This window comes from Lysobacter hankyongensis (assembly GCF_039543145.1).
GTDB classification, from domain to species: Bacteria; Pseudomonadota; Gammaproteobacteria; order Xanthomonadales; family Xanthomonadaceae; genus Lysobacter_I; species Lysobacter_I hankyongensis.
This window is the reverse complement of the sequence record NZ_BAABJE010000014.1, coordinates 1-57,671: the sequence shown is the minus strand read 5'-3', so window position 1 is coordinate 57,671 and position 57,671 is coordinate 1. Positions and strand designations below refer to the sequence as shown.

At 66.4% G+C, this 57,671-nt stretch carries 26 protein-coding genes (1 of these 26 running past the window's edge); all 26 read left to right on the top strand.

All coding sequences use genetic code 11. From position 1 onward, the window contains the following. On the top strand, window positions 1-6,511 hold the 3' portion of the coding sequence (locus ABD974_RS12470) for an SDR family NAD(P)-dependent oxidoreductase (protein WP_345303665.1). 4,034 nt of this gene lie to the left of the window's left edge; only the last 6,511 of its 10,545 coding nucleotides appear in the window; its start codon lies beyond the left edge, outside the window; it ends in the stop codon at window positions 6,509-6,511. Window positions 6,512-6,768: 257 nt separating this feature from the next. Beyond that, the gene (locus ABD974_RS12465) at window positions 6,769-8,178 is read left to right on the top strand and encodes a class I adenylate-forming enzyme family protein (protein WP_345303664.1); all 1,410 of its coding nucleotides are present in this window, start codon (window positions 6,769-6,771) and stop codon (window positions 8,176-8,178) included. Beyond that, window positions 8,168-8,902, top strand: coding sequence for an SDR family NAD(P)-dependent oxidoreductase (locus tag ABD974_RS12460; protein ID WP_345303663.1), 735 nt, complete (start codon window positions 8,168-8,170; stop codon window positions 8,900-8,902). Before ABD974_RS12465 ends, ABD974_RS12460 begins: the two co-directional genes overlap by 11 nt. Window positions 8,903-8,965: 63 nt before the next feature. Then, window positions 8,966-9,211, top strand: coding sequence for a hypothetical protein (locus tag ABD974_RS12455; protein ID WP_345303662.1), 246 nt, complete (start codon window positions 8,966-8,968; stop codon window positions 9,209-9,211). Between the two features lie 87 nt (window positions 9,212-9,298). Continuing rightward, entirely contained in the window at window positions 9,299-13,546 is a 4,248-nt protein-coding gene (locus ABD974_RS12450) for an SDR family NAD(P)-dependent oxidoreductase (RefSeq protein WP_345303661.1), read from the top strand. After that, window positions 13,543-15,207 carry a hypothetical protein gene (locus tag ABD974_RS12445; RefSeq protein WP_345303660.1) on the top strand — a complete coding sequence of 555 codons (1,665 nt, stop codon included), beginning with the start codon at window positions 13,543-13,545 and terminating at the stop codon, window positions 15,205-15,207. Before ABD974_RS12450 ends, ABD974_RS12445 begins: the two co-directional genes overlap by 4 nt. A gap of 22 nt (window positions 15,208-15,229) precedes the next feature. Then, window positions 15,230-16,927, top strand: coding sequence for an aminotransferase class III-fold pyridoxal phosphate-dependent enzyme (locus tag ABD974_RS12440; protein ID WP_345303659.1), 1,698 nt, complete (start codon window positions 15,230-15,232; stop codon window positions 16,925-16,927). Between the two features lies 1 nt (window position 16,928). Next, a complete protein-coding gene (locus ABD974_RS12435) occupies window positions 16,929-20,738 on the top strand; it encodes a beta-ketoacyl synthase N-terminal-like domain-containing protein (protein WP_345303658.1) in 3,810 nt (1,269 codons plus the stop codon). Window positions 20,739-20,894: 156 nt separating this feature from the next. Continuing rightward, window positions 20,895-23,384 (top strand): efflux RND transporter permease subunit, encoded by a 2,490-nt coding sequence (locus ABD974_RS12430; RefSeq protein ID WP_345303657.1) that lies wholly within the window; start codon window positions 20,895-20,897, stop codon window positions 23,382-23,384. A gap of 121 nt (window positions 23,385-23,505) precedes the next feature. Continuing rightward, entirely contained in the window at window positions 23,506-24,411 is a 906-nt protein-coding gene (locus tag ABD974_RS12425; protein WP_345303656.1) for an outer membrane lipoprotein-sorting protein, read from the top strand. 530 nt (window positions 24,412-24,941) lie between these two features. After that, a complete protein-coding gene (locus ABD974_RS12420; protein WP_345303655.1) occupies window positions 24,942-25,865 on the top strand; it encodes an outer membrane lipoprotein-sorting protein in 924 nt (307 codons plus the stop codon). Between the two features lie 97 nt (window positions 25,866-25,962). Beyond that, entirely contained in the window at window positions 25,963-26,262 is a 300-nt protein-coding gene (locus tag ABD974_RS12415; protein WP_345303654.1) for a hypothetical protein, read from the top strand. A 13-nt stretch (window positions 26,263-26,275) separates the two neighbouring features. Beyond that, complete coding sequence (locus ABD974_RS12410) at window positions 26,276-27,199, top strand: outer membrane lipoprotein-sorting protein (RefSeq protein ID WP_345303653.1); 924 nt, start codon at window positions 26,276-26,278, stop codon at window positions 27,197-27,199. Continuing rightward, window positions 27,196-28,506, top strand: coding sequence for a GMC family oxidoreductase N-terminal domain-containing protein (locus tag ABD974_RS12405; RefSeq protein ID WP_345303652.1), 1,311 nt, complete (start codon window positions 27,196-27,198; stop codon window positions 28,504-28,506). The genes ABD974_RS12410 and ABD974_RS12405 overlap by 4 nt, the downstream gene beginning before the upstream one ends. Before the next feature lie 92 nt (window positions 28,507-28,598). Continuing rightward, a complete protein-coding gene (locus ABD974_RS12400) occupies window positions 28,599-29,354 on the top strand; it encodes an SRPBCC family protein (protein WP_345303651.1) in 756 nt (251 codons plus the stop codon). Window positions 29,355-29,547: 193 nt separating this feature from the next. After that, window positions 29,548-30,777, top strand: coding sequence for a cytochrome P450 (locus ABD974_RS12395; protein WP_345303650.1), 1,230 nt, complete (start codon window positions 29,548-29,550; stop codon window positions 30,775-30,777). A gap of 97 nt (window positions 30,778-30,874) precedes the next feature. After that, entirely contained in the window at window positions 30,875-31,300 is a 426-nt protein-coding gene (locus ABD974_RS12390; RefSeq protein WP_345303649.1) for a DUF4124 domain-containing protein, read from the top strand. Between the two features lie 298 nt (window positions 31,301-31,598). Beyond that, window positions 31,599-32,852, top strand: coding sequence for an efflux RND transporter periplasmic adaptor subunit (locus ABD974_RS12385; RefSeq protein WP_345303982.1), 1,254 nt, complete (start codon window positions 31,599-31,601; stop codon window positions 32,850-32,852). A 27-nt stretch (window positions 32,853-32,879) separates the two neighbouring features. Further along, on the top strand, window positions 32,880-33,674 hold the full coding sequence (locus ABD974_RS12380; RefSeq protein WP_345303648.1) for an ABC transporter ATP-binding protein: 795 nt from the start codon (window positions 32,880-32,882) through the stop codon (window positions 33,672-33,674). Next, window positions 33,671-36,115, top strand: coding sequence for an ADOP family duplicated permease (locus ABD974_RS12375; protein ID WP_345303647.1), 2,445 nt, complete (start codon window positions 33,671-33,673; stop codon window positions 36,113-36,115). The genes ABD974_RS12380 and ABD974_RS12375 overlap by 4 nt, the downstream gene beginning before the upstream one ends. 66 nt (window positions 36,116-36,181) lie before the next feature. Continuing rightward, on the top strand, window positions 36,182-37,594 hold the full coding sequence (locus ABD974_RS12370) for a sigma-54-dependent transcriptional regulator (RefSeq protein ID WP_345303646.1): 1,413 nt from the start codon (window positions 36,182-36,184) through the stop codon (window positions 37,592-37,594). After that, window positions 37,591-38,925: a sensor histidine kinase gene (locus ABD974_RS12365; protein ID WP_425562701.1), complete on the top strand. Its 1,335-nt coding sequence runs from the start codon at window positions 37,591-37,593 to the stop codon at window positions 38,923-38,925. The genes ABD974_RS12370 and ABD974_RS12365 overlap by 4 nt, the downstream gene beginning before the upstream one ends. Window positions 38,926-39,506: 581 nt before the next feature. Beyond that, entirely contained in the window at window positions 39,507-39,719 is a 213-nt protein-coding gene (locus tag ABD974_RS12360; RefSeq protein ID WP_345303645.1) for an MbtH family protein, read from the top strand. Between the two features lie 141 nt (window positions 39,720-39,860). Continuing rightward, the gene (locus ABD974_RS12355) at window positions 39,861-49,292 is read left to right on the top strand and encodes a non-ribosomal peptide synthetase (protein WP_345303644.1); all 9,432 of its coding nucleotides are present in this window, start codon (window positions 39,861-39,863) and stop codon (window positions 49,290-49,292) included. A 6-nt stretch (window positions 49,293-49,298) separates the two neighbouring features. Beyond that, window positions 49,299-50,675: an MFS transporter gene (locus ABD974_RS12350; RefSeq protein WP_345303643.1), complete on the top strand. Its 1,377-nt coding sequence runs from the start codon at window positions 49,299-49,301 to the stop codon at window positions 50,673-50,675. Continuing rightward, a partial coding sequence (locus tag ABD974_RS12345) for an amino acid adenylation domain-containing protein (protein WP_345303642.1) occupies window positions 50,672-57,671 on the top strand: 7,000 nt, incomplete at its 3' end. The genes ABD974_RS12350 and ABD974_RS12345, both read left to right, overlap by 4 nt.

Here is a 57,671-nt window from a genome sequence, read left to right as displayed (position 1 = left end):
GACCCTGGTGCCGTCGCTGCATTCGGGCGAACTCAACGAATTCATCGATTTCGCGCATTCGCCCTTCGTCGTGCAGCAGCAGCTGGAACCGTGGCTGCCGAAGCAAGTCGACGGCGTCGTGCAGCCGCTGCGCGCCGGCATCAGCTCCTTCGGCGCGGGCGGTTCGAACGCCCACGTCATCATCGAGGCGGTCGAGTCCGATGCGCCCGCCGCGCCGGACGAGCGCGGCCTGCGGATCTTCCCGCTGTCGGCCCGCAACGAGGAACAGCTGCGCCATGTGGCGGAGCGGCTCAAGGCCTTCGTCGAGAAGCACCGCGACGGCGCCTCCGCGCCGAGCCTCGACGACATCGCCTTCACCCTGCAGCTCGGCCGCAAATCGTTCGATCATCGCGTCGCCCTGATCGCCGGCAGCCGCGAGCAGTTGCTCGACAAGCTGCAGTCGTTCCTCGCCGGCTCCCGCGACGAGCACATCCTGCTCGGCCATGTGAAGAACGCCGAGGGCATCACCAAGCTTCTCAACCGGAAGGAAAAAGAGGCGTTCATCGATCTGCTGGCGCAGTCGCGCGACCCGCTGAAACTGGCGCAGCTGTGGATCGACGGTCTGGTGTCCGACTGGCAGGGCGTGCAGGCGCAGACGCAGGGGCGGCGCATTTCGCTGCCCAGCTATCCGTTCGCCGACAAGCGCCACTGGCTGGAGCCCGCGGACGGCGCCTCGATGGTGATCGGCGCGTCCTCGACCGGCGCGCTGCATCCGCTGATCGACACCAACGAATCCACGTTCGAACGCCAGCTGTTCCGCAAGGTCTTCAACGACCGCGAATTCTTCATCTACGACCATCTGGTCTCGGACATTCCGACCCTGCCGGGCGTCGCCTACCTCGATTTCGCGCGCAAGGCCGGCGAAATCGCCGCCGGGCGCAAGGTCCGCAGGATCCGCAACATCCTCTGGGTCAGCCCGCTGACGGTCCAGAACGGCGTGCCCAACGAAGTCTTCATCGAACTGAAGCCCTCGGGCGACACGGTGACGTTCGAGGTCTTCAGCGAACGCGAGACCGGCGGCAAGCTGCTCTACTGCCAGGGCAAGCTGCAGTACGCCACCGCGGAAGAAGAGGCCGCCGAGGACGAATTCGTCGACCTCAAGGCGATCCGCGAACGCACCGAGAAGGTCAGCGACGCCGCGCGCGCCTATCCGCAGTTCAAGACCCTCGGCCTGGGTCTCGGCCCGACCTTCCAGGCCCTGCAGGAAGTCCATCGCAATCCGCAGTCCAGCTTCGAAGTGCTCGGCGCACTGAAGATCCCCGAACTCGACGCGCTGCGCTTCGACGAGTTCGTGCTGCATCCCTCGCTGGTCGACTCCGCCTTCCAGGCGGCGATGGGCGCACGCCTCGCCGACGCCGGCGGCGAAATGTTCGTGCCGTACTCGCTGGGCGAAGTCGAGATCGTGCATCCGCTCACGCCGGTCTGTTACAGCTACGTCACCGATGCGAACGACGCCAAAAAGTCGTCGAACGTTTCGAAGATGAACGTGCTGATCGTCGACGAGCAGGGCAAGGTGCTGGTGCGGGTGCGCGACTCGGTCGGCGTGCCGCTGCTCGATGTGCACGAGAAGCCGGGGCAGGGCGGTGCCGCCAAAGCGGCGGCCGGCGCAGACGACGCGTTCTCGACGCTCTACTTCGGCACCGAATGGCAGTCGTCGACGATCGAACCGGCAGCGCTGCCCGCGGGTACGCGGCAGACGGTCGTGCTGTTCGCGCCTGACGCCGCCGCCCACGACGCCTACCGCACTGCGTTGGCTGCCACCGGCGACGACGGCAGCGGCCTGGTCGCGGTCTATCCGGGCGAAGGCTTCGCCCGCATCGACGAGCGCAGTTACCGCGCCGATCCCGGCAGCCGCGAAAGCTTCGAGGCGCTGCTGTCGGCACTGCGCGAAACCCACGCTGCACCGCTGCAGGTGTGCTTCGCGTGGTCGACGCAGCCGACCGGCGAATCGCTGTCGGCGGAACAGCGCGCGGCGGAATCGCTCGACCGCGGCGTGCGTGCGTTCCTGCACCTGTGCCAGGCGATCATCGCGCAGAAGCGCGAAGCCGATGTCCGCCTGAACTACGTCTACTTCAGCGACACCCCGGAAGCGCAGGCGCACGACGAAGCGATCCAGGGCTTCGTGACGATCCTGCGCGCGGAAAACCCGAAGCTCGCGTGCAAGGTGATCGATTTCCAGCAGCCGGCGGCGACGTTCGACGCGAACGCGGTCTCCGCGCTCGCGCGCGAATACGGCCAGGACACGAAGGCGCTCGCCGTCCGTTACGTCGATGGCCGCCGCTATCTGCGTCGGATCGAAGCCTGCCCGACGCCCGATGCCGATACCTTCACCTCGACGCCGGTCAGGCATCGCGGCGCCTACATCATCACCGGCGGCGCCGGCGGTCTCGGCCTGATCTTCGCCGAGCACCTGGCGAAGGAATTCCAGGCGCGTCTGGTTCTCAGCGGTCGCAGTGCGCTGAAGAGCGACACCGAGGCGGCGCTGGATGCGCTGCGCGCGGCCGGTGCCGAAGTGGAGTACGTGCAGGCCGACGTGTCCCGGCGCGAGGATGTCGAACGGCTGGTCGGCACCTGCCGCGAACGCTTCGGCGCCGTGCACGGCATCATCCACAGCGCCGGCGTGCTGCGCGACGCCTACGTCCGCAACAAGCACTGGGAGGACATGGCGGCCGTGTTCGCGCCGAAGATCCTCGGCACGGTCCTGCTCGACGACGCCACTCGCGACGATCCGCTCGATTTCTTCGTGATGTTCTCGTCGCTGGCGGCCCTCGCCGGCAACGCCGGGCAGAGCGACTACTCGTACGCCAACCACTACATGGACGCGTTCGCCGCCCGGCGCAACGCACTCGCGCGCCATGGTGCGCGCCACGGCAAGACGTTGAGCATCAACTGGTCGATCTGGGCTGAAGGCGGCATGCGCCTGGACGAACAGACCGCCCTGTTCTTCGAACGCAATCTCGGCATCAAGCCGCTGCAGCGCGAGGTCGGCGTGCGCGCCTTCATGCTCGGCCTGCAGACCGAGCTGTCGCATCTCGCGGTGATGCAGGGCGTGCGCGAGAAGATCGAGCGCGCCTGGGGCATCGGCGTGCCGGATGTCGCGCCCACGGCCGCGACCGCACCGCAGGCAGGCGCCACCGCAGGCGCAGCGGCACCCGCGGAGGCCGCGGGCGGCGGCGACGATCTGGCGCTGGCGGTCCAGGATGCGTTGTCGCGCATCGTCATGGACTTCCTCAAGATCGACGCCGAAGACATCGATCTCGACACGATTCTGCTGGATCTGGGCTTCGACTCGATCGGCCTCACCTCCTTCAGCAATCTGGTCAACGAGAAGTACGACCTCGACATCACCCCGGTGACGTTCTTCGAGTACCCGAACATCCGCGAGATCGCGAAGCATCTCGCGCAGGACCATCGCGAGAAGGCCCTGCGGGTGCACGGCCAGGCGGGGGCAGCGCCGGCGGCCACGGCGTCGGCGGCACGGGCCGACGCGCCCGCGGTGGCCGCGCAGGCGCCGATCGGTTTCAAGAAGAAGCTCGACATCGTCGACGCGCCGCTGCCGGCGGCCGCGGGCGGTCATGCCGCCGGCGGCGGGTTCTCCCCGCAGCGCCGCTTCGTCGAGCGCCCGATCGCGATCGTCGGCATGAGCGGCGTGATGCCGCAGGCCGACGACCTCGACGAGTACTGGGAGAAGCTGCGCAACGCCGAGAACAACATGGTCACGCTGATCCCGCCGGACCGCTGGGACTGGGAGGAGTACTACGGCGATCCGATGGTGGAGAAGAACAAGACGCTGTCGAAGTGGGGCGGCTTCATGCGTGAGGTCGACAAGTTCGACCCGCTGTTCTGGGGCATCTCGCCGCGCGAAGCGGAAATGATGGACCCGCAGCAGCGCATCTTCCTGGAAAGCGCGTGGGGCGCGGTCGAGGATTCCGGCCACAAGGTCTCCGACCTCGCGGGCACCAAGACCGGCCTGTTCGTCGGCGCGGCGACCCGCGACTACATCGACATGATGGTGATGAACCACGCCGAGCTGGACGGTTATTCCGCGTCCGGCACGTCGCACGCGATCCTGGTCAACCGGGTGTCGTTCATGCTCGACATCCACGGACCGAGCGCGCCGCTGGATACCGCCTGCTCCAGTTCGCTGGTGGCGCTGCATCGCGCGATCGAATCGATCCACACCGGCAGTTCCGAGATGGCGATCGTCGGCGGCGTGCAGGTCATGCTCACCCCGGCGGGCCACATCTCCTTCGGCGCCGCCGGCATGCTGGCCGACGACGGCAAGTGCAAGACCTTCGATTCGCGCGCCAACGGTTACGTGCGCGGCGAGGGCTCCGGCGCGATCCTGATCCGTCCGCTGGAAGACGCGATCGCCGACGGCGACCACATCTATGCGGTGATCAAATCGACCGCGGAGAACCACGGCGGCAAGGCGACGATGCTCACCGCGCCGAACCCGAACGCGCAGGCCGAGCTGCTGGTCGAGGCCTACGAGAAGGCCGAGATCGATCCGCGCAGCGTCGGGTTCCTGGAATGCCACGGCACCGGCACCAGCCTGGGCGACCCGATCGAAATCCAGGCGATGAAGAAGGCGTTCTCGGACCTCTACCGCAAGCATCAGCTGCCCGCGCCGACCAAGCCGCACATCGGCCTGACTTCGGCCAAGACCAACATCGGCCACCTCGAAACCGCGGCCGGCATCGCCGGCATCCTCAAGGTGCTGCTGTCGATCAAGCACAAGCAGATCCCGGCGCTGCTGCACTTCGAGAGGCTCAACCCCTACATCAACCTCGACAACTCCCCGTTCTATCCGGTCGCGAAGACCCAGGACTGGGAACCGGCGCTGGACGATCAGGGCAAGCCGTATCCGCGTCGCGCCGGCATCAGCTCGTTCGGTTTCGGCGGTGCGAACGTGCATATCGTGCTGGAGGAGTACCTCGATGCGCAGACGCGTTCGAGCGCCCGTCCGGCCGGTCCGCACCTGATCGTGCTGTCGGCGAAGACCACCGACCGTCTGCGCGCCAACGCCGGACGGCTGCTGGCGCATCTGTCGAAGGGCACCGACGACGATCTCGCCGACATCGCCTACACCCTGCAGATCGGCCGCGATGCGATGCCGGAACGCATGGGGCTGATCGTGGACTCGACCCAGGCGCTGATCGAACGGCTGCAGGCCTTCGTCGACGGCGATGCGGCCAGGGCCGACGTCAAACTGGCCAGCGTCCGTCGCAAGTCGGACGTCAAACCCACCGATGCCGGCACGATCGCGCAATGGCTGGGCGACCGCGATCTCGCCGCGCTGCTCGACGTATGGCTCAAGGGCCAGGAGCCGAACTGGAAGGCGCTGTACGCGGGCTACACGATGCGTCGCTGCTCGCTGCCGACCTACGCCTTCGCGCGCGAGCGCTACTGGTTCAGCATCGACCCCGAGAAACAGAAGACGGGCAGCCAGCCGGTCATGCATCCGCTGCTGCATCGCAACGTCTCGGTGTTCGGGCGGCAGTCGTTCGCATCGGACAGCGCCGCGTTCGAAAAATCGCTGCGCGGCAAAGCGCTGCGCCCCGAAATCGGGCTGCCGGACCTGCTGCCGGTCGAAATGGTCCGGCTGGCGGTGCGGGAGTCCCTTGGCGATGCCGGACACCAGGCACGCATCGAATTGCGCGCTCTGACGTGGACGGGCATCGAGCCCACCGCACAGGGCGGCACCGTCTCCGCGGATCTGTACGCGACCGGCGGCAGCGGCTTCGACTTCGAGGTGAGAACCTCGGGCGCGGACGCCGAATCGATGCTGTGCGAAGGCACCGGCGATTACGAAGCGAGCGAAGATCCGGGCCGCATCGATCTGCCGCAGCTGCGCACCCTGTTCCGTGGCGAAGCCCGCGATGCCGCGGGCGTCTACGGCGCGCTGCTCGATGCAGGTTTGGCCCGCGACCGCCTGCCGGATGGCGTGGTCGCCCGCGTTCGCGGCGAGCGGCAGCAGTTGCTCGATTTCCGCCTGCCGTCGAAGGCGGATGGCGCCGTCGATGGACTGGAGACCTTCGCGCTGCTTTCGCTCGCGCACCTGGCCTGTCTCGACCATCTGGCCGGCGATGGCGTGCCTCCGTCGGCAACGACGCTGCTGGCGCTGGAACGCATCGCATTCGCCCCGGTCGGCGCCGATGAAGGCGCGGCGCGCGAAGGCGCGATCTGGGTGCGGTCGTCGCGCGACGGAGGTCGTCGCGATGGCAGCGCCGCGATCGACATCGACGTGATCGATGCCGAAGGTCGCGTCCTCATCAAGATCAAGGGCCTGACGATCGGCTACCCGGCGACGCTGGACGCCGATCGCGCGCACGACGAGGAGTTCGCCTCGCTGCTCGAATCGCTCTACGCCCCGGGTCGTTCTGCAGCCTCGAACCCGACGGCTCAACGCATGTCGAGCACCGAATTCGAGGATGCGCTCGATGCGATCTACGAGACGGGCGCGAGCTGATGGACATCGCACGTTTGTCATCGAAGTCTGGGCATGATCCGCGATTCCATGCCCGCAGCCCCGACTTACGGCAATCGACCCGGTGGTCCATTCCGGCGCCGGATACCGCGCCGGACGAAAACCGCGTGCGGGCCTGCAAAACCCGTGAAAATCAGCGTGTAAACTTGGTTGATCAAACCGCATTTCGGCTTAATAATGTTGATCGGGAAAATCGGTTGAAACGCCCGCTTCGCGGGCCTTCGGACATGGAGCGTTGAATGCAGAATCTGGCGACACTCATCGAGAGTTGGTCCGGTCACGGCGAGCGGACGGCGATCGTCTGCGACGGCGCAACGCTCGACTACGCGCAGCTGCACGCGAGAATCTGCCACTGGCGCGAGCAACTGCGCGAGGCGGGCATCGCTCCCGGCGCATGCATCGCGATGCGCGGACAGGTCTCCGGCGACATGATCGGGTTGCTGTTCGCGCTGATCGAAAACGCGAACATCGTGGTGCCATTCCTCTCCGCGACGAACTTCGAAGTGGAAGAGGCGCTTGAAACCGCATGCGTCGATGGCGTTTTCGAGTTTTCCGGCGACGGCGGCAGCCTGTACACGCACTGTGGCTACGGCAAGGATCACCCGCTGCTCGATCGCCTGCGCGGCGAACCCAAGGAAGCCGGGCTCATCCTGTTCACGTCCGGGTCGACCGGCAAGAACAAGGCCTCGGTGCATCGTTTCTCGCGGCTGTTCGCGAATGTCCTGCAGAAGCCGGGAGCGGCCTTCCGCACCCTGATCTTCCTGATGTTCGACCATATCGGCGGCATCAACACGCTGCTGCATGTGCTGTGCAACGGCGGTACCGCGGTATTCGTCGGCGATCGTTCGGTCGCCGCGGTGTGTCACGCGATCCAGTCGCAGCGCGTGCAGCTGCTGCCGACCACGCCGACCTTCCTGAACATGCTGCTGATTTCGGATCAGCGCGAGGCCTATGACCTCTCGTCGCTGGAGCTGGTCACCTACGGTACCGAACCGATGTCGCTGGCCACGCTCAAGGCCTTGAACCAGGCGCTGCCGGGGGTGCGCTGCAAACAAACGTACGGGCTGACCGAAGTCGGCATCCTGCCGACGCGGTCCGAGGACGCCGGTTCCACCTGGATGAAGGTCGGCGGCGAGCACCATCAGATCCGGATCGTCGACGGCATTCTCTGGATCCGCACCGACGCCGCCATGCTCGGCTATCTCAACGCGCCATCTCCCTTCGACGATGAGGGTTGGCTCAATACCGGCGACATGGTCGAGGAGCGCGATGGCTACATGCGCATCCTCGGACGCAAGTCGGAGATCATCAACGTCGGCGGCGAGAAGGTCTACCCGAGCGAGATCGAGAATCTGATCCTCCAGGTGGACAACATCAGCGATGTCGTCGTCAGCGGCAAGCCGAGCGCGCTGACCGGCTTTCTCGTCGTCGCGACGGTGCAACTGATCGAGCCCGAGCCTGCGGCGCAGGTCGAGCGGCGCGTGCGTGCGTATTGTCGCGACCATCTGCCGTCGTACAAGGTGCCGGTCGCGGTCAAGGTGACCGAGGATGCCTTGTTCAGTGCACGGTTCAAGAAAACTCGTCGGCCGGCACCCGCTGCGCAGGACGCTGTCATCGATGCCAAAAAGGAGCAAGCAAGTGCCGAGTGACAAAAAAGTGGTCGTCATCAGCGGCGGCAGCCGCGGACTGGGGCAGGCATTGGTACAGGACCGGCTCGACGCGGGCGACATCGTCGCCACGTTCAGCCGTTCCAGCAACGCTTTCATCGATCAACTGCGCAGCGCCGATCCGAACGGCGAGCGTTTCCATTGGGAAGCGATCGAAGGCACCGACCTCGACGGGGTCAGGAACTTCGGCATGAACGTCATGCGCCGCTACAAGCGCATCGATGCCTTGATCAACAATGCCGGCGTCGGCGTCGAGGGCTTGCTGACGATGACCTCGGAGCGCGACATCCATCTGGCGCTGACCCTGAACCTGGAGTCGGTGATCGTGCTGACGCGGACCTGCCTCAAGGCGATGATCGCGCATCGGCACGGAAGCATCATCAACATCTCCTCGGTCAACGCCCTGCGCGGCCACAAGGGCCTGTCCGTCTACAGCGCCACCAAGGCGGCGCTGCTGGGCTTCACCCGCAGCCTCGCGACCGAAGTCGGGCCGCAGGGCGTCACCGTGAACGCGATCGCGCCCGGATTTTTCGAAAGCGAGATGGTCGGCCACCTGACCGACGCGCAGCGCGCCCGCATCATCCGCCGGACGCCCATGCGCGCCATGTGCACCACCCAGGACGTCGTCGACAGCGCCCGTTTCCTGCTGTCGACGCGCGCCATCACCGGCCAGACGCTCTCGGTCGATGGCGGTTTCTCGAGCTAACGCCCAGCCCCGCGGCTGCCCCTTCCGTTCAACCCGTCCGATCAAAACGATCCCAGGAACACCATGAGCGAACACCAGCAGATCATCTACGACATCCTTCGTCGCGTCGCCGAGGAGGAGGGCCTGCAACTCGGCACGATCAGCGATTCCAGCGCGCTCATCGACACGCTCGGATTCCGCTCGCTGCACATCGCGCGCATCCTCGCGATTCTGGAGATGGAGTTTTCCTACGATCCGTTCGCGAGCGGCGATGTGCCGATCACCGGCCTGCGCACGGTCGGCGATCTCTGCGCCGCGTACGAGCGCTGATCAAACGGATATTTTGGAGGCGATCGATTCCCACGCCGACCACGTTGCGTGGCGGGCTCGATGGCGTCGATTGGAGCAGGATTCGGAATGGAAAAGCAGCACGGCGACATCGCAATCATCGGCATGGCCGGGAGATTTCCCGGCTCGGCCTCGACGCATGAATTCTGGAACAATCTGTGCGCCGGTCGCTCGGGTATCGCCACGCTGTCCTCCGAAGAACTGCTGGCGCATGGCGTTTCGGCCGAAACGCTGGCCGATCCGAATTACGTCAAAGTCGCGCCGCTGCTCGCGGACCACGATTGCTTCGACGCGGAGTTTTTCTGGATTCCGCCGCGCGATGCGGAAATCATGGATCCGCAGCATCGGCTGTTGCTCGAATGCGCATGGGCGACCATGGAAGACGCCGGCTACGCACCGGACACCCAACCCGGCCGGGTCGGCGTTTTCGCCGGATCCGGCGGCATCGTGTCCAGTCATCTGCTGTCGTGCACCGGGCACTACGACGAAGTCATCGGCAAGACCGGCGGCAGTTGGCATGTCGGCAACGACAAGGATTTCGTCCCGACGCGCCTGTCCTACAAGCTGAATCTGCGCGGCCCGAGCATCGCGGTGCAGACGGCATGCTCGACCTCGCTGGTCGCGGTGCATCTGGCCTGCCAGAGCATCCGCGCGGGCGAATGCGGCATGGCTCTGGCCGGTGCGGTCGCGGTGCGGACCCCGCACGTGTCGGGTTATCTGTACGAAAGCGGCAATATCCTCTCCGCCGACGGGCAGGTCCGCGCCTTCGATGCGGAGGCGCGCGGCGTCGTGTTCGGCAGCGGCGTCGGCATGGTCCTGCTCAAGCCGCTGCAACAGGCGCTGGCCGACGGCGACTGCATCCATGCCGTCATCAAGGGATCGGCCATCAACAACGATGGCGGCCAGAAGATGAGCTTCCTGGCCACCAAGGTCGAAGGCCAACTCGACTGCATGCGCGCCGCGCTGGACAACGCCGGCGTGTCCGCCGACAGCCTCGGCTATATCGAGGCGCACGGCACCGGCACGGCGATGGGTGATCCGATCGAAACCCTCGCGCTCGGCCGGTTGTTCCGCAGCGAGACCGATCGTCGTCAGTTCTGCGCGATCGGATCGGTCAAGAACAACATCGGCCACCTCGATATCGCCGCCGGCATGGCGAGCCTGATCAAGGTCGCGATGAGCCTGAAGCACCGGCGCATTCCGCCATGCATCAATTTCACCCGGCCGAATCCCAAGATCGATTTCGAAAGCAGCCCCTTCCACGTCAACACCGATCCGATCGAATGGCCGCAGGCGGACACGCCGCGCCGCGCCGCGATCAACTGTCTCGGCATCGGCGGCACCAATGCGTTCATGGTGCTGGAAGAAGCGCCGCAGCGGCCGTCGCCGGTGCGCGCGGCGGCGATGCCGCGCATCGTCGTGCTGTCGGCGAAGACCGAGGCCGCGCTGTGGCGCAAGGTCGCCGATCTCATCGCCTGGCTCGGCACCGGCGAGGGCGTTCATCTCGACGATGTCGCCTTCACCTTCGCCACCGGCCGCAGCCTGTTCGCGCATCGCTGCGTGCTGGTGGTGAACGATATCGCTGAACTGATCGCCAAACTCGGGCGCCTGAGCCGGCATCGGCGCGCGCCGGATTGTTTCGTCGGCGACGTCGAGCGCGCCGGCAGCGCGACGCCGGGCCTCGACGAGTTCGCGAATTTCCTGGTGCAGCAGATTCTCGGCGGTTTGCCGGCCGAAGACATGCGCAGCAAACTGCTGTCGCTCGCGGATCTGTACTGCCGCGGGGCGACGGTGTCGCTGGATGCGCTGTTCGCAGGAACGGGCGCGCAGCGGATTGCGTTGCCCACGTATCCCTTCGAAAAGAGACGCTTCGCGATCCCCGAACGGCCCGAGAACGCCGGCCCGGCCGCGATCGCGGCTACGGCGCCGTCGATCCTGCATCCGCTGCTGCACACGAACGCGTCCGACATCTCGGGATTGATCTTCACGTCCGAGTTCGATGGCCGCGAATTCTTCCTGCGCGACCATCAAGTGCTCGAACACCCCGTTCTGCCCGGCGTGGCGTATGTCGAAATGGTACGCGCCGCGGCGGCGCTGGCGCTGCCGGGCGACCAGACGCGAACGCTCGAATTCAGCGATCACGCCTGGATCCAGCCGGTGGTCGTCGACGAGACGTTCGCGCTGAAGGTCGTGCTGCACGACAACGGCGAAGACGAGGACGGCGGACGCTGGCTCGAATACGAGATCCTGTCCGAAGGCGGAAGCGGCGAAACCTCCCACGCCCGCGGAACGGTCCGCTGCAGTGCGCAGGCCATCGACGCCGAGCCGGTGGATCTCGTCGCGGTCGACGAGTCGATCGAAGGCGCGAACCGCGATCGCGATGCGCTGTACGCGCGTTTCGATGCGCTGGGTTTGCACTATGGACCGACCATGCAGGGCATCACCGACCTGCGTACCGACGGCAACGAAGTGATCGCTCATCTGCACCTCCCGGGCACGCCGGATCCGCGCTTCGGCCTGCACCCCGCAATGATGGATTCGGCGATGCAGTGCACGATCGGTCTGCTCGCGGGCCTGGACGGCGAAACCGGCGCTGCGGTGATGCCGTTCGCCTTCGACGACATGATCGTGCACGGCAGCACCACGAACGACATGTGGGTCTGGGTGCGTCGCGCGCCCGGCACGCCCGTCGCGGGCATGCCGTCGCTGGATATCGACCTGGTCGACGACCAGGGCCAGGCGCGGGTGAGCATCCGCGGCCTGATCTCGCGCACGGTCGCATCCGCACCGGGCGTTGCCTCGCCCGTCGCCGCGTCGACGCGCGCCGTCGCGGCTGCGCCAGCGCCTGCGAAGCCGACCGCGTCACCGGCGTCCGGACCCGCCCTGCGCGCGTTGGCCCCGATCTGGAATCCGGTGCGTTTCGGAGGCGACGCGGTGACGACGGCGCCGGGGGAACGCTGCCTGCTGCTCGGCGGGGACGAGGCACTGTTCGCCTGGCTGCGTGCGGCGCAGATCGAGACACCGATCGATCTGCGCCATCAGCCGATCGTCGCCGGCGACTCGATCGAACGGATCGAGCGCCTGCTGTCCGATCACGAATTCGATCATCTGCTGTGGTTCGCGCCCGAGGCGGAGGCCGACGATCAGGACACGATCGTCGCCGGCCAGGAAGCGGGCGTGCTCGCGTTGTTCCGCATCCTCAAGGCGTTGAGTCGGCTCGACTGTTTCGAGCGCGAACTCAAGTTCACGGTCGTCACCCGCCGCGCGCTGCAGGTCTTCGACGACGAACCGGTGTCGCCGCATCATGCCGGCGTGCACGGCATGATCGGCAGCTTCGCCAAGGAGCTGCCGCTGTGGCGCTTCCGGCTGCTCGACATCGAATCGACCGCCGATCTCGACCCGAGCGAAATCCTCGCGCTGCCCTGGGACGAGCAGGGCAGGGGACTGGCCTATCGCGGCGACGAATGGTTCCGACAGGAATTCGCCGATGTCGGCCACCTGTCGCTCCCGCACGCCGCGTACCGGCAAAAGGGCGTCTACGTCGTGATCGGCGGCGCTGGCGGGCTCGGCGAAGTCTGGACGCGGCACATGGTCGCGCGCTTCGATGCCGAAGTGATCTGGATCGGTCGCCGGCCGCAGGATGCCGACATCGAAGCGAAGCTCGATGCGATCGCGGCCCTGGGCCGTCGTCCGCACTATGTCTCCGCGGACGCCACCGACGCGGCGGCGCTGACGGCGGCGGTCGCGGTCATCCGCGAGCGCTTCCCGCGGATCGACGGCGTGGTCCATTCCGCGCTGGTCCTGAAGGATCAGACGGTGCGGGCGATGGACGAGACCGTTTTTCGCCAGAGCCTCGCGGCGAAGGTCGACGTCAGCGTCGCCATCGAGCGCGCCTTCGCCGGCCAGGATCTCGATTTCGTCCTGTTCTTCTCGTCGGTGGCGTCGTTCCACCGCGACGCCGGCCAGTCGAACTACTGCGCCGGCTGCACCTTCAAGGACAGTTTCGCGCAGGCCATGCGCGCACGTCATCCGTACCCGGTCAAGATCGTCAACTGGGGCTATTGGGGCAGCGTCGGCATCGTGACCGACCAGTTCTTCCGCAAGCGCATGGAAAGCCGCGGCATCGGTTCGATCGAGCCGGAAGAGGCGATGCGCGCGCTGGAAGCCTTCGTCGCCTCGGACATGGATCAGCTGGTCATGATCAAGGTGATCGCCCAGCGCGCGCTCGATGAACTGTGGGTGTCGGAAGAAGTCCTCCATTATCAGGATCACGAGGCATCGATCCGTTACGGCAACGAGACGGTGATCGCATCGTGAATCGAAAACACACCAACATGTTGAACACCGGATCTCCTTCGCCGGGCTCCGCTTCCGCGCTCGACCTCGCGCAGCAGCGCCTGCGGTTCGCGGACGCGCATCCGCGGCAGGCGCGATCGATCAGGTCCGTGGCGATCTCCCTGCTGGCCCTCGGCGTGGCTTTCGGTGCCTGCGCGCAGACGCCGCAGACCGAGCCCGCGCCGGATCCGGACAGCGATGTCCTCGAAGACGTCGTCATCGACGTGCCCGCGGAGACGCCACCTGCGGCAGCGGTCCCGGCCGCAGCGACGCCAGCGCCGCCGGAGCAGGGCACCGACGCGACCGTCGACTTCGATGATGTCGAAATCGACGTCGGCCCGGGCATGCAGGATCTTGCCGGCGATACGCCGCAGGATCAGACGGCCGCGGGCGAAACGCCTGCCGACCCCGCATCGGAAGGACCGCTGTCGGCGACCGGCGAAGCGAACCCGACCGCGAATGCGACGGAAGGCGATCGGCCGCTCGCGGCTTGGCTGGATCCGCTGCGCATCAGCCTGAAACACGAAATCTCGTACAAGTTCGCCTCGCCCCAGCGCGTGGTGAACAACCGATCTTCCGTGCGGCTGGAATATTCGAAGCCTCTGACCAGCAATCTGTACCTCCGCCTGGATACGAAGCTCAACCTGCACTGGACCAACGATCACCGCGCCAAGGCCAAGGACGAGAGTCCGTTCCGCGAACTGGTCACCCGAGAGGCCTATCTGCAGAGCAGTTTCGGCAACACGAGCTTCCGGCTCGGTTATCAGATCCTGCCGTGGGGCGTTTCCGAGGGCGGCGCGATCACCGACGAAGTCAGTCCCCGCAACAACGCGGAGTTCTTCTTCATCTCGCTGGAGGAGTCCCGCGTCGGTCAGCCGATGCTGGCCATGGACCACTTCGGCAACTCCGGACAGTGGAGCGCGTTCTTCGTGCCGCGGCCCGGTTACAACAAATATCCGGACCGCGGATCCGAGTACGACATCCCCGGCGCCTTCGACCGGAACGCGCCGGACGACGACTGGGACAATGCCGGTACCTACGAATTCGGTGCGCGCTGGAAGCGTACGTTCGGCAAGAGTGACATCAGCCTGATGGCGGCGCGACTGATCGACAACGATTACCTGGTGCGCCAGCAGCGATTCAGCATGTACGGGCTGACCGCCAACATCGCGATCGACAACCTGCTGCTGCGCGCGGAAGTGGCGCTGAAACAGCCGCGCGCGTTCTTCGCGACCCCTGCCGGCGGCAGCGGTCTGACCGTCGTCGAGAGCGACCAGTTCGATTCGTCCTTCGGCTTCGATTATTCGCCGGGCGGCCGCACGCTGGTGTACAGCGCGGAAGTCGTCTGGAGCCGCCTGCTGGACTGGAACGGCGACATCGTGGGACGCGAGCAGGACGAATATTCGCTGGTGGGCGCGGTGACCAACCGCTTCTTCAACGACGATCTGACCCTGAGCTGGCTGACCATCTACAGCAGGCCGTACACCAGCATCCGGCACAGATTCCTCAGTTCCTACCTGATCGACGACAACTCAACGGTCTATTTCGAATTGTTCTATCCTGACGAACGGGACGATCGCAGTGGCACCTGGCCGTATCGAGACCAGAAACAGTTCGTCATCCGATATCAGTACCAATTCTAGCGACCGCGAGATGGATCCCGCCATGCTGACGCCCGTTGAAGATGTATCGAAGAAAATCCTGTCGAAGCAGATCGACAAGCAGGATGCCATGCGCCTGTTCCGGTCTCTGGACAAGGCGTCGCAGTTGCAGGTGCTGGAGATCGTCCGCCGTGCGGACGGCACTGCGCCTGCGCTCGACGGCAAGCGTGCGACGCGGCCCCTGAAGGCACTCGCACAGGGCGAACTCACCGACGAGCACCGCGTCTGGATCGCCGCGCTCGTCGAGACGTACGAACGCTTCGTGCCGAACTCGAGGGCCCACGCGCTCGAACAGAAGGCCCACGTCGTCGACCCGCGTCGCGCCGCCCATCCGATCAGGGATCTGAAGCCGCTGCAGTTCCAGATCGCCTGGACCCTGGCCGAAGGCGCCTACGTCCACGATGCCGACGGCAACCGGTATATCGACATCTCCGGCGACATCGGCGCGAACCTGTTCGGACACCGCCCATCCTTCCTGATCGATGCGCTGAGGCAGAGCCTGGATCAGGGCATTCCGTCGGTCGGCCATTCCGAGACGATCGCTCGGGCCTGCGCACTGTTCTGCGGGATCACCGGGCACGAGCGCGCGCTGTTCACGCACTCGGGCGCCGATGCGCTGCTGTCCGCGGTCCGCATCGCGCGCGCGGCGACAGGCCGCAGAAAGCTCGTCGTGTTCGCCGACAACGGTGTCTCGACGACTGCGGGCATGCTGCAGGACTTCGCCGACCCGCTCATCGTGCTGGACGACGCCGACACGGCGTCGCTCGACACGATCGAACAGCGCGCCGGCGAGATCGCCGGCGTGTTGATCGAGCCGTCGCGATCGGGCCAGGCCGGCAAGCCATCCGCGGAATTCCTCAAGGCGCTTCGCCAGCTGACGATCGAGAAGAGCATCGCGCTGATTTTCGACGAGACGATCGCCGGTTTTCGCGTCTGCACCAAGGGCCGTGCCGATCTCCGTCCAGACATGGCCGCCTACGGCGAGATCGTGGGCGGCGGCCTGCCCACGGGCGTCATCGCAGGCGCGGCGAAATACATGGACCTGATCGATGGCGGCGCCTGGCGATCCGGCGACGACAGCGAGCCGGGAGCCAAGCGCACGGGCATGGCCGGCACCCATTCGCAGAACCCGCTGAATATCGCGGCCGCTCTGGCCGTCCTCGGCGAAATCGAAAAGCGCGGCTGCGACGGCGTGCAGGCCTGCGGGAGCGGCACCTGTTTCCAGTGCAGCCTCAGCGAAAAAACCGCGCGGCTGGCCGACACGCTGAACGCGTTCTTCGCCGAAGAGCGGCTGCCGGTCGCCATCGACGCCTTCGGTTCGTTCTTCCGCGTCCGCTTCGTCGACAGCGACCGCGCCGTGACCGAAGCGCTGTTCTTCACCCTGCTGCGCATGGAGGGCGTGGAGACGCACTTCCAGCGCGACTGCTTCCTGAGCACGGCCCACACCGACGAGGACATCGCGACGGTGATCGCCGGCGTGAAGGCGAGCCTGTCGAACCTGAAGCGCAGCGGCTTTTTCCGCGAACGCGCGGAGGACGCGACGCAGGACGCCGCGGTGCAGGTCGTCGCGCCACTGCCCGCAGCCACGGCATTCGCGCCCCCCCCGCAGTCCGGCAACGCAACGCGCCGCAACGAAATGGAGCGCCTGAAGGCGCTGCTCGCCGCCGACCTCGCGTTGGCAGAAGAATCAGGGAATTATTGAGATGAGCGCTGTCGCGGAACCGACATTGTTGGACACGATCGGGGGAGCGGTCGCGTCCACCCTGAAAATCCCGGTGGATCGACTGGACGTCGACGCCGAGTTCGATTCGTTCGGCATGGACTCGATCATCGCGATCGAGCTGATGACGAACCTGAGCAAGCAGCTCAACGTGCCGATCACGCCGGCGCAGCTGACGGCGGTCAACTCGATCCGCGAACTGGCCGACGTCATCGCCGGTTCGATGAACCACGCCGCTGCCGCGCGGGCGCCGAAGGCACCGCCGGCCACCGCCGCGCAGCCCGCCGCCACCGCACAGGCTGCCCCCGCTGCCGCGCCCAGGAAGACCGCGGCGGCCACGGCCACCGCGTCGCCGCGCCGCCGTGAAGACGTGCGCCGGCGACCGCGCGCCGATGGGGCAGGGGGCCTCGAGCGCATGTTGGCTTTCGTCCGCGACGAATACGGCGTGGACCTGCGCGGCGAGCGCTTCGTTTCCAGGCAAGCGCTGATCGATCACCTGCTGGTACACCACGCCGACGCGCTGGCGCACTACTACGGCCTGTCCGTCGACGAGCGCGACGCCGAGCCGGCCGAAGCGCAGACGGCTGCATCGCCGGCCGCCAGTCTCGGCATCGCGGTCGTCGGCATGGCCTGCCGGTTCGCGGACGCCAACACGCCGGAAGCGCTGTGGCACAACCTGATCGAGCAGCGCTCGCTGATCACGCCGCTGCGGGGCACCCGTTGGGGCCCTGCCGCCGCCGATGCCGCACCGCGCTGGGGCGCGCTGATCGATGACGTCGATCGATTCGACCCCGCCTTCTTCGGCCTGAGCGAAGACGAAGCCCGTCTGTGCGACCCGCAGGAACGGATGGTGATGCAGGCGCTGTATCACGCGCTGCAGCACGCCGGCCTGCGCGCGGACACGCTGCGCGGCACGCGCACCGGCCTGTTCCTCGGCTATGCCTACGCCGAGTACGAGCATCACCTGCGCCGCAACCTGCACCGCATTCCGGGCGCGCCGGCGCTCAGCTCGTCCAGTCCGATCTACTACCTGGCCAACCGCATTTCGTTCCTGTACGACTTCAAGGGTCCGAGCGAAGTGGTCAACGCCAGTTGCGCGTCGTCCGCGCTCGCGATCCACCGCGCCTGCCAGTCCCTGGCACGGGGCGAGTGCGACGTGGCCATCTGCGGCGGCGTTTCGCTCAATCTCTTCGAAGGCGACTACGCGGCGATCGCGCGCTACGGCCTGCTGTCGCCCGACGGCACCTGCGCCGTGTTCGACGACGCCGCGAACGGCTTCACCCGCAGCGAAGGCGTCGGCCTGCTGGTGCTGACGCGGCTGGACGATGCCGAGCGCGACAACCGCCGGATTTTCGCCAAGGTCGTGGCGACCCACCAGAACAACCGCGGCCATGCCAGTTTCATCTCCGAGATCAAGCACGAATCGATCACCCAGGTGATCTCCGATTGCTACCGGAGGCACGGCATCGCGTCGGATTCGGTCCGCTACATCGAAGTCCATGGTTATGCCACCAAGTGGGGCGATTCCTTCGAGTTCGAAGGCATCAGGAACGCGTTCGATGCGCCGCCCGCGGGCGAGAAGAATTGCGCGCTCGGCAGCATCAAGGGCTACATCGGCCATACCGAGCCGGCCAGCGGCGTGGCGAGCGCGATGAAGGTCGTGCTGTCGCTGTACAACAAGCAGTTCCCCGCCACGATCACCAAGAAGACGCTCAACAGCTTCATCGACATCGAATCCAGATCGCATCCGCTGTATATCGCCGACCGGCCGCTGTCGTTCGACGAAGTGCGCCGCGGCGACGAACCGATCCGCGCGGGGGTCAATTCCTTCGCCGACAGCGGCGTCAACGTGCACCTGCTGTTCGAGGAATACCGCGCCGACCACACCGTCGCGCGGAGGGCGCACAGCGGTCGCCAGTTGTTCGTCTTCTCGGGGCGCACGCGCGAATCCCTGCAGGAATCGCTGGCCCTCGCGCGCGAATCCCTGCAGGACGCGCTGGCTTTCCATTCCGGCCGCATGGGTGCGCACGAACCGTCGCCGGCGCTGGAGGATCTGGCCTACACCCTGCAGTCGGCGACCGAACCGATGGCGCATCGGCTCGCCATCGTCGCCGCCAGCCACAAGGAACTGAACGACGCCCTGGCGCGCGCCGCCAAGCTCCTGGCCGGCAACAAGCAGGCGGACGGCAACGGCCCGATCTTCATCGGCGGACCGCAGGATCGCGACAACACCCGCGTGTTCGACGTGATCAAGTCGCAGATCGGCGAGGACAAGCTGCTCGACAACCTGCGCGAAGGCATGCTCAAGGAGATCGCGCTGCTGTGGGTCGGCGGCATCGACATGCCCTGGCAACGTCATTGGCGCGAGGTCGCCCGTGCGCGTCGCCGCGATGCGCAGGCAGTGCCGCAGCTGGTCGACATTCCGCCGTATCCGTTCGCCACGCAGCGCTACTGGCTGGATTTCGACGGCGCCGACGCGCCGCGCGTGGTGATTCCCACCCTGGCGAGGAACAAGACGAAGGACGACAACGACGTTGGCGCCCCCGTGGTCGCCAGCGAATGGCGCTTCGTCCAGACCCTCGCCGACGGCGAACGGGCGGAAGCGCTCGACGCCGAAGACAAGATCATGCGCTTCCTCGTACAGGAAACCGCGCAGTTGCTGCGCATGCCGGTCGCGAACGTCGATGTCGGCACGGGCTTCGACCAGCTCGGCTTCGATTCGGTGGGAATGGCTTCGCTGATCCAGAAACTCATCGTGCTGATCGACGAGAACATTTCGCCGAGCGTCGTGTTCAATTACCCCGACATCGAGCGTCTCGGCCGCCATGTGGCCGAAACCCATCGGGCCAAGATCGATCGCATCCATGTCGTCGGCAACGCGGACGCTTCGCGCGCCAAGCCGCAGCAGGCGGCCGAAACGAAGACGGGCAGCGCAGCCCCGAGCGCCAAACCGCAACGGGCCTCCGACGCCAAAACCGATCTCGAAACATGGTTCGTGAGCCGGGACTCCGTCGACGACGGCCTGCTCGTGCCGATGCAGACCAATGCCTCGGGCACGCCGGTCATCGCCGTCGCCGGTGCCGACGGCAGTATCCTGTCCCTGCAGACCCTGCGCCGTGCGATGGACGGTATCCGGCCGATGTTCGGGCTCCAGGCGGTCGGCCTGGACGGCAAGACCGAACCGCTCGATTCCATCCAGGCGATGGCCGAAGCCAACATCGCCGCCCTCGCGGCCTTGCGGGACTGCAGCAGGCTGGAGCTGCTCGGCTATTCCAACGGTGCGGTCGTCGCTTTCGAGATGGCGCAGCAACTGCTGCAGAAGAAGGTCAAGGTCGATCGCCTGGTGCTGGTGGACGGCCGCTGCCCGGCATCGACCACCCGCGATCTGGCGGACGAGATCGCCAAGGTCTTCGGCAATCTGATCAGCGCGTTCAACGGCCCATGGCCGCTGAATGTCGAGGAATTCCGCAAGGTCCCCGAGGAGCGGCGCGCCGAATACCTCTTCGAACTCATCCGCTTGAACGGCATCTGGATGTCCGAGAGTCACTTCATGCTCGCTTATCGGCTTTCCGTCGCCAGCGAGGACGCCTGCCGCAAGTATCGGCCGAAGAAACTGCCGAAATCCTGCGAAACGGTGGTCATCCGCGCGACGCGGAACAACGGCGATCTGCCGCCGTCGTTGGGGTGGGACAAGTTCCTGACCCGGCCGGCCGTCTGCATCGATGTCGACGCGGACCACCTGTCCGTCGTCGGTGCGGATGGCAGCGGCACGATCGCGAGGATCTTCCAATGAACCATCGGCATGCCGCGGCCGATGCCACGGGCCGGGCCCTGAACGCATCGTCGCATCGCCATATCGTTTTCACAGGGGGTGCGAACCTCCGCAGAACAATCACTACGACCAACAGGAAGTGCATTCATGTCCGTTAGAGAGCGACTCATAAACCGATTGTCCGCGCACTTCGAAAACGTCCCGGATGCCCTGCGCAAAAGACGCCTGCTGGTCGGCATCGTGTTCCTTGCCCTGCTTGCCACGAGCATCTTCGGCATCAGCAAGCTGCACATGGACATGACCATCGAAGGATGGTTCCACAAGGAAGATCCGACCCTGGTCGCGTTCAACCGCTACCACGCCCAGTTCGGCAGCGAAGACGGCGTCTACATCGTCTACAAACCGAAGGATGGCGACGTCTTCTCGCCGGCCTCGCTGGAAGCGGTTCGCGGCATCCAGAACGAACTCATCCACTTCCGCGCCAAGCTGAAGGAGGACGAGGAATCCCCGCTCGATCACATCGTCAATGTCGACACGCTGGTGAACGCGCCGGTGCTGACGGTCGATGGTGACGTGCTCGCCTCCAGGCCGCTCGTCGGCGACACGGTGCTCACGCCCGAAGCGATCACCGAGATCAAGGCGATCGCGGAAAGCGAGCAGCAGCTGAAGCTCCGCTTCTTCTCGCGCGATCACAAGTACGGCGGCATCCAGATCGAGACCGATTTCGGCGCCATTCCGCTCGACGCCGAGGCGGTCACCGAGGAAACGGTGCTGTCGATGGACCAGGTCGCTGCGCCGACCGAAGAGAAGGACGTCGAGTTCAAGCCGACCGACCAGGCCGACTACCTGACGCTGTTCGAAGAGATCAAGAAGATCCTCGCGAAGCCGGAATACGCCAAGCACCTCGACTATTACGCCGTCGGCAATACCGCGGCCGCCGAACACAACGTGAAGATGACCGAAGAGATGGGCATGCTTTACGTGGTCGCGTTCGTGATCATCATGGGCTTGCTGTGGTTCCTGTTCCGCTCCGCATCGGCCGTCGTGTGGTCGATGTCGATCGTCATCCTGAGCACGGTCTTCACGCTCGGCGCCACCGGCCTGCTCGGACTCACCGTCACCGGCTTCCTGATCCTCACCATCCTGCTGATCCTGACCGTCGGTGTCGCCGACTCGGTGCACACGCTGACCAGCTATACCGCCCTGCGCACCTCCGGCAACGATCATCAGGTCGCGCTGCGCCGTACCTACAAGTACGCCGGCGTGGCGCTGCTCCTGACCGGCTTCACCAACATGACCGGCACGATGGCGCTGAACATCACGCCGGTCGTGCCGATCCAGAGCTTCGCGATCATGTCGACCCTCGGCATCCTGTTCGCCCTGCTGCTGACCTTCTATCTGCTGCCGGTGCTGATCGACCTGTGGCCGACGGTGTCGAAAAAGAAGGTGATCGTCGACACGCCGGACAAAAAGCGGTTCCTGGATGTCCTGCCGCGTCTCAAGTCGGCCCTGAATAATGTCGTCCCGATCGTCGAGAAGCGCCCGGTCGCGTTCATCGTCCCGTTCATTCTGGTGCTCGCGGTGTCCATCTACGGCGCGACCCAGGTGAAGATCGACTCGCAGATCCTGGACCAGTATCCGGAGGACTCGACCTTCACCCAGAGCGTGAAGGTCGCCGACGAGCACATGATGGGCGCCTACGCCATGGTGCTCTACCTCGACTTCAAGGAGGACTTCGCCCTGCAGGATCCGGCCGTGATGAAGGCGATGGACGAACTGCAGAAGGAGTTCGAGACCAAGTACAAGAAGTACGTGGTGATGACCAACTCCATCACCGATATCGTCAAGGACGCCAACCGGGAACTCAACGGCGATGCGGCCGAGTACTACCGGATTCCCGATACGCGCGAATCGCTGGCGCAGACGCTGTTCCTGTTCAACAACGCGAACCCGAGCGAGCGCCAGCGCTTCGTCGACGACAACTACCGCAAGGCCAACATCAACATCTCGCTGCACAGCTACGGTTCTTACGAGTACGAAGTGGTCTTCCAGAGCATGCGCGCCGACATCGACAAGATGATGGCGAAACTGAAGGCGCAGTACCCCAAGACCGAGATTTCCATTACCGGCATCTTCGCGTTGGCGATGCAGGCGTCCCAGTACCTCACCGAAAACCAGGCCATCACCTTCGGCATCGCGCTCGTCGCGGTGAGCGTGATCCTGCTGCTGGTCTTCGGCTCGTTCAAGGTCGGCTTGATCGCGTTGATTCCCAACCTGATCCCGGCGCTGCTGACCCTGGGTCTGCTCGGGATCACCGGTGTTCCGCTCGATTTCTTCACGATGATGCTCGCGCCGATCATCATCGGCATCTCGATCGACGACACCGTGCACTTCATTTCGAACTACCAGCTGCAACTGGCCAAGGACAACGACGTCAACGCAGCGCTGCGGCGGACGATGGAAGAAACCGGTCCGGGCGTGGTATTCACCTCGCTGATCCTGGGCCTGGGTTTCGGCATCATGGCGATCGCATCCGCGGCGGGCACGTCGAACATGGGCAAGTTCGGTGCGATGGCGATCTTCATGGGTCTGCTCAACGACCTGTTCCTGTTGCCAGCCCTCCTGCTGAAATTCAAGCCGAAGTTCAAAACGGCGACCGCCGGATGACGACACGCCCGGGGCGCTGGCGATCCTCATGGGTCCGTCCGGCGCCCCGACCGTGCGATCCAGCCGGTTGTCGATGTTCAAACCTACGTACAAAAAGGAGCTTGTTGGGATGAAGATATGGATGAAAACGACCTGTCGCGCTTTGCTCGCGGCATTGCTCCTCGTTCCTCCGACGACATCCTTCGCCCAGGACGCCTACGACATCATGGTCAAGGTGGATGAGGTCACGCACCGCACCTTTCCGTCTGCGGTGCGCTTCATCACCTTCTCCACCTGCCGTTACAACGTCCAGGGCGGAAAACTGACCTGCGCCGAGAAGCCGCGCATCGTGAAGTTCGAGTCGTTCGCCGTGCACAAGCCGCCGCCGGGCCGCATGGATCTGGATTACAAGGCGCTCGACGTGATCATGGAGCCGATCAGCGACAAGAACACGGTGATGCTGTCCTGGGGCTACGCCGAAGACGACAAGGCGTCGGACTTCTGGGTGTATCTGCCCGTGCTGAGCAAGGTCAAGCGCATCGTCTCGGTGCCCGACGGCGGCGAAACCGGCGCGGTCTTCGGTTCGGAAATGTCGGCCGAAGACGCGGAGCCCCAGAAGGTCATCGATTACACCTACAAGATGCTGGGCGAGGACACCTATCGCGGCCGCCGGGTCTGGAAGATCGAGATGATCCCCACGGCCAGCCGTCGCAAGCGTTCCTACTACGGTCGCATCGTGTCCTATGTCGACAAGGAACGCTTCATCGTGCTGAAGCAGGATCTCTACGATCGCAGCGGCCGGCATTACAAGCAGCTCTCGGTGCTGGAAGTGAAACAATACGGCCACATCTGGCTGCCCAAGAAGGCGATGATGAACAACCTCATCAAGCGCCGGGTCACCACCTGGGATCGCGCCCGCGTCTCGTACAACGTCGAGATCGACAAGGAGTTCCTGAGCCAGCGCTCGCTGACCGACTTCGCCTATCGCGAACGTCGGATGCAGTACTACCGCCAGTTCCTGGATCAGGAGAAGGGCGGCACCCAGTAAGCGTCGGCCAAGCCATGACCCTGTCCGGAGACAACCGGATCCGCGGTCGCATCATCGTCGGCTCCGGCACCGCCGGAGCCGACATCGCGCGCGGACTCGGGGGAGTGGGGGTGGCGGGAAGTCCCGATCCCCGGGCGGGGCAAGATGCGCCGCTCGATGAGACGGCCCGAACGCGCATGACGGCACACCCCCTCGACCGATGAACCGGCCTCCCGCCGGTTCCGGGAGTCCGGGATTCGGGACTGGCTGAACTGCAATTTATCCGCGAAACTTGTCTTGCTCGAAAATGTCAAAAAAGCTCTGCTTTTCGCATCTCCGGGATCGCCGGGGGATCACGGAATCCTCTCCGGCGAACCGTTGGCGGTAGAGCGCGTACTACCGCGCCCTGCGCCTCCGACCCGAATAAATCGGGCGCGCTGGCGGCGTGGTCGACGGCCGGTTCCTGCCGCCCGCCCTGTTGCTGGCGTTCAAACCGAAGTTCAAGAAGGAAATCAATGGATGAGTCCCCACTACAGTAAGGAAACTGATGCATGAAAACACCCTACAGTATTTTGCTCGCGTCGCTGTTCCTGGCCGCTCCCGCGGCATCGTTCGCGCAGAACGCCCACGAGATCATGACCAAGGTCGACGATGCGACCAATCACAGCTATTCGTCGTCGGTCCGCCAGATGAAGTTCTCGACCTGCCGTTACAACGTCATCGGCGGCAAGCTGTCCTGTGCGGAGAAACCTCGCATCGTGGCCATCGAGTCGTTCGGCGTGCACCGTCGTCCTCCGGGACAGCGTGACCTCGAATTCAAGGCGCTCGACGTCATCTTCCAACCGGTCAGCGACAAGAACACCGCGATGCTGTCCTGGGGCTATGCCGAAGACGACAAGGCGTCGGACTTCTGGGTCTATCTGCCCGTGTTGAGCAAGGTCAAGCGCATCGTGTCCGTCGCCGACAACGGCGAGAGCGGCGCGGTCTTCGGTTCGGAACTGTCGGCCGAAGACGCGGACGTCAGGAAGGTCAGGGATTACACGTACAAGCTGCTCGGCGAGGACACCTATCGCGGCCGCCCGGTCTGGAAGATCGAGTCGACCCCGACCGCCAGCCGCAGCAAGCGTTCCTTCTACGGGCGCATCGTCTCCTACGTCGACAAGGAGCGCTTCATCGTGCTGAAGGAAGATCTCTACGATCGCAGCGGCAGGCATTACAAGCAGTACACGGTGCTGAACGTGAAACAGATGGGCAAGGTCTGGCTGGTGACGGATGCCGCGATGAACAACCTCACGAAGCGCCGTATCACCACCTGGGAGCATCCCAGCGTCGTGCTCAACGTCGACATCGACGAAGAGTTCCTGGGCCAGCGCTCGCTGACCGATTTCGCCTATCGCGAGCGTCAGATGCAGCTTTACCGCAAGCACCTGGCCCAGGGAAAGAACGGGACGCAGCAGGTGTCGACCAAGCCATGAACGCCTTCGGAGACGGCCGCAACTTCGACTGCCTCGTGTTCGGCTGCGACACGGCGGCAGTCTCGGCCGCGCGCGGGCTCCGAAGGGTTTCAACGCGATGATCCCGGACCTGTATCCGTACTGCGCCAGAATCGTGCCCGCCTCCGCGGCGGGCACGTGCAGCACGGGAAAATCCGGCGTGCCGGCGATCCTCGCGGTTCCGCTCAATGACCTGTTGCCGTCGCCCGTCGCGTTGTTGATGTTCAGGCCAAGGCAGAAAAAGGAGAACGTTGGACAAGGATCGCCACAGTGTTTTCCCGCGGCGCTGACCTTGGCCGCCCCGACCGTATCCCTCGCACAGGACGCCCGCGAGACCAAGATCAAGGTGGATGATCTGACAAGCCGCACGTACCCGTAAAGGAGACCCTTGGATGAAAATCACCTACCGCATTTTTCTCGCGGCACTGTTCCTGGCCGCCCCGGCCGTATGCCTCGCGCAGGACGCGCGCGAGATCATGATCAAGGTGGACGATGCGACGAATCACAGCTATTCGTCTTCGGCCCGCCGCGTCAAGTTTTCGACTTGCCGTTACAACGTCGCCGGCGGGAAGCTGTCCTGCGCCGAGAAGCCGCGCATCGTGATCTTCGAGTCGTTCGGCAAGAGCCGTCGCCCTCCCGGACGGCGCGACAACGACAACAAGTCGCTCGACGTCATCATCCAGCCGGTGAGCGACAAGAACACGGCGATGCTGTCCTGGGGCTATGCCGAAGACGACAAGGCGACGGATTTCTGGATCTACCTGCCGGTGTTGAGCAAGGTCAAGCGCATCGTGTCCGTCGCCGACAGCGGCGAGAGCGGATCGGTGTTCGGTTCGGAAGTCACGGCCGAAGACGCTGAAGTCAAGAAGTTGCGGGATTACACCTACAAGCTGCTCGGCGAGGAGACCTATCGTGGCCGCGCGGTGTGGAAGATCGAGTCGATCCCGACGCCCAACCGCAGCAAGCGTTCCTTCTACGGCCGCATCGTCTCCTACATCGACAAGGAGCGCTTCATCGTGCTGAAGCAGGATCTCTACGATCGCAGCGGCAGGCATCACAAGCAGTTCACGGTGCTGGACGTGACGCGGGTCGGCAAGGCCTGGCTGGCCACGAACGCCGCGATGAACAATCTCACCAAGCGCCGGATCACCACCTGGGAACAGTCCGACATCGTGCTCAATGTCGACATCGACGAAGAGTTCCTCAGCCAGCGCTCGCTGACCGACTTCGCGTATCGCGAGCGTCAGATGCAGCAGTACCGCAAGTACCTGAACCAGGCGAAGGGTGGAACCCCGCAGGCACCGGCCAAACCATGACAATGTCCGAAGACGGCGAAATCTACGACTGCATCATCGTCGGCTCCGGCACCTCCGGAGCCGTCATCGCGCGCGAACTCAGCGGTCGCGGACAAAAGGTTCTGATCCTCGAACGGGGGCAACATATCCCGCTCAAGGAATCGCTGTGGACGTTCGGGTCGATCTTCAACGAGATCCCCGTGGGCGACAAGCTCAAGGGCAATGCGGTCTACGCCGCGGGCGGTTCGAGCGCCATGTATCTGGCGGTCATGGACGAACCGCCGATCGATGCCTATCGTGCGCTGGGGATCGATCTGCAGCCCGCCTACGACACGATGCGCCTGCAGGTTCCGCTCGCCGAGATGGCCGACGCGCTGATCAGCCCGCAGTCGCAGAGGATGGCGGAAGCCGCCGTCGCGGCCGGTTACGACTGGAAGAAGAAGCTGATGCTGATCGACCAGTCGAAGTGCAGCGGCGCCTACTCGTACGAGGCCAAGTGGAAGGCGCTGACCTTCGTCGAGGACGCCGTGCGCCAGGGCGCGGTGCTCCAATGCCAGGCGCTCGCGGAACGGGTCCTGATCGAGAACGGGCGTGCGGTCGGCGTCGAGTGCCGGATCAAGGAGGGCGCGTTCCGCAGCAGGACCGTCCGGTTCCGTGCGAATCGGGTCGTCGCCTGCGCGGGTTCGCTGGCGACGCCGCGATTGCTGCGTGCCAGCGGATTGCAGGACGCTGCCACCCACGGCTATTTCATCGACCCCAGCTTCACGCTGTTCGCGCGGGTTCCGGGACTTCGCGGCGTCGACAGTTTCTGCGGCGTCATGGAAACGACGCTCGAAGGGGGCATCGTGCTGAAGGACGCGAACGTCCACAAGCTCCCGTTCCTCATGTTCATGCCGCAGTACATGCAGCTTTCGCGGATGTTCGCGTATCCCGAGCACCTCGGACTCACGGTCATGGCCCACGACGAGGTCGGCGGCGGGCTCTCCGCCGACGGCCGCTTCCACAAGACGCTCGATGCCGGAGTTTTCGACAAGCTCGCGCGCGGCGAGCGCGCGGCGCGCGAAATTCTCCAGCACGCCGGTGCGCGCGACATCTTCAAGGCACCGATGTTCGTCGGCAGCGGCCTGGGCACGCTGCGCATCGGCAGAGATGTCGACGCGAAACTCGAAACCAGCGTGCGCGATCTCTACGTCTGCGACGGCTCGCTCATCCCGGAGAACGGGCGGGTCGCGCCGACGCTCACCCTGCTTTGCCTGGCGAAGTATTTCGCCGACACCTTGACCCAAACCAGGAGCGCGCCCGCCGAAGCGGCGGTCATGTCGATCTGACCCATGTCGATCTGACCCCGGCCGCGAGCGGCGCTCGCGTTCCGTCACCCATGTTCCATCACCCAGCCCATCGCTATAAACAGGAAGATCAAATGAACGCAGCATCGAATACGGACAAGGTCGCCGCCCCCAGGAAGATCAAGGATCCGCTGTGGAAGAGGCTCTATTTCGCTTTCAGCCTGCTTGTGATGGTGCTGCTCGTCGCGCACTTCACATGGGTGGCCTCCGGTACGGGCGAGTGGAAGCTCGCCAAGGACGAGGATGGCATCAAGGTCTACCTGTTGAAGGCTCCGGGCGACCCGCTGCTGAAGGCGCGGACGGTGATGGAAGGCGACTACACCCTGACCCAGCTGGCCTCGCAGCATCTCATCGTCGGCGACACGCTGGCGGTCTGCAAAGAGTGGATTCCCGGCTGCAAGGACATGACCCGCATCCAGGACTTCGATCCGGTCCGCGGCTACGACAAGGACATGTGGCGCGTGGAGGTCCCCGGGCCGTTCGCCGATCGCGAGTTGCTGATCACGACGATGTTCTCGCAGGACAAGAAGACCAAGGAAGTCGTGCTCGACGTGGTCTCCATCCCCAACACCCTGCCGCACACGCCCGGCGTGGTTCGCGTCGAGCGGATGCACAACCGCTGGACCTACACGCCGAAGGCCAACGGCAAGGTGGAAGTGTCGCTGATCCAGGACGTCGATCTGCCCGGCATCGGCTTCTTTCCGTACTTCCTGCTGAACATGACCCTCGTCGATCATAGCCACACGTTCTTCGCGACCACGCTGCGCAGGACCTTGAAGGAAGACAGATTCGTCAACGCCAAGCTCGATTTCATCGACGACATCCGCTGATCCGACGCGCGCAGGCGCATCCGGCTGCGGCCCCGGCCGCCGAATGCGGGGAGCGGGGTGGGGCGCCTGTCGGACGTGCGAACGTCCGGCGCCCCATCGGCCCATACATGCCGGCGGCCTGCGCGAATCCGCGGAAATATCTGTTCGACCCGAACCGAACAACGCCATCACCGACAAGGGAAGGAACCATGCCATGACCGAGATGCCCCAGTTGCCCCCGATGCCCCCGGGAGTCTTCAATCCGTTCCAGCCAGGGTTCGCCGAGGACCCGTACAACCACTACCGCGAGATGCGCGACATCCTGCCGGTGCAGCGGCACCCGATGGGGGTCTGGTTCATATCGCGACACGCCGATGTCGCCACGATCCTGCGCGACGCACGTTTGTCCGTGTCGGAAATCAACCTCGGCGCCGGCCCGATGCGCGATCAGTACGAGGCGCTCATCGCCGACGCGCCCGTCAAGCTCGTGACCATCATGAACAGCGACCCGCCGGATCACACCCGTCTGCGGGCGTTGGTTGGCAAGGTATTCACGCCACGCTCGATCGGCGCGCTGGAGCCGATGGTGACCCAGCATGTCGACGCGGCGCTGGATCGCATCGCCGATGCCGGCTCGGCCGACCTGATCGAAGCGCTCGCATTCCCGCTGCCGTTCGCGGTGATCTCGGCGATGCTCGGCATGCCGGAGACCGATCACAAGCGCCTGCTCGAGTTGACCGAGACGCTGGTGGTCGCGCTGGAGCCGGTCGGCGATCCGCAGGTGATGAAGGCGATCGTCCGTGCCGAGGTCGAACTCGATGCCATGATGCGTGAAGTCATCGCCTGGAAGCGGAACAATCCGGCCGATGATCTGCTGAGCGCGCTCATCCAGGCAGAGCAGCACGGCGATCTGCTCACCGACGACGAACTGGTGGCCCAGGTGCTGCTGCTGTATGTCGCCGGTCACCATACGACCGTCAACCTGATCGGCAACGGTGTCGCTGCGCTGCTGCGCAATCCCGATCAACACGCGCTGCTGCGCTCGAATCCCGACCTCATCGGCAACGCCGTCGAAGAGTTCCTTCGCTACGACAGCCCCATCCATCAAACCCGCCGCATCACCACGGCCCCGTATTCGCTCGGCGACCAGGAAATTCCGGCCGGCTCGATGCTGATCGCGTGTCTCGGCGCGGCCAACCGCGACGAGCGGGTGTTCGGTCCGGACGCCGAGGCGCTGAAGATCGACCGCGAGCAGGCGCGCCAGCACGTGTCGTTCAGCCTCGGCCCGCACCACTGCCTCGGCTCCGCGCTCGGGCGAATGGAGGGTCGGGTGGCGATCGGCCGGCTGGTCAGCAGGTTCCCCAAACTGGCGTTGGCCGGGCCGGTGCGCTGGAACGGCCGCATGAACCTCCGCGGCGCGACGGCGATGCCGATCAGCGTGTAAGCGGTCGCAAGGGGCGAAGACCCGGTCGACGCGGGGCAACTCGCAGTCGCCGGGTCCGCTGCCTCCCGTGCCCCCCAACTCAGGCCAACTGGAATCCATGCCGCTCCGGTACCGCATCGTCGTTCTTTGCTGTCTCTTGCCCGTCGCATCGGCCGCTCAGGACAGGCAAGGGGTGATCTACAAATGCGTCGACCGGGCGGGGCACGTCGCTTACCAGACGGATCGCTGTCGGCCCGGGACCGATGTTCGCGACCTCAAGGTCTTCACCGATCGCGGCATCGATCCGAATCTGGCGCGCAAGGTCGAGGCCGATCGTCAGTCGCTTGCCGCGCGTCGCCGCCAGACGACTGGCTATTCGTTCGGTTCGCCGAATGCGGAGTCGGAAAAGGTTCGGCGCTGCCGGGCGGCCAAGGAAGAGCGCAAACGCGTTCTCGATTCGCTCGGCCTTCGTTCGACCTACGATCTTCGCCGCACGCTCGACGACAAGGTCTACGACGCCTGCAAATACGCACCGGGGGCGTAGGAGAGTCGGTTCCAGGCAATACCGCCTCGAACCACAATTTCGCATAATGCATATTATGTTATTACGATCATGGGCATGGGAAGCATGCCCAGACTGCCCGGCAGTGATCGCTGGACGGCCTTCTCGTCCGCGAACATCCGAAGCGACAACATCCGGTTCCATGCGGGTCGAGCGTACGAAATCGTACGCGCTGTCGCGAAAACGGACGTCCACAGCGTATGATTCCCAACGGAAAATCAGACAATTCAATGGCTTGAGGATATCGAGCCGCTGGCATGCGGATTGCTATGTGAACGATATGGACATCGTCAAACCCCCCAGACCCTCACTGTGGCGCCGCAGGCGCGGCCTCATCATCGGCGGCAGCGCCGTCTTACTCGTCGTCGTGCTCGTCGGCGTCTTCGGCCTCGGCCAGGCCGTGCCGGCGGTCGAGCGCGGCAATCTCTGGATCGACACCGTCCAACAAGGCGACATGGTCCGTGAGGTCCGCGCGACCGGCGTTCTCGTCCCGAAGGACATCCGCTGGATCACCGCGGGCGCCGTCGCGACGGTGCAGGATGTCGTCGTTCTGCCGGGCGCGGAAGTGAAGGCCGATACCGTCATCCTGCGCATGATCAATCCCGAGGTGCTCGCCAACCTGGCGAAGGCCAATGCCGTCCTGAGCGGCGCCCAGGCGGATGTCGCGGCCGCCCGCGCTTCGCTCACCACGCAATTGCTCGCCGAAAAGCAGGCGCTGACGCAGGCCGAATCCGACATGCGGATCGCCGGCGTCAAGAACGCGGTACTGGTCCGGGCCCTCGCCGCCGGCGTGGTGCCCGAGATCGACGTGCGCGAAAGCGAGATCGTGCTCGATCAGGCGAAGAAGAAGGTCGCCATCGGACGAGAGCGCGTCGATGCCATGTCCCAGAACGTGTCCGCGCAGTTGGATGCCAGCGGCGCGAAGCGCGACGAAGCGGTCAGCGCGGCGCAGATCGCGAAGCAGCAGGCGGATGCGCTGACCGTGACCGCCGGCATCGACGGCGTGCTGCAGCAGGTCGATGTCGAACCCGGACAACAGGTGCAGGTCGGGGCCAAGCTGGCGCGCATCTCGCGTCCCGGCGAACTGCTGGCCCGCCTCCAGGTGTCCGAAGCCCAGGCCAAGGACCTCGCCCTGAACCAGTCGGTGAAGGTGGACACCCGCAACGGCATCGTCGATGGCCGCATCCAGCGGATCGATCCGGCCGTCAAGAACGGCAGCGTGACCATCGATGTCGCGTTCTCCACCGCCCTGCCCGCCAGCGCCCGCCCCGACCTCACGGTCGAAGGGCGCATCCAGTTGGGCACGCTGCGCAACGTCATCAGCATCGGCCGGCCTTCCAGCGCCGCCGCCAACAGCGAATCGAGCCTGTTCGTGATCCGCGACGGCAAATCCGTGGCCATGCGCGTGCCGGTCAAATTCGGCGCGACATCCAGCGACCGGATCGAGGTGCGCGAAGGCCTGCGGCCGGGCGACCAGGTCGTGTTGTCGGACACGAGCCAGTGGAACGACTTCCAGACGCTGCGCATCCGCTGAACCCACGCAAGGACGAAAACCAATCACATGAACACCATTGCTCCCGATGCGCCCTCCCGGAACGATTCGTCGCTGATCTCGCTCAAGGGCGTGCAGAAGCTGTTCCAGACGGACGAAATGGAAACCCACGCGCTGTCCGACATCGAACTGCAGATCGATCGAGGCGACTTCATCGCGATCACCGGGCCTTCCGGCTGCGGCAAATCGACCCTGCTCTCGATTCTCGGCCTGCTGGACGCGCCCAACGGCGGCGCCTACATGCTCAACGGCCGCGACGTCGCCGGCATGAATGCGCGGCAGCGCGCGAAGGTGCGCAACGGCGAGATCGGCTTCATTTTCCAGGCGTTCAATCTCATTGCGGACCTCACCGTGGAAGAGAACGTCGCCTTGCCGTTGACGTATCGCGACGAACTCGGCAAGGAAGAACGCCGTCGCCGGGTGGCGGAAGTGCTCGAACTGGTCGGCATGAGCCATCGCACCCAGCACTATCCCGGCCAGCTCTCGGGCGGCCAGCAGCAGCGCGTGGCGGTCGCGCGCGCACTGGTCGGACGGCCGTCGATCCTGCTCGCCGACGAGCCCACCGGCAACCTCGACAGCCGCAATGGCGAATCGGTCATGGGTCTGCTCGAATCGCTGCACCGGGCGGGCACCACGCTCTGCATGGTCACCCACGATCCCGCGTTCGCGAGACGCGCCCAGCGCGTCGTGCACATGCTCGACGGACGGATCGTCGATGAAGATACCTTCGAGCGCATGCGGCACGAACACGATGCGCCGATCAAGGTGCTCGCCACGGAACCGACGCCGGAGAGGACGCCGTGATCCGCACCGACATCCTGGTCGCCGAATCGTTGCAGGCCTGGCGCACGCTGCTGCGCAAACCGGGTTACGTGGTGCTGGCGGTATTCACGCTCGCGCTCGGGATCGCCACGACCTCGCTGGTGTTTTCCCTGCTCGACCAGGCACTGCTCCGCCGCCTCCCGTTCGCGGGCGAGGACCGGCTGGCGACGCTCGGCGTGATGGTCGACGAGCGGCAGAATTTCGGCGCGCCGGGTCTGTATGCCGCAGCGCACGAGATCAAGTCGTTCTCGAACCTCGGCATGGTCATGATGTTCACCGCGAACAGCAACGTGTCCAGCGGCGAAGCGGTCGAAGTGCTGTCGTCGCTGCAGGCGGACCGTGGATTTCTCGACACCCTCGGGCTGCCGCTCGCGGTCGGGCGCAACTTCAACGCGGAGGAAGACCGGCCCGGTGGCCCGGGCGCGGCGATCCTGAGCTACGCGTTCTGGCAACGCCGCTTCGGCGGAGATCCCGGCGTGGTCGACCGCACGCTGCGCATCGAGGGCCAGGATGTCCGCATCGTCGGCGTGTTGCCGCAGGCGTTCGCCTGGCCGGATCGATTCGACATCCTGTTGTCGCTGCAGCCCGACCTCGCCAATCGCAATCTCTCGACCAACCAGTACATCATCGGCCGCATGCGACCGGGCGTCGAACTCGGCGCCGCGAACGCCGAAACCGAATCGCGGCTGCGCACCGAAGTGGCGACGCATACCAGCATGTCGCAGGAAGGCAAGCAGTTCTGGAACCAGAGCAGGATCGCCGCCCTGCCCCTGCGCGACAGCGTGTTCGCGGCCCGCTCCGGCAACACGCTGTGGATGTTCTTCGGCGCGGCGCTCTGCGTGCTGCTGGTCTCGGCGATCAACCTTTCGAGTCTCATGCTCCTGCGCACCCTCGCCCGCAGCCACGACAGCGCGGTGCGGTCTGCGCTGGGGGCGCCGATGCAACGGCTCGCCTTGCCGTCGCTGGCCGAAGGCGCGTTGATCGGCCTGCTCGGCGTGGTCGGCGGCGTGCTGCTCACCTGGATCGGGCTTCGACTGCTCGGCGGCCTCGTACCCGCGGAATGGCTCCGCGGCAGCGATGTGCAGCTGAGCCTCGGCGCCGTGGCGTTCGCGCTGTTCGTCGGCATCGGCGTCGCCCTGGCCGCCGCACTTCTTGGCGCCCTGCGTGGACAGCGCATGGATCTGGTGCGCGAGCTCGTCGGCGGCGGCCGGGCAGGCCTCAGCCGGGGATCCGGGCGTCTCGGCAGGGTGCTCGTGGTCGCCCAGATCGGCGTCGCGGTCGTGCTGCTGGTCGGCGCGGCGCTGTTCGCGCGCAGCCTGCAGCAACTGGCCACCGTGCCGATGGGATTCCGCAGCGAGAATGTCACGGCGTTCACGCTGTCGCCCGAGAAAACGCTGTACCCGGATCGGGCATCGACGATGCAGCAGGCCGAGCGGATCGCCGAAGCGATGCACGCCCTGCCCGGGGTCGCGGCCGTCGGCGCCAGCACCAATCTGCCGACGAATTCGCAGCTCAACGTGACGGTTTCCTTCGGCGACGGACGCCAGGAAAACGTGCAGTACCGCCCGGTCACCCCGGAATTCCTGCAGGTGTTCGACATTCCGATGCAGGCGGGTCGAGGCATCGATGTCAACGATCGTGCGGGCGCCGAGGCGATCTGCGTCGTGAGCGTCGCCTTCGCGAAGGAATATCTGCAGAACGATGCGATCGGCAAGATCGTGACCCTGCCCGACGACGGTTCGAGCAAGCCCTTCCCGATGCGCGTGGTCGGCATCGTCGGCGATGTGCGTCAGTTCGGACCCGCCGAGCCCGCGCCGGCCATCGTGTACGTGCCGCTGGCGCAGATGCCCGAACCGTTGTGGGGCATCCTGCGTGGCTTCTATCCGCTCAGCTACGCGGTGAAGTTCAAGCCGGGCGCCGAAACCGGCATGGAACAGAAACTGCGCGATGCCGTCCGCAGCGTCTCGCCGCAGCAGCCGATCGGCGACCTGATGCCGATGCGCGCCGTGGTCGCGGAAACGACCAGCCAGCAGAAACTCAATCTGCTGCTCGTCGGCCTGTTCGCCGGCCTCGCCCTCGTACTCGCAGCGGTCGGGCTGTACTCCACGATGTCGGTCTCGGTCGCCGCGCGACAGCACGAGTTCGGCGTCCGCGCCGCGTTGGGCGCCGAACCTTCCCGGCTGCTGAAACTGGTGCTGCGCGAAAGCGGTCTGCAGGTCGCCATCGGCCTGGGCGGAGGCCTGCTGGTGGCCTTGGCGCTGTCGAGCGTCCTGCAGCGCTTCCTGTTCGGCATCGGCGCCGCCGATCCGGTGGCCATCCTGTTCGTGCTGCTGGTGCTGGCGACGACGGGATTGATCGCGAGCCTCCTGCCGGCGCTGCGCGCCTCGCGGGTGCCGCCGATGCAGGCGCTGCGCATGGAGTGACCTGCCCTGCGCGGACCGGGAAAAGGCAGTACCCTTCCCCGGTCGCGCGCACTCCCGGTCTTTCGCATGTCCGCAAGCAACAAACACGCCCCCGTCATCCTGGTCGTCGACGACCAGGACGATATCCGGGAGGCGATGCGCCTGTTGCTGATCGGCGCGGGCTACCGTTTCCTCGGCGCGTCGTCTCCCGATGAAGCGCTGCGCATCGTCGAATCCGCCTCGCCGCACGAGCCCGGTGCGGCGCTGGTCGACATGAACTACCGGCGCGACACGACCTCCGGCGAGGAAGGCCTGGCGCTCATCGCGGCGCTCCGCGAATCGCAGCCGCAGTTGCCCGTCATCGCGATGACCGCATGGGCCAGCGTCGATCTCGCCGTCGAGGCGATGCGGCGCGGCGCCGTGGACTTCATCGAGAAACCCTGGCAGAACGCACGCGTGCTCAGCGTGCTGCGCAGTCGCGTGGCCCTGGCCGATCGGGACCGCGAAGTGCATCGACTGTCCGCGGCGCAGGCCCTGCGACTGCAGGAGGCCGGCGAAGGCTTCGTGGTCGAATCCCACGCGATGCGAAAAGCCGTCGACGACGTGATGCGCATCGCGGACAGCGACGCGAACATCCTGCTGCTCGGCGAAAACGGCACCGGCAAGAGCCACATCGCCGAACTGATCCATCGCTGGTCGCCGCGCAGGGACAAGCCGTTCGTCAAGATCAATCTGGGCGGCATCGCGCCGAGCCTGTTCGAAGCGGAGATGTTCGGCCACGTCCGCGGGGCCTACACCGATGCGCGCGAAGAGCGCATCGGCCGCTTCGAACTCGCCGACGGCGGCACCCTCTTCCTCGACGAGATCGGGAACCTGCCGTTCGAGCAGCAGCCCAAACTGCTGCGCGCGATCGAGGACGGCGAATTCGAACGGCTCGGCTCATCGCGCACGAAAAAGGTCGATGTCCGCATCGTCGCCGCGACCAATGCCAATCTGATCGACGAAGCGGCCGCCGGACGTTTCCGTCAGGATCTGCTGTACCGCATCGACACCTTCCGCGTGCGTCTGCCGGCGTTGCGGGAGCGGCGGGACGACATCCTGCCCATCGCGCGCCATCACCTCGATCGTGCCTGCCGACGCTACGGCCGGCCGCTGCCGGTGATCGGTGCGGACGCCGAGCGTGCCCTCCTGCAATATGCGTGGCCCGGGAACGTGCGCGAACTGGCGCATGCGATGGAACGCGCCGCCCTGCTCGCAACCTCGGCCGTACTCGGCAGCGCCGATCTGCGGCTGGAGGCGCAGACGCGCCCGGTCGCCGATCCGCTCGCCGGCATGACGCTCGAACAGGCGGAAGCATGGCTGCTGCGCCGGGTGCTCGACGCCAACCACGGCAATCTGCAGCGTACCGCCGAACAGCTCGGGATCACCCGTCAGAGCCTCTATCGCCGCCTGCACAAGCATGGGCTCCGCGACGAAGCGGAGCGGCAGGACGCCGGATGATCCCCCGCCATCGCTGGCGACGCGGACTGATCGCCGCGCCCGCACTCGTCGCGCTCGCCATCGTGCTGGTGGTCGGCATTCCGGACACGACCGGCAGGTTCGCGTTGTCGGCACTCGTGATCGTCTGCACCATCGCGGCGATCGTGTTGTCCGAAGATCGTACCGAGCACTGGCTGCGTACGGCGTTCAGCCTGGTCGATGCCCTGCGCGAAGGCGACTACGGCATCCGCGGCGCGATTCCGCAGGAAGGCGGGCAGCATGCGCATCTGATCCGGCGATTCAACGAACTGGCGGCCCAATTGCAGGACGAACGCAGGGGCATGGCCGAGAGCACGCAACTGTTGAGCAAGACCCTGGCCGGCCTCGAAGGCGCGGTCTTCGCCTTCGACGGCGCGAACGCCCACCGCCTGCGGCTGGTCAATCCCGCCGGCGAGCGACTGCTCCAGACTTCCGGTGAGGCCCTGCTCGGCCGATCCGCGGAATCGCTGCAGCTCGCGCCGCTTTTCGAGGCCGAAAGCGGCGCGGTCGTGTCGCATGCCTTTGCTTCGGCGCAAGGACGGTGGCAGGTCAGCCATGCCAATCTCCGCAGCCGGAGCCAAGTGGGGCGGCTGCTGGTGATCGTCCCCGTGGAGCAGGCGTTGCGCCATGAAGAAAGGGAGTCCTTCAAGCGGCTGCTCAGGGTCTTGAGCCACGAAATCAACAATTCCATCGCTCCGATCGCTTCGGTGTCCGACACCTTGCGCACGCGCGTGCGCTCCGACGACGCATTCGCGGGCGCTCCCGATCTCCGCGCCCTGTTCGAGCAGGGATTGACCCTGATCGAACAGCGCAGCCTCAGTCTCCAGCGCTTCCTCGCCGGCTATGCCCTGCTCGCGAAATTGCCGCCGCCGCAACTGCAGCCGGTCGCGCTCGATGAACCTTGCGGGCGCGTGAAGGCCCTGCTCGACGATGGCCGCCTCGACGCTCAGGCGGAGGGGAATGTCGTCGCCATGGTCGATCGCGATCAACTGGAACAGGCGCTGATCAACCTCGTGCGCAACGCGCTCGAGGCCAGTCCGGAAGATGGCGGCGTGCAACTGCGCGTGCGTGCCGACGGAGCGCATGCATGCATCGACGTGATCGACGATGGCCCGGGACCTCCGCCCGAGGAAAAGCGCTTCGTCCCCTTCTTCACCACCAAACCCGGCGGCTCCGGCATCGGCCTGGTGCTCTCGCGCCAGATCGTCGAGGCGCAGTCGGGCACGCTCGTGCTCGCATCGCGACAGGATCGCGCCGGCACGATCGCGCGGATCACGCTACCCCTGGCGCCTTCCATGGGTCGAGAAAGGTGACACCCATCACAATGGCGCCCCTCGTTCGTGGTCGGCTCGTTCCGTTCAGGAAGTGGGACGAACGGCATGCGGGGCGATCGCCGTGCCCCGGGGAGATCACCGGATTCCGGAATTTGTGCGCCTGTTTACAATTACTTGTGATTTACATGCACCAGAATGCATGTGTTGTCACTTGAAATCTGGCGAGATAGAATCCGGTCGTCGTCAAGGATCGCGCATGCATGACGTGCAACAGGGAATTCATGAATCGATTGCTCCAGCGTCGTGCGCCCACCGCCTGCCAGCGCATCGGGAACGTCGTCTCGATCCTGCATCCCGGCCATCGCGATGCCGGACCCCACTCCTCACCCCGTCATCGTGGCGCCCAGCGCCGGTGTGCCTTGTCGTGACCGGAATATCGGGTCGGCACGCGGGGGGCATGCTGAACACTCTCAATTTTTCGTATCTTTTTCGTCGTCCGTCAGTCGTGACCGGGTCATGACGACGAATACGTTGAAATCTCCGTGCTCTGCGTGCAACGACCGCATCGAAGAGCGCGAATACGCCGGAAGCGGCACAACTCCAAGCTGGACAGGAAGCCCATGACCAACCCGTTCGAAGACAACGACGCCCGATACTACGTGCTCGTCAACGAAGAGGCGCAATACTCGCTTTGGCCTGCGTTCGCCGAAATCCCGGCAGGCTGGACCGCCGTGCATGGCGAAGACAGCCGTCAGGCCTGTCTCGACTACATCGAAACGCATTGGGTCGACATGCGACCTCGCAGCCTCGTGGAAGCGATGAGCGCCGCCTGATCCAGGCCGCATTCCGAAAAAAAGCAGCGTATCGGTTTGGCCGTCCTGCGACGTCCGCAGGATTGTCGTGTCTGGAGCAGATGACGAATGGATGCGACTCACACGACCGCTCCCCACGAGGAGCGGCACGTCAATGCGGTAATGGGAACGGCCTGGCTCGCCGCCGGGCTGGGTTTCATCGCGCGCTGCCTCCAGGACATCGACACTGACGCGAACGTCGAGATCGCGCAGGACAATGCGTGTCTCATGCATCGCTTCGAGTGGCCGGCTCCGGGCGATTGCAATGCGTCGACGTTGCACGCGCTTCTCGACCGCGACGCGCCGCATGCGGCCACCGGGCGCGAAGCGTTCGCGTCCCTGCGCACGATGCAGATCGTTCTCCATGCGCACGCGACCGGAATCCCGGCGCATCCGGGCATGTTCAGGGCGATCATCCGCATCTCGGGCGTGACGGCCTGGCTCATCGATCTCGATGTCGAGAACGGGCGGATAGGCATCGCACCGGCCACCGCCGATCTCGGTGTGCGCTTTCCCGAAGGACTGCAGGCGGTCGCATCCGCGTTTCCTGCGCGCCTCGCCGATCACTTCGATACGCCCCTGCATCGCATTCCCCTCGCGTCGCTCGCGACGCTGCCCGATGACATCGCCCATGGCGTGCTTCGCGCGATCCCGCTGCCGGCCGCGCTGCTGCCCGCGCAGTTCGATGCGCAGGTCGCGCGCACGCCGGACGCGATCGCCGCGCGCTGCGACGACGAAGCGCTCACCTACGACGCGCTGGCCGCCCGCGCCAACCGCCTCGCCCATCTGCTGATCGCCAAGGGCGTCGGGCCCGAGGCCATGGTCGGCATCGCCATGCACCGGTCCCTCGACCTGCTCGTCTGCATGCTCGCCGTGCTCAAGGCCGGCGGCGCCTACCTGCCGCTGGACCTGGATTACCCGCAGGACCGCCTCGCGGTGATGATCGAGGATGCCGCACCGGTCGTCATCCTCACCGAGGCGGCCGCGCTCGATCGCCTGCCGACGCGCGAGCGCTGCCTGTGCATCGAAACGCTCGACACCGCGTCCCTGCCCGCGTCTTCCCCGGCCGTCGCTCTCGACGGCGGGCATGCCGCGTACGTGATCTACACCTCCGGTTCCACCGGACGGCCGAAGGGCGTCTGCGTGCAGCACCGCTCGGTGGTCAACCTGCTGCAGACCATGCGCCGGCTCCCGGGCATCGTGCCGGGCGAGACCCTGCTGGCCTGCACGCCGATCTCCTTCGATATCTCCGTGGTCGAGATGTTCCTGCCGCTGCTGCAGGGCGCCTGCGTCCGCATCGCGTCGCGCGCGGTCGCCGCGGATGGTCTGCGCCTGCGGGACCTGATCGAACGCACCCGGCCGGACGTGTTCCAGGCCACGCCCGCCACGTGGCAGATGCTGCGCGAAGCCGGCTGGCAGCCGCATGCCGGCATGCGCGCGGTGACCGGCGGCGAAGCGCTGCTGCCCGAGCTGGCGAACTACCTGCTGCAGGCCAATGCGGTCTGGAACCTGTACGGCCCGACCGAAGTGACGGTGTACTCGCTCGGCCAGCGCGTGGAACGCGGCGGCGCGATCCGCCTGGGCGGCGTGATCGACAACATCGCGGCGTACGTGCTCGATGCCGGCCTGCAGCCGGTGCCGCCGGGTGTGGCCGGCGAACTCTACCTGGCGGGCGAGGGTCTGGCGCGCGGATACGTGCGCCGTGCGGGGCTGACGGCGGAACGTTTCGTCGCCAATCCCTTCGCCCGCGGACAGCGGATGTACCGCACCGGCGATCTCGTGCGCTGGACGCCGCAGGGCGATCTGGATTTCCTCGGCCGCGTCGACTTCCAGGTCAAGATCCGCGGCCATCGCATCGAGCTGGGCGAGATCGAGGCGCGGCTGTCGCAGGTGCCGGGCGTGCTCAACTGCGTCGTCGTCGCCCGCGACGACAGCATCGGCCAGAAGCAGCTGATCGCCTATGCGACCCCGCAGCCGGAGCAGGCGCTGGACGCCCACGCGATCCGCGCCGCGCTCGCCGCGGTGCTGCCCGCGCACATGGTGCCGTCCGCGGTCGTGGTGATGCCGGCCTTCCAGCTCACCGCCAGCGGCAAGATCGATCGCAAGGCTCTCGCGGGGCCGGTGCTCGCGGCGTCCGAAGGACGCAAGCCGCGCGACGAGCGCGAAGCCGCGCTGGCGAAGATCTTCGCCGAGGTGCTGGGCGTCGCCGAAATCGGGATCGACGCCAACTTCTTCGACCTCGGCGGCCACTCGCTGATGGCGACCCGGCTGATCAGCCGGATCCGCAGCCAAATGTCGGTCGAGCTGAAACTGTCCGACCTCTTCGAGGCATCGGATGTCGCGCGCCTCGCGGAACGGATGGTGCATGCGGATCGCGCGCGCCTGCAGCTCAAGGCCTACGCCCGAGCGCCCGGCGATGCGGTTCCGCTGTCCTATGCGCAGCAGCGCCTGTGGTTTATCCAGCAGCTCGAAGGCGTTCGCGGCACCTACAACATCCCGCTCGCGATCCGGCTGCACGGGCCGCTCGACCGTGACGCCATCGCCCGCGCTCTCGACGACGTCGTCGACCGGCACGAAGTCCTCCGCACCCTGCTCATCGACTGCGACGGCGTGGGCATGCAGCGCATCCTCGCACCGGGCGCGCATCGCGTGCCGCTGTCGGAACAGCGCCAGGAAGGCACGGACTCCGCCGAGGTCCTGAGCGCGCTGGCGATCGAAGGCATCGACCTCGGACGCGAGATTCCGCTGCGCGCGCATCTGCTCACGGTGTCGGACGACACGCACATCCTTCTCCTCGTGCTGCACCACATCGCCGGCGATGGCTGGTCGCTGCCGCCGTTGCTGCGCGACCTGGGCGTGGCCTATGCCGCACGCGTCGCCGGACACGCGCCCGACTGGCGTCCGCTGCCGGTCCAGTACGCCGATTACGCCCGGTGGCAGCGCGAACTGCTCGGCGACGACAGCGATTCCGGCAGCCTCATGCGCCGCCATGCCGCCTTCTGGAAACAGGCTCTCGCGGGCATTCCGGAACAGATCGCGCTGCCGACCGATCGCCCGCGCCCGGCATCCGCAACGCACGAAGGCGATGTGGTGGCCTTCGAGTTGACCGCGGAGACCCACGCGAAGCTCCTGACGCTTGCGCGCGAACAGAACGCCACGCTGTTCATGGTGCTGCATGCCGCGTTCGCGCTGCTGCTGCACAAGCTCGGCGCCGGCGACGACGTGGTGATCGGATCGCCCATCGCCGGCCGTACCGACGACGCGCTGGACGATCTGGTCGGCTTCTTCGTCAACACGCTGGTGCTGCGCACGGACCTCTCCGGCAATCCCGACATGCGTGCGCTGATCGACCGCGTGCGCGTCGCGGACCTGGCCGCCTACGCGCACCAGGACCTGCCGTTCGAGCGACTGGTCGACATCATCAATCCGACCCGGTCGCTGGATCATCATCCGCTGTTCCAGGTGATGCTGGCGGTGCAGAACACCGAAGACGCCGCGCCTCGATTCGGCGCGCTTCGCGCGGACTATGCGGAATTCGATTTCCCGATCGCGAAATTCGATCTCTACCTGAGCCTCAGCGAACGCCACGACGACGATCGACATCCCGCGGGCATCGCCGGGCAGCTCGAGTACGCCGTGCAGCTCTTCGACCGTTCGACCGTCGAGCGCATGATCGAGCGGTTCATCCGTCTTCTCGACGCAGCGCTGGCCGCGCCGGACGCGCCGCTCGGCGCGATCGGCGTGCTGACCGCGGACGAATATCGACGCATCGTGCTTGGGTGGTGCGGCACGCCGCTCGCGCGCGAGGACGCGACGATGGCCGAGCGCTTCGATGCCCAGGCACGCCGCACGCCCGACGCCGTCGCCGCCGTCTGCGACGACGAAGCGATCACGTACGCGCAGCTCGCGGTGCGCGCCAATCGGCTGGCCCACGCGCTCATCGCGCGGGGCGTCGGCCCGGAACGCGTCGTCGGCGTCGCGATGAACCGGTCCCTGGACCTGCTCGTCTGCCTGCTCGCCGTGCTGAAGTCCGGCGGCGCGTATCTGCCGCTCGATCTGGACTATCCGACGGATCGGCTCAACCTGATGATCGAGGATGCGGCCCCGGTCGCGATCCTCGCGGATGCCGTCGGTCTCGAACTCCTGTCCGCGCACGACAATCTGCTGTCGCTGGCCGACATCGACGCATCGTCGCAACCCGATCGCGCGCCGGCCGTGGCGCGCGATCCGGCGCAGCTCGCCTACGTGATTTTCACCTCCGGCTCCACCGGCCGGCCGAAGGGCGTGTGCATTCCGCATCACGGCATGATGAATTTCCTGGAAGCCATGGGACGCAGTCCCGGCATGCAGGCGAACGAAGTCCTGCTGGCGTGCGCGCCGATCTCCTTCGACATCTCGGTGCTCGAGCTGTTCCTGCCGCTGCTCCATGGCGCCTGCATCCGCATCGTCCCGCGCTCGATCAGCATCGACGGCCTGCGTCTGCGCGAATTGATCGAACGCACGCGGCCGGACGTGTTCCAGGCCACGCCCGCCACGTGGCAGATGCTGCGCGAAACCGGCTGGACGCCTTATCCGGGCCTGCGTACGTTGACCGGCGGCGAAGCCCTGCTGCCGGAACTGGCGAATTTCATGGCGCCGACCCGCGAGTTGTGGAACGTCTACGGTCCCACCGAAACCACCGTCTGGGCGCTTCGCGAACGCGTCATGCCCGGCGCGCCGATCCGGCTCGGCGCGCCGATCGAGAACATTTTCCTCTACGTGCTCGATGCCGGTCTGCAACCGGTCCCGGCAGGTGTGCCCGGCGAACTCTACATCGCCGGGGTGGGCCTGGCGCGCGGCTACGCCCGCCGCGCGGGGTTGACGGCCGAACGTTTCGTCGCCAATCCCTTCGCCCGCGGACAGCGCATGTATCGCACCGGCGATCTCGTGCGCTGGACGGCGCAGGGCGAGCTCGACTTCCTCGGCCGCGCCGACTTCCAGGTCAAGATCCGCGGCCATCGCATCGAGCTGGGCGAGATCGAGGCGCGGCTGTCGCAGGTGCCGGGCGTGCTCAACTGCGTCGTCGTCGCCCGCGACGACAGCGTCGGCCAGAAGCGGCTGGTCGCCTATGCGACGCCGCAGCCGGGCGCGGCGCTGGACGCCACCGCCGTGCGTGCCGCCCTCGCCGAGGTGCTGCCCGCGCACATGGTGCCGTCCGCGGTCGTGGTGTTGCCGGCCTTCCAGCTCACCCCCAGCGGCAAGATCGATCGCAAGGCCCTGCCCGCACCGGTGTTCGCCGTCGCCGAGGGCATCGCGCCGCGCGACGAGCGCGAAGCCGTGCTGGCGAAGATCTTCGCCGAGGTGCTGGGCGTCGCCGATGTCGGGATCGACGCCAACTTCTTCGACCTCGGCGGCCACTCGCTGATGGCGACCCGGCTGATCAGCCGGATCCGCAGCCAGATGTCGGTCGAGCTGCGGTTGTCCGATCTGTTCGAGGCGCCCGACGTCGAACGCCTCGCGAAGCGGCTCGCGCAGGCCGGCGAAGCGCGGTTGCGCCTCGTGCCCTACGAGCGCACGGCCGAGGATGCGGTTCCGCTGTCGTACGCGCAGCAGCGGCTGTGGTTCATCCATCAACTCGACGGCGCCAGCGCGACCTACAACATCCCTCTGGCGATACGCCTGGAGGGTGCGCTCGACACCGCTGCCCTGCAGTCCGCGCTGCGCGATGTCGTGCAGCGTCATGAAATCCTGCGGACCCGCCTCGTGGAATTCGACGGCGTGCCCTACCAGCACGCGACCGATACCTGGACGATGCAGCTGCAGATCGTGCCAGCTCAGGCCGATCTCGATCGTCAGCTCGCGGCGCTGGCCGGCGAAACCATCGATTTCATCGGCGAAGGTCCGCTGCGGGCGCATCTGCTGCAGATCTCCGACGACGCGCATGTGCTGCTGCTCGTGCTGCACCACATCGCGGGCGACGGCTGGTCGATGGCGCTGCTGCTGCGCGACCTCGGAAAGGCCTATGGGGCCCGCTGCCGGACGCTCGCCCCCGACTGGACGCCCCTGCCCGTCCAGTACGCCGACTACGCGCTCTGGCAACGCGAACTGCTGGGCGAGGACAGCGACCCCGGCAGTCTGATCGCTCGCCAGGGCGCCTTCTGGAAGCAGGCCCTCGCCGGCATCCCCGAACAGATCGCACTGCCGACCGATCGGCCGCGCCTGGCGGTCGCGTCCCATCGCGGCGATGTCGTCGCCTTCGAGATCGACGCCGAGACCCATGCCCGCCTGCTGGCGCTGGCCCGCGGGCGGAATGCGACGCTGTTCATGGTGCTGCACGCCGCGTTCGCGCTGTTGCTGCACAAGCTCGGCGCTGGCGATGACGTGGTGATCGGGTCGCCGATCGCCGGACGCACCGACGACGCGCAGGACAATCTGGTCGGCTTCTTCGTCAACACGCTGGTCCTGCGCACGGACCTGTCCGGGAATCCGGATTTCGGAACGCTGATCGACCGCATCCGCAGCGCGGATCTGGCCGCCTATGCGCATCAGGATCTTCCGTTCGAGCGCTTGGTCGATATCGTCAATCCGACCCGCTCGCTCGACCACCATCCGCTGTTCCAAGTCATGTTGGCGGTGCAGAGCGTGTCGGCATCCGCGCTCGATTTCGGTGGCGTTTCCGCTACGCCCGCGGCGCTCGACATCCCGATCGCGAAATTCGACCTGTCGCTCAACATCGCGGAACGCCGCGACAGCCGCCATCGTGCCGCAGGCCTTTTCGGCAGATTCGAATATTCCGTCGAATTGTTCGACCGCGTCACCATCGAGCGGCTCGTCGATCGGCTGAAGCAGGTGCTCGAGTCCGCTGTCCACGCCCCGCAGACGCCCATACACCGGATCGGTGTCCTCACTAGGGACGAGCGTCAGCAGATCCTCCATGCGTGGAACGACACCGGGCGCGAGGTCGAAGACACGACGTTGCCCGCGCTGTTCGCGCGCCAGGCCGGACGCAGTCCGCATGCGATCGCTGTGCAGTATCGGAACACTGCGCTGGACTACGCCACGCTCGACGCGGAATCGGCATCGCTCGCCGCCGAACTGCGGACCAGGGGCGTCGTCGCGGGAGATCGCGTCGCGGTCTGCCTCAAGCGTTCGACGAACAGCGTGGTCGCATTGCTCGCGGTCATGCGGGCCGGCGCCACCTATGTACCGCTCGATCGCGACTATCCTTCGGACCGCCTTGCCTACATTCTCGAGGATGCGGCACCGACACTGGTGATGACCGATGCTGCGTCGCATCCACTGCTGCCGCAGGATGCCCGGACCTGGATCGTCGATGAAGATCGCCTCGCAGGCGCCTCAGGCGCGATGGAGAACGACGATCCGGTCGATGGATCGGCACGCGCGGCCTATCTCATCTATACATCCGGTTCGACCGGCCGTCCGAAGGGCGTCGTCGTCTCCCATCGCCAACTCACGGTCACGCTTGCGGCGCTCCTCGAACAACTCGCGTTCGTCGCAGGCGATGTCTTTCCGAACCTGGCATCGCATGCGTTCGACATCTCGCTGGTCGAGTTGTTGCTGCCGCTGATATCGGGCGGAACGTCGGTTCTCGTGGATCCGGACGATATCCGCGATCTCGATGCGCTGGTGTCGCATACGCGAGGCGCAACCTGCCTGCATGCCGTCCCGAGTCTGATGGACGCGCTGCTCACGCATCTCGGCGCCGACGGCGCAGCGGCCGCATATCCGCGCATGCGGCTGCTCCTGGTCGGCGGCGATGCCGTGCCGTCGGACTTGCTGCGCCGGATGACCGCGATCTTCCCGGATGCGCAAACGGTCGAAATGTACGGGCCCACGGAAGCGTCGATCATCAGCAGCTGCTATCCGATCGACGCGGAAGCGCTCGCGCATCAGGGATACTGCATCGGTCGCCCGATCGCCAATACGCGCATCCATCTTCTGGATGCGGGCCTCCAGCCTGTACCGGTGGGCGTCACGGGCGAGATGTACATCGCCGGCCCGGGCGTGGCGGATGGCTACCTCGGCCGTCGCGGACTGACCGCCGAGCGTTTCGTGGCCGATCCGTTCGCGATCGGCGAGCGGATGTACCGTAGCGGCGACCTCGCGCGCTGGACGCCGGATGGGCGACTGGATTACCTCGGCCGCGCGGATCACCAGGTGAAGATCCGCGGCTTCCGTATCGAGCTTGGCGAAGTCGAAGCCGCGCTCCGTGCCTGCGACGGTGTGGCTCAAGGCGTCGTGCTGGCCCGCGAAGACGTTCCCGGGCAGAAGCGGCTGGTCGCCTACGCCGCGGGGCTGCCGGGCGTTCCGGTCGACGCCGATGCATTGCGGACAGCGATGGCGCATGCGCTGCCGGAATACATGGTGCCTTCGGCCTTCGTCGTTCTGGACGCGCTGCCGTTGAACGCGAACGGCAAGATCGACCGCAAGGCTTTGCCCGCGCCGATCCGCGAAGGAAACGCCGATACCGTGCGCAGGATTCCCCGCAGCACGCAGGAGCAAATCATCGCTTCGTTGTTCGCGGAAACGCTCGGGTTCGACGAAGTCGGCATGGACGAAAGCTTCTTCGAACTGGGCGGGCATTCGCTGCTGGCGGCGCAGCTCGTCAGCCGCATCCGCGCCTCGATGGACGTCGAAGTGGGTGTCCGCATGCTGTTCGAGGCGCCCACCGTGGCGCGCTTCTCCGATCGCATTTTCTCGGACAAGGCGCGCGACATGTCGACCGTCTCGCTTCTGCCCCTGCGCGAAACCGGCGAACTGCCGGCGCTGTTCTGCCTGCATCCGGCGAGCGGTCTGAGCTGGGCGTTCACGCGACTGCTGCATTTCATCTCGCCGCGGCATCCCGTCATCGGCCTGCAGGCCCGCAATTTCGAGGTCGACGGTCCGATGCCCGAAAGCATCGCTGCGATCGTCGACGATTACCTGACGCAGATCGTCGAGTATCAGCCGCATGGCCCCTATCATCTGCTGGGCTGGTCTTTCGGCGGCCTGCTGGCCTTCGAAATCGCCAAGGCCATGCAGCTTCGCGGCCTCGAAGTCGGCCTGGTTTCCATCATCGATACGGAATACCTGGCCGAGCCGCGCGAGGACCTCGGAGACGATTTCCTCGCCGAGATACTTTCGATGGAAGGCATCGTGCTGCCGCCCGGCGCGCCGACGCCGGATCTCGCGACCGCGTACGACATGCTGCGTGCCCGCAACAGTCCCTTCACCAGCCTGGGCGAAGATCTTTTCGAGCGTTCCGTCGAGATCTATCGCAACCATTGCGAGATCTTCAAGGTTGCGCCTCCCAGCGGCAGTTTCCGCGGCGACCTGTTGCTGGTCTCCGCCCTGTTCGAATCCAACGGCGAACGGCTGCAGCGGCTGGCGACGGACGGCTGGACGGAACGCGTGGATGGCCACGTCGAACGTCTCGATCTCGAATGCGGTCATTTCGTGCTCATGGACCTGCAGTACACCCCGAAGATCGGCGCCGCGGTCGATCGCTGGCTGACCCGATGGCATCCCACTCCCGGCGCGGCGAAACGCGTCGATACTCTGGCCGAGGCCAATTGAATGTCCATGAACGACCAGACAGACGTGCGGAATGCGCCCGCCATCGAGGCCATCCGTCCCGGGATCGAGGCGTCTCCTCCGGCCACGCTGCCTTCGTATGAAGATCCGCGCCTCAGCCGCAATTCCAACTTCCGCTGGATCGTGGCCGGTTCGACGATCGCCCTGCTCGGCAGCCAGTTCAGCAGCCTGGCGATGCCGTGGCTCGTGCTGAAACTCACCGGCGATCCGTTCGCGCTGGCGACCGTGATGGTGATTTCGGGCGTGCCCCAGATCCTGCTGCTGCTGTTCGGCGGTGGCCTGGCGGACATGTATTCGCCGAAGAAGATCATGGTGTGGTCCTACATCTGCTGCGCGCTCCTGCTGTTCGGTCTCAGCGCGCTCCTGTTCGCGGACAGCATCGAGTTGTGGATGATCGACGTCTTCGCGTTCACCACGGGGCTGGTATTCGGATTGTCGATCCCCGCGAGTTTCTCGCTGATCGCGTCCACCCTGCCCAAGGAAATGGTGCCCGCCGCCAGTTCCGCGGTCGGCAGCATCCGTCAGGTCGCGGCGTTCGTCGGTCCGCTGCTCGCAGGTGCGCTGCTCGGCGTGTCGCAGGACGGCGAAGTGACCGCCACCGCGGCGAAGGCCGCGCCCGACGTCACGATCTTCGCGATCGCCTTCCTGATCGACGGCATCGGCCTGGGACTGGTCGCGCTGATCATGCATCAGGTGGTGTTCCGCCCCGTGCCGCGTGTGGACGATCAACCGAAATCGGCATTCAACCTGATGCCCGCCGTGCGCTGGTTCCTCGCCGATCGCCAGGCCCTGACCGTGTTGTGTTACTGGATGCTGGTCGCCTTCGTGCTCAGTGGCCCCGTCCGCATCTGCCTGCCGCTGTTGGCGGAACAGAGCACCGGCCTGGGCGCGCAGGCCTACGGCATCCTGGTGTCGGCGAATGCCGTCGGTGTCTTCATCGGCATGACCGCGCTCGGCCTGCTTCGCGCCAAACTGTCGAATCGATTGTGGCCCGCGATTCTCGTGCTGGATGGCGTGGCCGCCGCCCTGCTGGTTGCGGTCGGCCTGGTCCACCCGACCCTCAGTTACGCGCTGTTCGTCTACATCGGCCTGCTCGTGCTGATCGGCACGCGCGGCGGGTTCGTCGAGATCGCGTGGTTCTCCTGGTTGCAGCAGCGTTACCCGGACGATATCCGCGGCCGCGCGACGAGCGTGTTCATGGTGATCTCGACGATCAACATCTCCGGTTCGGTCGCGCTGTCCGGCTGGTTGTCGCGGCAGATGCCGGCCAAGGAACTTTTCATCATCGCGGGCGCCGCATCGCTCGTCGTCGTCGCGATCGGCGCAGTGTTGCGGATGTCCGGTCTGCTCAGGGTCGATGGGTGACGCCGGACATGCAGGACGCGCAGATCCCCTCTCTCTTCCCCGCGCTGTTCGCGGCGCAGGCCGCGCGCACGCCCGACGCCGTCGCCGTGCGCTTCGACGACGCGCAGCTCACCTACGCACAACTCGATGCCCGCGCCAACCAGCTCGCGCACGCCCTCCGCCACGCGGGCATCGGGCCCGAGCGCATCGTCGCCGTCGCCCTGCCGCGCTCGATCGACATGCTCGTCGCCCTCCTCGCCGTGCTCAAGGCCGGCGGTGCCTACCTCCCGCTCGATCTCGATTACCCCGCCGAGCGCCTCGCCTACATGGTCGAGGACGCCAGGCCCGACATCGTCCTCGGCCATTCGCGACACCTCGACGCGCTGCCGGACCCAGAGCGCGTCTGGTGCCTCGATGCGCGTCGCTTCGACGACCAGCCCGCCCACGCCCCCGACGTCGCGCTCTCCGCCGAACATCCGGCCTACGTCATCTACACCTCCGGCTCCACCGGTCGTCCCAAGGGCGTCAGCGTCCGCCACGGCGGCGTGCGCAACTTCCTGTGCAGCATGGCCGAAACCCCCGGCATGGCCGCCGGCGAAACCCTCGCCGCCTGCACCCCGATCTCCTTCGACATCGCCGTGCTCGAGCTCTACCTGCCCCTGCTCGTCGGCGGCAGCGTGCGCATCCTCGCGCGCAGCGTGACCGCCGATGGACAGCGCCTGCGCGCGCTGCTCGACACCGACACCCCGGACCTGATGCAGGCCACGCCCGCCACCTGGCAGATGCTGCGCGAAGCCGGCTGGCAGCCGTCGCCGCGCCTGCGCGTGCTCTGCGGCGGCGAGGCGCTGCCGCCGGAACTGGCCGTTTACCTGCGCGCCGCCGGTGCGCTGTGGAACATGTATGGCCCGACCGAAACCACCGTGTGGTCGCTGTGCGACCGCATCGGCGACGCGCCGATCCGGCTGGGCGAGGTCATCGCCAACACCGACGCGTACGTGCTGGATGCCGCGTTGCATCCGGTGCCTGCGGGCGTCCCGGGCGAGCTGTATCTCGGCGGCGAAGGACTGGCTCGCGGCTATCTGCGTCGTCCCGGTCTGAGCGCGGAGCGTTTCGTCGCCAGCCCGTTCCGCGCGGGCGGACGGATGTACCGCACCGGCGATCTGGTCCGGCTGGATGTCGAGGGCCGGCTGGAATTCCTCGGCCGCGTCGACCATCAGGTGAAGATCCGCGGATTCCGCATCGAGCTGGGCGAGATCGAGGCGCAGCTGGCAAAACTGCCTGGCGTCGCCCAGGCCGCGGTCGTCGCACGCGACGACGCCCAGGGACTCAAGCGGCTCGTCGGTTATGTCGTGCCCGGCACCGTGTCCAACGATCGCGATGCCGGGCGCGAACAGGCGCAGGTCGGCGAATGGCAGGCCGTCTACGACCGGCTCTACGATGCGCGGATCGATACACCGCACGACGAAGACTTCCGCGCGCTGATCAGCAGCTTCGATGGCCAGCTCATCCCGTTGCCCGACCTGCGCGAATGGCAGTCCGCCATCGTTTCGCTCGTGCTCGCGCACCAACCGCGTCGCGTACTGGAAATCGGCGTCGGTTCCGGCTTGATGCTGTGGAAGATCGCGCCGCACTGCGACGCCTACTGCGGCACGGACTTTTCTGCGCCCGCGATCGACGCGCTCAGGACCACGCTCGCGGAGCATCCTTACATCGCCGACCGCGTCGAGCTGCTGCCCATCGCCGCGCACGAAACCGAACTGCTGACGGGACGCGACTTCGATACGGTGCTGATCAACTCCGTCGTGCAGTATTTCCCGAGCGCGACCTATCTGCAGGAAGTCATCGCACAGGCCATGGCGCTGCTCGCCCCGGGCGGGCGCATGATCATCGGCGACGTGCGCAACCTGCGCCATCTGCGCCAATTCTCGACGGTGCTCGCCCTGCACCAGGCATCGCCGGGCGACGATGCGGCCGCCCTGCGCAGCCGGATTTCGCAGACCCTCGCGACCGAGAAGGAACTGCTGCTCGACCCGCGCTGCTTCGCCGCGATCGGACGCCGGCTGCCCGATGTCGCCGGCATCGAGATGCTGCTGAAGCGCGGCTGGTCGCACAACGAACTCAGCGATTACCGCTACGAAGTCGTCCTGCACAAGGTCGGCGCCGATGTCGTCCGTCCGCCGTCCATGCCCGCGCTCGCGTGGAGCGAGGACATCCGCGATGCCGAGGCGCTGCGCGCGCATCTGGAAGCGCGGCGTCCCGCGATGCTGCGCATCACCGGGATCCCGAACGCCCGCCTGCTGGGCCCTTCGCGCGCGATCCGCGACCTGCAGCGCGGCGACCTCGCGGCCGCACGCGCGAACATCGCCGCGCCGGCGGCGGACGCCTGCGAACCCGAAGCGCTGTGCGCGCTGGTCGAATCGCTCGGCTATCGCGCCTCGCCGGTGTGGTCGCGCGACAGCGACGACGGCGCGTTCGATCTGGTCGTCATCGACATCGCGCGTGCCGGCACAGCGCATCTGGTCGATCTCGACGGGTTCGGCGATCTCGGCGTTGCCGAGACCTATGCGAACAACCCGGACGCGGACAGCGACCAGCGCGCCCTCGCGCGGCGCCTGCGCCAGGCGCTGGCCAGGGTGCTGCCCGATTACATGGTGCCCTCGGCCATCGTCTCCCTCGATGCGATGCCGCTGACGCCGAACGGCAAGCTGGACCGGAAGGCGCTGCCCGCGCCGGAGTTCGGCCGCGGCGAAGGTCGCGCCCCGCGCACCCCGCAGGAAACCGCGCTGGCCGAACTGTTCGCCGATGTGCTCGGTCTCGGCAGCGTCGGCATCGACGACAGTTTCTTCGAACTCGGCGGCCACTCGCTGCTGGCCACGCGCCTCGTCAGCAGGATCCGCAGCGTGCTCGGCGTCGAGCTCGGCATCGGCGACCTGTTCGAATCGCCCACCGTCGCCCAGCTGGCGCCGAAACTGCATTTCGCCTCCGCGGCGCGCCTGCGCCTCTCGCCGCGCGAACGCGGCGCGGACGACACGGTGCCGCTGTCGTACGCGCAACAGCGGCTGTGGTTCATCCAGCAGCTCGAAGGCGTTCGCGGCACCTACAACATCCCGCTGGCGCTGCACCTGCGCGGTGCGCTCGACCGCGACGCGTTGACCCGCGCCCTCGACGACGTCGTCGACCGGCATGAAGTGCTCCGCACCCTGCTCGTCGAATCCGACGGCATCGGCATGCAGCGCATTCTTCCGCCGGGAAGCCGTCGCGTCGCCCTGTCCGAAGCATCGCTCGACGGACGCGACCCGGCCGAGGTCGTCAAGACGCTGGCCGCGGTCGGCATCGACCTGTCCGCCGAGCTGCCGTTGCGCGCCTGCCTGCTGTCGATCGCCGACGACGAGCATGTCCTCGTGCTCGTGCTGCACCACATCGCCGGCGACGGTTGGTCGCTGGCACCGCTGTTGCGCGATCTCGGCCAGGCCTATGCCGCGCGACGCCGCGGTCACGCCCCGGACTGGGCGCCGCTGCCCGTCCAGTACGCCGACTACGCGCTCTGGCAGCGCGAACTGCTCGGCGACGATGGCGACCCGGACAGCCTCATCGCCCGCCAGGGCGCCTTCTGGAAACAGGCCCTCGCCGGCATCCCGGAGCAGATCGCGCTGCCGGTCGACCGCGCGCGACCGCCGGTCACGACCCATCGCGGCGACGTGGTCGCCTTCGAGATCGATGCCGACACGCACGCGCGGCTGCTGGCGCTGGCGCGCGAGCAGAACGCGACCATGTTCATGGTGCTGCACGCCGCGTTCGCGCTGCTGCTGCACAAGCTGGGCGCCGGCGACGACGTGGTGATCGGCACCCCGATCGCCGGCCGAACCGACGACGCGCTGGACGACCTGGTCGGCTTCTTCGTGAACACGCTGGTGCTGCGCACGGACCTGTCGGGCAACCCCGACGTGAGGACGCTGATCGACCGCGTCCGCACCGCGGACCTTGCGGCCTACGCGCACCAGGATCTGCCGTTCGAGCGACTGGTGGACATCGTCAATCCAACCCGCTCGCTCGACCACCATCCGCTGTTCCAGGTGTTGCTGGCCGTGCAGAACACCCGCGAGGCGGAAGCGCAGCTCGACGGCCTCGAAGTGCTGGGCACGGAAATCGGCTTCGGTGTCGCCAAGTTCGACCTGAGCCTGAGCCTGACCGAGAAACAGGATGCGGAACAGCGACCGCAGGGCATCGAGGGACTGCTCGAATTCTCGACCGACCTGTTCGATCGCGGGACCGCGGAGCGTCTCGCGCTGCGCCTGTCGCGGACCCTGTCCTCGATCGCGCGCGACGCCGGCCGCGGCATCCGCGGCATCGACGTCCTGCTGCCGGAAGAGGACGCGCGCATCCGCCATGCGTGGAACGAGACCGCGCGTCCGTTCGAGGACACCACGTTCGTCGAACGGTTCGAACGCCGTGCCCGCGAACGCCCGCAGGCCATCGCCGTGCGCATGGGCGAGCACCGGCTCGATTACGCGACGCTCGACGCGCAGGCGAACCTGCTGGCACGGCGTCTGCGCGCGCGCGGGATCGGCCCGGGCGACCGGGTCGCGAGCTGCCTGTCGCGTTCGCCGACGACGCTGGTCGCGCTGATCGCCATCCTCAAGAGCGGTGCGGCCTATGTGCCGCTGGATCCGGAATATCCGGCCGACCGCATCGCGTACATCGTCGAAAGCGCGCGCCCGGTGGTCATCTTCACCGACGCGGCGAGCGCCGGCGTGCTGCCGTCGGCGGCGCCGCAATGGCGACTCGACGCCGACATCGGCGACATCGGCGAGACCTTCGCCGCCGCAGCGCAGCCGCGGCTGCTGCCCGCGCATCCCGCCTACGTCATCTACACCTCGGGTTCGACCGGACGTCCCAAGGGCGTCTCCGTGTCCCATCGGCAACTGGTCGTCACCCTCGATGCGCTCGTCGAACCGCTCGGCTTCGGCGCCGGCGACGTGTTCCCGAACCTCGCTTCGCACGCTTTCGACATCTCGCTGGTGGAACTGCTGCTGCCGCTCGCCATGGGCGGCACGAGCCTGCTCATCGATCCGCGCGATCTCCAGGATCCGGCACAGCTCGTCGCCTGCAGCCGCGGCACCACCTTCCTGCATGCCGTGCCGAGCCTGATGGATGCGCTGCTCGGTCACCTCGGCGAAGACGCCGCGCATCATTACCCCGACATGCGCGCCCTGCTCGTCGGCGGCGAGGCCGTCTCGACCGAGCTGCTGCGGCGCATGCGCGCGGCGTTCCCCGAAGCGCGCGTCGTCGAGATGTACGGGCCCACCGAAGTCTCGATCATCAGCACCTGCTATCCGGTCGACGACGCGGCGCTGTCGCATGCGCATTACTGCATCGGCCGGCCGATCGCGAACACCCGCACCTACGTGCTGGACGCGTCCCTGCAGCCGCTGCCGCCGGGCGTCGCGGGCGAGCTGTACATCGCCGGCCCGGGCGTCGCCGACGGCTACGTCGGTCGTCCCGACCTGACCGCGGAGCGCTTCGTGGCGGACCCCTTCGCCCGCGGCGAACGCATGTACCGCACCGGCGACCTCGCGCGCTGGACGTTCGACGGACGCCTGGATTTCCTCGGCCGCGCCGACCATCAGGTCAAGATCCGCGGCTTCCGCATCGAACTCGGCGAAGTCGAAGCCGCACTGGCCGCCTGCGACGGCGTCGCGCAGTGCGTGGTCGTCGTGCGCGAGGACACGCCGGGACTCAAGCGGCTGGTCGGCTACGTCGGACATCACGGACATCCCGCGGCGACGGTCGATGCCCTCCGCACCGCCCTGATGCAGCGCCTGCCGGACTACATGGTGCCCGCCGCGCTGGTCGTGATGGACACGCTGCCGTTGAACGCGAACGGCAAGATCGACCGCAAGGCCCTGCCGGCCCCCGAGCTGCGCGCCGGCGACTCCCGGCCGGCGCGGACACCCGTCGAGCGCACGCTCGCGACGCTGTTCGAAGAACTGCTGGGCGTCCGCGACATCGGCATCGACCACAGTTTCTTCGACCTCGGCGGCGACAGCATCCGCTCGATCCAGCTGGTCAGTCGCGCCCGCAGGCTCGGCCTCGCACTGCGCCCGCGCGATGTGTTCCAGTCGCCGACCATCGCCGGGCTCGCGCTCGTCGCGGCCGCCGCGTCGGAACGCGCGACCGCCGATCCGGCGCAGACGCCCGGGATCGCCATCGCGGATGCGGTCGATGCCCGCGACGGCGACGAAACCCTGCCGCTGTCGCCGCTGCAGGAAGGCCTGTTGTTCCACCTGCTCTACGAGGAAGGCGCCGCGGACGCCTACCTCGTACAGACCCTGTGCGACCTCGACGGCGCACTGTCCCCCGATGCGCTGCGCGCCGCCGGCGATGCGCTGCTGCAGCGCCACCCGCACCTGCGCGCCAGTTTCGTCCAGAGCGGCGCCCGCGAACCGGTCCAGATCATTCCCCGTCGCGTCGAACTGCCCTGGCGCTTCGTCGATCTCGCCCATCTCGACCCCGACGCCGCGCGGCAGGCCTGTGCCGACATCGAGCGCGACGACGCGTCCCTGCGCTTCGACGCCGCACGCGGGCCGCTGCTGCGCATGACCCTCGTGCGCCTCGCAAACGACCGCCATCGCCTGATCCTCAGCAACCACCACCTGCTCCTCGACGGCTGGTCGATGCCGCTGCTGGTCGATGAACTCATGGCCCTGCTGCGCGGACAGGGCGACACCCTGCCCACACCCGTGCCGTACAAGACCTACCTCGCCTGGCTCCGCGCGCAGGACACCGTCGCCGCAGAGGACGCCTGGCGGCGCCATCTCGACGGCATCGACGAGCCCACGCGGCTGGCCGGGGGTCGCGGCCTGGAGGTCGCGCCGAGGCCGCAGGTCCATCTGCTGCGGCTGGACGCGGCCACCAGCGGCGCGCTGCAGCAGCGCGCACGCGCGGCCGGCGTCACCCTCAACACCCTGTTCCAGGCCGCCTGGGCGCTGTGGCTGTCGCGCCACACCGGGCGCGACG

What these genes read in the sequence shown, in the direction of transcription:
- ABD974_RS12415 (WP_345303654.1), top strand. Translation starts at nt 25,963, where the DNA reads ATGATCCCGGACCTGTATCCGTACTGCGCCAGAATCGTGCCCGCCTCC.
- ABD974_RS12420 (WP_345303655.1), top strand. Translation starts at nt 24,942, where the DNA reads ATGAAAACACCCTACAGTATTTTGCTCGCGTCGCTGTTCCTGGCCGCT.
- ABD974_RS12380 (WP_345303648.1), top strand. Translation starts at nt 32,880, where the DNA reads ATGAACACCATTGCTCCCGATGCGCCCTCCCGGAACGATTCGTCGCTG.
- ABD974_RS12440 (WP_345303659.1), top strand. Translation starts at nt 15,230, where the DNA reads ATGCTGACGCCCGTTGAAGATGTATCGAAGAAAATCCTGTCGAAGCAG.
- ABD974_RS12450 (WP_345303661.1), top strand. Translation starts at nt 9,299, where the DNA reads ATGGAAAAGCAGCACGGCGACATCGCAATCATCGGCATGGCCGGGAGA.
- ABD974_RS12355 (WP_345303644.1), top strand. Translation starts at nt 39,861, where the DNA reads ATGGGAACGGCCTGGCTCGCCGCCGGGCTGGGTTTCATCGCGCGCTGC.
- ABD974_RS12400 (WP_345303651.1), top strand. Translation starts at nt 28,599, where the DNA reads ATGAACGCAGCATCGAATACGGACAAGGTCGCCGCCCCCAGGAAGATC.
- ABD974_RS12455 (WP_345303662.1), top strand. Translation starts at nt 8,966, where the DNA reads ATGAGCGAACACCAGCAGATCATCTACGACATCCTTCGTCGCGTCGCC.
- ABD974_RS12425 (WP_345303656.1), top strand. Translation starts at nt 23,506, where the DNA reads ATGAAAACGACCTGTCGCGCTTTGCTCGCGGCATTGCTCCTCGTTCCT.
- ABD974_RS12385 (WP_345303982.1), top strand. Translation starts at nt 31,599, where the DNA reads ATGGACATCGTCAAACCCCCCAGACCCTCACTGTGGCGCCGCAGGCGC.
- ABD974_RS12395 (WP_345303650.1), top strand. Translation starts at nt 29,548, where the DNA reads ATGACCGAGATGCCCCAGTTGCCCCCGATGCCCCCGGGAGTCTTCAAT.
- ABD974_RS12410 (WP_345303653.1), top strand. Translation starts at nt 26,276, where the DNA reads ATGAAAATCACCTACCGCATTTTTCTCGCGGCACTGTTCCTGGCCGCC.
- ABD974_RS12435 (WP_345303658.1), top strand. Translation starts at nt 16,929, where the DNA reads ATGAGCGCTGTCGCGGAACCGACATTGTTGGACACGATCGGGGGAGCG.
- ABD974_RS12350 (WP_345303643.1), top strand. Translation starts at nt 49,299, where the DNA reads ATGAACGACCAGACAGACGTGCGGAATGCGCCCGCCATCGAGGCCATC.
- ABD974_RS12465 (WP_345303664.1), top strand. Translation starts at nt 6,769, where the DNA reads ATGCAGAATCTGGCGACACTCATCGAGAGTTGGTCCGGTCACGGCGAG.
- ABD974_RS12370 (WP_345303646.1), top strand. Translation starts at nt 36,182, where the DNA reads ATGTCCGCAAGCAACAAACACGCCCCCGTCATCCTGGTCGTCGACGAC.
- ABD974_RS12360 (WP_345303645.1), top strand. Translation starts at nt 39,507, where the DNA reads ATGACCAACCCGTTCGAAGACAACGACGCCCGATACTACGTGCTCGTC.
- ABD974_RS12405 (WP_345303652.1), top strand. Translation starts at nt 27,196, where the DNA reads ATGACAATGTCCGAAGACGGCGAAATCTACGACTGCATCATCGTCGGC.
- ABD974_RS12390 (WP_345303649.1), top strand. Translation starts at nt 30,875, where the DNA reads ATGCCGCTCCGGTACCGCATCGTCGTTCTTTGCTGTCTCTTGCCCGTC.
- ABD974_RS12365 (WP_425562701.1), top strand. Translation starts at nt 37,591, where the DNA reads ATGATCCCCCGCCATCGCTGGCGACGCGGACTGATCGCCGCGCCCGCA.